At 38.2% G+C, this 57,671-nt stretch carries 44 protein-coding genes and 1 pseudogene (2 of these 45 running past the window's edge); 14 read left to right on the top strand and 31 right to left on the bottom strand.

The features are described 5' to 3' along the window. The 3 genes in view from ACOOWA_RS12915 to ACOOWA_RS12925 are tightly spaced (at most 4 nt apart) and all read right to left on the bottom strand, a layout consistent with a single transcriptional unit that may run on beyond the window. A protein-coding gene (locus tag ACOOWA_RS12915) for an alpha/beta hydrolase family protein (protein WP_421375756.1) crosses the window boundary here: on the bottom strand, positions 1 to 1,082 show its 5' portion. The gene continues 1,387 nt to the left of window position 1, outside the view; 1,082 of the gene's 2,469 nt are visible here — the first part of the coding sequence; the start codon lies at positions 1,080 to 1,082; the stop codon falls past the left edge of the window. Beyond that, entirely contained in the window at positions 1,072 to 2,451 is a 1,380-nt protein-coding gene (locus ACOOWA_RS12920) for a RagB/SusD family nutrient uptake outer membrane protein (RefSeq protein WP_421375758.1), read from the bottom strand. The genes ACOOWA_RS12915 and ACOOWA_RS12920 overlap by 11 nt, the downstream gene beginning before the upstream one ends. A 4-nt stretch (positions 2,452 to 2,455) precedes the next feature. Beyond that, positions 2,456 to 5,461 (bottom strand): SusC/RagA family TonB-linked outer membrane protein, encoded by a 3,006-nt coding sequence (locus ACOOWA_RS12925; RefSeq protein ID WP_421375760.1) that lies wholly within the window; start codon positions 5,459 to 5,461, stop codon positions 2,456 to 2,458. A 644-nt stretch (positions 5,462 to 6,105) separates the two neighbouring features. Between ACOOWA_RS12925 and ACOOWA_RS12930 the strand changes: the two genes are divergently transcribed. Beyond that, entirely contained in the window at positions 6,106 to 6,534 is a 429-nt protein-coding gene (locus ACOOWA_RS12930; protein ID WP_421375762.1) for a transcriptional regulator, read from the top strand. A gap of 19 nt (positions 6,535 to 6,553) precedes the next feature. Here the strand turns inward: ACOOWA_RS12930 and ACOOWA_RS12935 are convergent, their stop codons facing one another. Continuing rightward, positions 6,554 to 6,703 carry a hypothetical protein gene (locus ACOOWA_RS12935; RefSeq protein WP_421375764.1) on the bottom strand — a complete coding sequence of 50 codons (150 nt, stop codon included), beginning with the start codon at positions 6,701 to 6,703 and terminating at the stop codon, positions 6,554 to 6,556. A 119-nt stretch (positions 6,704 to 6,822) separates the two neighbouring features. Here ACOOWA_RS12935 and ACOOWA_RS12940 point away from each other — a divergent pair, with 119 nt between their 5' ends. Beyond that, positions 6,823 to 8,667 (top strand): hypothetical protein, encoded by a 1,845-nt coding sequence (locus ACOOWA_RS12940; RefSeq protein ID WP_421375766.1) that lies wholly within the window; start codon positions 6,823 to 6,825, stop codon positions 8,665 to 8,667. A 15-nt stretch (positions 8,668 to 8,682) separates the two neighbouring features. Here the strand turns inward: ACOOWA_RS12940 and ACOOWA_RS12945 are convergent. Both ACOOWA_RS12945 and ACOOWA_RS12950 read right to left on the bottom strand, forming a co-directional pair. Continuing rightward, a pseudogene (locus tag ACOOWA_RS12945) lies at positions 8,683 to 9,299 on the bottom strand (alpha-ketoglutarate-dependent dioxygenase AlkB family protein). A 138-nt stretch (positions 9,300 to 9,437) separates the two neighbouring features. Beyond that, positions 9,438 to 10,214 carry an XRE family transcriptional regulator gene (locus ACOOWA_RS12950; RefSeq protein WP_421375767.1) on the bottom strand — a complete coding sequence of 259 codons (777 nt, stop codon included), beginning with the start codon at positions 10,212 to 10,214 and terminating at the stop codon, positions 9,438 to 9,440. Between the two features lie 61 nt (positions 10,215 to 10,275). Here ACOOWA_RS12950 and dinB point away from each other — a divergent pair, with 61 nt between their 5' ends. Together dinB and ACOOWA_RS12960 are read left to right on the top strand one after the other, a co-directional pair. Continuing rightward, positions 10,276 to 11,421, top strand: a complete 1,146-nt coding sequence (dinB, locus tag ACOOWA_RS12955) for a DNA polymerase IV (protein ID WP_421375768.1) — start codon at positions 10,276 to 10,278, stop codon at positions 11,419 to 11,421. A 12-nt stretch (positions 11,422 to 11,433) separates the two neighbouring features. Next, positions 11,434 to 14,508: a DNA polymerase III subunit alpha gene (locus ACOOWA_RS12960; RefSeq protein ID WP_421375770.1), complete on the top strand. Its 3,075-nt coding sequence runs from the start codon at positions 11,434 to 11,436 to the stop codon at positions 14,506 to 14,508. Positions 14,509 to 14,944: 436 nt separating this feature from the next. Here ACOOWA_RS12960 and ACOOWA_RS12965 read toward each other — a convergent pair whose 3' ends face one another. Beyond that, on the bottom strand, positions 14,945 to 15,970 hold the full coding sequence (locus ACOOWA_RS12965) for a hypothetical protein (RefSeq protein ID WP_047439893.1): 1,026 nt from the start codon (positions 15,968 to 15,970) through the stop codon (positions 14,945 to 14,947). A 5-nt stretch (positions 15,971 to 15,975) separates the two neighbouring features. Further along, positions 15,976 to 16,521 carry a hypothetical protein gene (locus ACOOWA_RS12970; protein WP_052194244.1) on the bottom strand — a complete coding sequence of 182 codons (546 nt, stop codon included), beginning with the start codon at positions 16,519 to 16,521 and terminating at the stop codon, positions 15,976 to 15,978. A 98-nt stretch (positions 16,522 to 16,619) separates the two neighbouring features. On the opposite strand from ACOOWA_RS12970, the gene ACOOWA_RS12975 reads away from it, so the two are divergent. Both ACOOWA_RS12975 and ACOOWA_RS12980 read left to right on the top strand, forming a co-directional pair. Next, positions 16,620 to 17,699 carry a sensor histidine kinase gene (locus tag ACOOWA_RS12975; RefSeq protein WP_421375772.1) on the top strand — a complete coding sequence of 360 codons (1,080 nt, stop codon included), beginning with the start codon at positions 16,620 to 16,622 and terminating at the stop codon, positions 17,697 to 17,699. Next, entirely contained in the window at positions 17,696 to 18,418 is a 723-nt protein-coding gene (locus ACOOWA_RS12980) for a LytR/AlgR family response regulator transcription factor (protein ID WP_421375774.1), read from the top strand. The genes ACOOWA_RS12975 and ACOOWA_RS12980 overlap by 4 nt, the downstream gene beginning before the upstream one ends. 448 nt (positions 18,419 to 18,866) lie before the next feature. Here ACOOWA_RS12980 and ACOOWA_RS12985 read toward each other — a convergent pair whose 3' ends face one another. The 7 genes from ACOOWA_RS12985 to ACOOWA_RS13015 form a co-directional block, all read right to left on the bottom strand. After that, entirely contained in the window at positions 18,867 to 21,974 is a 3,108-nt protein-coding gene (locus ACOOWA_RS12985) for an efflux RND transporter permease subunit (RefSeq protein WP_421375776.1), read from the bottom strand. A gap of 11 nt (positions 21,975 to 21,985) precedes the next feature. Then, positions 21,986 to 23,044 carry an efflux RND transporter periplasmic adaptor subunit gene (locus ACOOWA_RS12990; protein WP_421375778.1) on the bottom strand — a complete coding sequence of 353 codons (1,059 nt, stop codon included), beginning with the start codon at positions 23,042 to 23,044 and terminating at the stop codon, positions 21,986 to 21,988. Between the two features lie 6 nt (positions 23,045 to 23,050). Next, positions 23,051 to 24,379, bottom strand: coding sequence for a TolC family protein (locus tag ACOOWA_RS12995; protein ID WP_421375779.1), 1,329 nt, complete (start codon positions 24,377 to 24,379; stop codon positions 23,051 to 23,053). Positions 24,380 to 24,769: 390 nt separating this feature from the next. Further along, positions 24,770 to 26,818, bottom strand: coding sequence for a heavy metal translocating P-type ATPase (locus ACOOWA_RS13000; protein ID WP_421375781.1), 2,049 nt, complete (start codon positions 26,816 to 26,818; stop codon positions 24,770 to 24,772). Between the two features lie 16 nt (positions 26,819 to 26,834). Continuing rightward, positions 26,835 to 28,082: an efflux RND transporter periplasmic adaptor subunit gene (locus ACOOWA_RS13005; protein WP_421375783.1), complete on the bottom strand. Its 1,248-nt coding sequence runs from the start codon at positions 28,080 to 28,082 to the stop codon at positions 26,835 to 26,837. Position 28,083: 1 nt separating this feature from the next. After that, a complete protein-coding gene (locus ACOOWA_RS13010; protein WP_421375785.1) occupies positions 28,084 to 32,448 on the bottom strand; it encodes a CusA/CzcA family heavy metal efflux RND transporter in 4,365 nt (1,454 codons plus the stop codon). Positions 32,449 to 32,586: 138 nt separating this feature from the next. After that, positions 32,587 to 32,949, bottom strand: coding sequence for a DUF6660 family protein (locus tag ACOOWA_RS13015; RefSeq protein WP_421375787.1), 363 nt, complete (start codon positions 32,947 to 32,949; stop codon positions 32,587 to 32,589). A gap of 328 nt (positions 32,950 to 33,277) precedes the next feature. Between ACOOWA_RS13015 and ACOOWA_RS13020 the strand changes: the two genes are divergently transcribed. The 3 genes from ACOOWA_RS13020 to ACOOWA_RS13030 all read left to right on the top strand — a co-directional run bounded on the left by ACOOWA_RS13020 (position 33,278) and on the right by ACOOWA_RS13030 (position 37,992). After that, positions 33,278 to 35,743 (top strand): glycosyl hydrolase family 95 catalytic domain-containing protein, encoded by a 2,466-nt coding sequence (locus ACOOWA_RS13020; RefSeq protein ID WP_421375789.1) that lies wholly within the window; start codon positions 33,278 to 33,280, stop codon positions 35,741 to 35,743. A 301-nt stretch (positions 35,744 to 36,044) separates the two neighbouring features. After that, the gene (locus ACOOWA_RS13025; RefSeq protein WP_421375791.1) at positions 36,045 to 37,079 is read left to right on the top strand and encodes an SDR family NAD(P)-dependent oxidoreductase; all 1,035 of its coding nucleotides are present in this window, start codon (positions 36,045 to 36,047) and stop codon (positions 37,077 to 37,079) included. A 97-nt stretch (positions 37,080 to 37,176) separates the two neighbouring features. Then, positions 37,177 to 37,992: a helix-turn-helix domain-containing protein gene (locus ACOOWA_RS13030; RefSeq protein ID WP_421375792.1), complete on the top strand. Its 816-nt coding sequence runs from the start codon at positions 37,177 to 37,179 to the stop codon at positions 37,990 to 37,992. A gap of 24 nt (positions 37,993 to 38,016) precedes the next feature. Here ACOOWA_RS13030 and ACOOWA_RS13035 read toward each other — a convergent pair whose 3' ends face one another. Beyond that, entirely contained in the window at positions 38,017 to 38,805 is a 789-nt protein-coding gene (locus tag ACOOWA_RS13035) for an SDR family oxidoreductase (protein WP_421375794.1), read from the bottom strand. Positions 38,806 to 38,955: 150 nt separating this feature from the next. On the opposite strand from ACOOWA_RS13035, the gene ACOOWA_RS13040 reads away from it, so the two are divergent. The 4 genes from ACOOWA_RS13040 (at position 38,956) to ACOOWA_RS13055 (ending at position 42,084) form a co-directional block, all read left to right on the top strand. Beyond that, positions 38,956 to 39,786 carry an AraC family transcriptional regulator gene (locus tag ACOOWA_RS13040; RefSeq protein ID WP_421375795.1) on the top strand — a complete coding sequence of 277 codons (831 nt, stop codon included), beginning with the start codon at positions 38,956 to 38,958 and terminating at the stop codon, positions 39,784 to 39,786. An 85-nt stretch (positions 39,787 to 39,871) separates the two neighbouring features. Continuing rightward, positions 39,872 to 40,438 carry an ester cyclase gene (locus ACOOWA_RS13045; RefSeq protein WP_421375797.1) on the top strand — a complete coding sequence of 189 codons (567 nt, stop codon included), beginning with the start codon at positions 39,872 to 39,874 and terminating at the stop codon, positions 40,436 to 40,438. A 21-nt stretch (positions 40,439 to 40,459) separates the two neighbouring features. Further along, positions 40,460 to 41,350 carry a 4,5-DOPA dioxygenase extradiol gene (ygiD, locus tag ACOOWA_RS13050; protein ID WP_421375799.1) on the top strand — a complete coding sequence of 297 codons (891 nt, stop codon included), beginning with the start codon at positions 40,460 to 40,462 and terminating at the stop codon, positions 41,348 to 41,350. 20 nt (positions 41,351 to 41,370) lie between these two features. Then, positions 41,371 to 42,084: an alpha/beta hydrolase gene (locus ACOOWA_RS13055; RefSeq protein WP_421375801.1), complete on the top strand. Its 714-nt coding sequence runs from the start codon at positions 41,371 to 41,373 to the stop codon at positions 42,082 to 42,084. A 74-nt stretch (positions 42,085 to 42,158) separates the two neighbouring features. Here ACOOWA_RS13055 and ACOOWA_RS13060 read toward each other — a convergent pair whose 3' ends face one another. The 11 genes from ACOOWA_RS13060 to ACOOWA_RS13110 form a co-directional block, all read right to left on the bottom strand. Continuing rightward, positions 42,159 to 42,782 (bottom strand): hypothetical protein, encoded by a 624-nt coding sequence (locus tag ACOOWA_RS13060; RefSeq protein WP_421375803.1) that lies wholly within the window; start codon positions 42,780 to 42,782, stop codon positions 42,159 to 42,161. Positions 42,783 to 42,916: 134 nt separating this feature from the next. Beyond that, positions 42,917 to 43,405, bottom strand: a complete 489-nt coding sequence (locus ACOOWA_RS13065) for a nuclear transport factor 2 family protein (RefSeq protein WP_052194246.1) — start codon at positions 43,403 to 43,405, stop codon at positions 42,917 to 42,919. Positions 43,406 to 43,526: 121 nt separating this feature from the next. Next, complete coding sequence (locus ACOOWA_RS13070; protein WP_421375805.1) at positions 43,527 to 44,702, bottom strand: iron-containing alcohol dehydrogenase; 1,176 nt, start codon at positions 44,700 to 44,702, stop codon at positions 43,527 to 43,529. A gap of 75 nt (positions 44,703 to 44,777) precedes the next feature. Beyond that, positions 44,778 to 45,650 (bottom strand): AraC family transcriptional regulator, encoded by an 873-nt coding sequence (locus tag ACOOWA_RS13075; RefSeq protein ID WP_421375807.1) that lies wholly within the window; start codon positions 45,648 to 45,650, stop codon positions 44,778 to 44,780. Between the two features lie 33 nt (positions 45,651 to 45,683). Then, positions 45,684 to 46,292, bottom strand: coding sequence for a Crp/Fnr family transcriptional regulator (locus ACOOWA_RS13080; protein ID WP_421375809.1), 609 nt, complete (start codon positions 46,290 to 46,292; stop codon positions 45,684 to 45,686). A 120-nt stretch (positions 46,293 to 46,412) separates the two neighbouring features. After that, positions 46,413 to 47,207, bottom strand: a complete 795-nt coding sequence (locus ACOOWA_RS13085; RefSeq protein ID WP_421375811.1) for an SDR family NAD(P)-dependent oxidoreductase — start codon at positions 47,205 to 47,207, stop codon at positions 46,413 to 46,415. A 129-nt stretch (positions 47,208 to 47,336) separates the two neighbouring features. Continuing rightward, complete coding sequence (locus ACOOWA_RS13090) at positions 47,337 to 48,005, bottom strand: YceI family protein (RefSeq protein WP_421375813.1); 669 nt, start codon at positions 48,003 to 48,005, stop codon at positions 47,337 to 47,339. A 109-nt stretch (positions 48,006 to 48,114) separates the two neighbouring features. Next, positions 48,115 to 48,960, bottom strand: coding sequence for a 3-methyl-2-oxobutanoate hydroxymethyltransferase (gene panB / locus ACOOWA_RS13095; RefSeq protein WP_421375815.1), 846 nt, complete (start codon positions 48,958 to 48,960; stop codon positions 48,115 to 48,117). 8 nt (positions 48,961 to 48,968) lie between these two features. Then, positions 48,969 to 50,264: a hypothetical protein gene (locus ACOOWA_RS13100; RefSeq protein ID WP_421375817.1), complete on the bottom strand. Its 1,296-nt coding sequence runs from the start codon at positions 50,262 to 50,264 to the stop codon at positions 48,969 to 48,971. A 365-nt stretch (positions 50,265 to 50,629) separates the two neighbouring features. Continuing rightward, positions 50,630 to 51,703, bottom strand: a complete 1,074-nt coding sequence (locus tag ACOOWA_RS13105; RefSeq protein WP_421375819.1) for an HlyD family secretion protein — start codon at positions 51,701 to 51,703, stop codon at positions 50,630 to 50,632. A gap of 2 nt (positions 51,704 to 51,705) precedes the next feature. Beyond that, on the bottom strand, positions 51,706 to 53,028 hold the full coding sequence (locus ACOOWA_RS13110) for a TolC family protein (protein WP_421375821.1): 1,323 nt from the start codon (positions 53,026 to 53,028) through the stop codon (positions 51,706 to 51,708). 138 nt (positions 53,029 to 53,166) lie between these two features. On the opposite strand from ACOOWA_RS13110, the gene ACOOWA_RS13115 reads away from it, so the two are divergent. Then, a complete protein-coding gene (locus ACOOWA_RS13115) occupies positions 53,167 to 54,081 on the top strand; it encodes a helix-turn-helix domain-containing protein (RefSeq protein WP_421375822.1) in 915 nt (304 codons plus the stop codon). Positions 54,082 to 54,242: 161 nt separating this feature from the next. Here the strand turns inward: ACOOWA_RS13115 and ACOOWA_RS13120 are convergent, their stop codons facing one another. From ACOOWA_RS13120 to ACOOWA_RS13135, 4 genes are all read right to left on the bottom strand, one after another. After that, positions 54,243 to 55,283 carry an aldo/keto reductase gene (locus ACOOWA_RS13120; RefSeq protein ID WP_421375824.1) on the bottom strand — a complete coding sequence of 347 codons (1,041 nt, stop codon included), beginning with the start codon at positions 55,281 to 55,283 and terminating at the stop codon, positions 54,243 to 54,245. A gap of 25 nt (positions 55,284 to 55,308) precedes the next feature. After that, entirely contained in the window at positions 55,309 to 56,175 is an 867-nt protein-coding gene (locus ACOOWA_RS13125) for an alpha/beta hydrolase (RefSeq protein WP_421375826.1), read from the bottom strand. Positions 56,176 to 56,254: 79 nt separating this feature from the next. Then, positions 56,255 to 57,367 carry an NAD(P)-dependent alcohol dehydrogenase gene (locus tag ACOOWA_RS13130; RefSeq protein WP_421375828.1) on the bottom strand — a complete coding sequence of 371 codons (1,113 nt, stop codon included), beginning with the start codon at positions 57,365 to 57,367 and terminating at the stop codon, positions 56,255 to 56,257. Between the two features lie 28 nt (positions 57,368 to 57,395). Beyond that, positions 57,396 to 57,671 carry the 3' portion of a PPC domain-containing DNA-binding protein gene (locus ACOOWA_RS13135; protein WP_421375830.1) on the bottom strand. 219 nt of this gene lie beyond the right edge of the window, so 276 of the gene's 495 nt are visible here — the last part of the coding sequence; its start codon lies beyond the right edge, outside the window; it ends in the stop codon at positions 57,396 to 57,398.

The raw sequence follows: 57,671 nt of genomic DNA on the forward strand, positions 1-57,671 counted from the left end.
ATTTCTCCTATATTAGTATATGTTCCTTTTCCTAAAGCGTATTTAAAAACCGGATAAGTCTTCTCGCGTCCTGTAAAGTCTTCATTAACAAATTCATCAAAACAGATTATATGGCTACTGTTATTTCTCAGATTGAGATAGCTTGTACATTTCTCATTGCGAAGTTCATTAACAGAATTAGCAGAAAGATCCCAAACAATATCCATCTTCTTCTTGTCATAAAATTTAGTTCTCAGGTCATTAGCATTACCATACCATATATCTACAAGTTGTTTTGAACTGTCTTTTTCAACCCACGCATTTATTACAATACGATTTGACTCGTCGATAGATAGCGCCTTGGCTTCACTAATTTTTTCAGACCAATAATCCGACAGCCTCTTAACTTGTTTGTTTTCCAAGTCGTAATAACAAATTAACACTTGTTTTGATCCTGAAGATTCTTCTGTAAACAGAATACCTTTTTCAGAAATAGTTAAAATTCCAGTAATTTTTTTATCGTGATTGAACAATAACTTTTTCCCCAAATTTCCATAATACAATACGAAAAACTCTTTATTGTTGTTAGATACAATTACAGCGGACTGATCAACAATATTGAGTAGTGTTACATTTCGAAATCTTTCCTCTTCAATACCATTCTCGTCAAGAACCAATACATCGTTTTGTTGAGACAATTTCTGAAACAAAATAAATTTTTTCTGATTCTCTAGGAAAGACCATTGCTTTATTTCTTTGTAATTTTTTTCTTTCTTAGCTCCAATATCATACCTGACAACATCATTATTTTTTTGATATAAAATCGAACTATTTGAGGCGAAGTAAAACTTCCCGACTCCCCATTGCTCGAACAACACTTTATTACGCTTTTTCGCATCAACCACAACCAATGTGTCGTTACTATGCTCATACATTTTCTTGAAAGCTGCCCAATGGCCGTTATTAGCAATTTGTTGAGAAGTAATCTGGTAAAGTTTATTCTGAAAATCGGGAGGAATTTTCGATACCTGATGCTGTGAATATAACAAAGCACTACACACTACAAAGAAGCATAAGTATCCGGTTCCACTTCTAATAGCCATCGTTTTGTGGATTTAGGTTCGGATTTAGAATCAGTTCATTTTGAGGAATAGGCCATACTTTAAAATATTGTTGCCAATTAGGTTTTACTGTAGAAAGAGACTGTAATTGATTATTACGTTTCAAATCAAAGAAACGAAGCCCCTGTTCAGCAAAAAATTCTCGTCTTTTTTCTTTCAACAATTCTTCCAAAAAAGCTTCTTTCGTTAAAGTTCCTGCGATGCCGGATACGTCCGACCTATTTCTAATTGCATTGACAAAGGGCGCTGCTTCTAACATTCTATTTTGTTTCGCTAATGCTTCCGACAGAACAAAATACACTTCTTCAACCCTGATAATTACAGAATATTCATCGGGATTGGTCAAATTATTCTTGTATTTGCTATTTCTAAAAAAAGTATTTCCTGAACCATGAATTGCTGTTATCCAATTTGCTTTTCTTTTATCAGTATTTTCAAACGAACTGACCAGATTTTGACTCAAGGCATACGCCGGCGGGGGCGCTGCAGAGAAATAAAAGATTCCCGTTTCCAACACAGACTGATTAGCGTTCAATGGCTTGAGCTGCCAAAGGATATTTGAACTACTTTTTTTAAATACTTTTGAAACGTCCTGTTGGATTGCGTAAAGCGGGTTTGAAATAATTTCTTTGCATACCAGCTCTGCATCCCCCCACTTTTCAGCTTCCAAAAAGATATTGGCCTGAACAAGCTGTGCCGCTTTTTTATTGAAATATATACGCTCAGAATTTCGATAAGCATCTTCCAAAAGCCCAACAGCTAAAGCAATATCTGACTGAAGTTTTATAAGTAATTCCGACGAAGGCACCTTTGGTAACTTCCTGTTAATTTCATAATCCGTAGTAGTTGTGTACGGAACCGAGCCATAAATTCTTTGCAGCTGAAAATAAACTATAGTTCTAATTGCCAGCGCTTCTCCTTTTATTCTTCTCCTATCCTTTTCGGTGATGTTATCGGATGCATCAAGACCTTCTATGATAGCATTAGCAGTATAGATTTCCTTATAGGCGTTGTTCCATACAGATAATATTACAGAATTGGATGCAACTACCTGATTGAAGTATATATTTAAGTTATCGATGGACGAAGGCTGAAAATATGCATCTAGGTCATCTGCATAGGTTCCCAGTAAGGCACCTAATCCTTTGTTTCCGCCTGAAAGCATAGAATTCGCTTGCATTTCCATATAGAGATTATCCAACGCAGCATTCGCGGTATTGACATCAGCAAAAACCTGTTCTTTTGTAATCTGATTGATAGGCTCATCCACTTCAATCATTTTTTCACATGCTATCAGTAAAAAAATACAGATGGATAACAAATACATATAAGTTAATTTATAATTTTTCATGGATTTAAAATTTTAATTGAACACCAAAAGAATAAGTTTTTAGTGGCGGAAGATAGCCTGCAAGCACAAACTCTGGATCAAGTCCGAAATATTTGGTGAGCGTCCACAGATTCTGCCCCTGCACATAAAATATAGCTTCTTTGACAACATTGCTCTTTAAAGGAATTGCATAATTAACCTGTACATTCTTCAACCTGATAAATGAGGCGTCACTTACAGTAGCAGTACTATTTCTCAGATTATTAGTCAGTGTGTTGTTTAATGCAGTTGTTCCAGGATCATACGGCATAATTACGCCCTCTAAATTATCAGGTGACCATACATTGATAAACTCGACAGGCATATTAATCAACGTTCCCGGATTCGCCATATTTCTATAATAGTTCCAATTGTTTTGTTTTACAAACTGAAACAGAAATGAAAAGCTTATATTTTTAAACTTCACATCATTCTGCCATCCTCCAAAATATTTCGTTCCCAGTTCCCTGATTGCTTGTGCGTCATCCGGACTTGTGATCTTGCCATCTCTATTGTAATCTGTGAAGACATATTGCCCCGTCTGCGGATTAATACCTTCGTAATTATATAGCTTAACAATATTAGTTGGCATTCCCACCACATAACTATTGGCATAGGTGGAACCTTCCAAATCTGGAAAAGACATTAGCTTTGTATCAGGGATGCTAATATTAAATGACGTCTGCCATTTCCAATCAGAAGATTTTATCGGAGATGCATTTAATTGAAATTCCCACCCGGTATTCTGTACAGTTGCGTCCAGATTTGCCTGTATCGAAGTGAAACCTGTCGTGCCCGGCAGAGGGACGCCTACAAGCTGGTTAGTTGATCTATTACGATAGTAAGCTGTTGTTAAACTTATTCGATCTTTCAAGAATCCAAGTTCAAGGCCTGCTTCAAATTTGGTTGTTTTCTCCCAACTGAAATTAGGATTGTATAAGCGTGAAGGGTAGAGTCCAATATTACCATTATACGGACTTCCACTGACAGTGTACGAATCAAGATATTGATAATCTCCTATAAAGTCGCTTCCTGTTGTTCCGATGCTTGCTCTCAATTTTCCAAAACTCAGCCATTTATTTTCTTTAAGAAAAGATTCCCTGCTAAAAAGCCACGCTGCACCTACAGCTCCAAAGTTGGCAAAGCGGTTATTCTCTCCGAACCTGCTCGATCCATCACGGCGTGCAGTCAGGTTAAGAATATACCTATTCTTATATTGATAATTGACCCTTCCGAACAAAGATGCATACCGATATTCATTTCTGCTATCCTGCGGAAAAGTTTTAATTGTAGCAGCCGAAAGATTCTGCATTAGAGCATTACTGGCAAAACCTACTCCGACCATGGATGTACTTTTATTGACAGTCTGCTGAAATGAAGACCCGATTAAAACATTCAACTCATGCTGCCCCCAAGATTTCAAATAATTAGCCTGAGGCTCGACGATGTACGTGAAAATATCATTCTTACTTCTCGATGTTGATGAATCATTTGACGTTCTACCAAATGATGGATTTGACATCGTGTGAGGCTTAAGAAGATATTCTTCGAGAGTTTGATAATTTATTCCTGCATTTAGTTTCAAAGAAAGCCCTTCAATAAACTCATATCCTAAATTTAGATTTTGATTAAACTGATAGGTTTTATTCTTATAACTTCCGTATAGGCTCGCCAAAGGATTTGTAAAAGTATTGTCTTCCCAGTTTAAATTTCCAAATGCATCGTATAAGGCAGGCGCGACCGGACTTAAATTTAGAGACTGATTGGTTAAATCGGACTGTACGACATTATTAGATAATGCAGCAAATGAGTTAGAGCTAGTCAAATTAAATTTTCTGTCCTCAGACTGATACATAAAGTTAGAGTTCAATAAATTAGTTTTGTAACCAAAATCAGCAGGAAAGACGGTGGTCTGTTCACTGTTTTGTGCACTTATCAAAAAGCTGCTTCTTTCCCCACCTCCACTTACACTAATTTGAACCGTTCGCAAATCTGCCCAATTTCCAATCAGCTCTTTTTGCCAATCCGTATACCTATTTTGATTCCACTTTCCATTGACATCATAAGCTGTAACAGGATATGTCGTCACTCCTGCATTATTATAAGCCTGCCTCCTCATAGTGAGGTATTGTTCCGTGTCCATCATTTCCATTTGGCTGGCAACTCTGCTAATGCCGTAATTAGCATTTAATAATACCGATAAACTTCCCTTCCTTCCCTTTTTTGTTGTCACCAAAATAACGCCGTTCGCTCCCCTGGAGCCATAGATGGCGGTTGCATCAGCGTCTTTCAGCACTTCAATACTCTCGATATCATTGGGATTGATATTATTTAGTGGATTAATACTTTTAAAGGGAATAACGGTTGCTGAATAATTAGAAGTTATTGCGCTACCAATAGGAACTCCGTCAATAACATATAATGGTTGATTACCATCTGTTCCGCTATTCTGTAGTGTCCTTAAACTGTTGCGTCCCCTTATCTGAATGTCATACCCCCCTCCAGCAGTACCTGAATTCTGAGTAATGGAAACCCCCGGCATTCTTCCCTGCACTGCCGATAAAACATTTCCTACCGGTTGATTTTCTATATCTTTTGCTGACACTTTGGCAATACTGCCGGTGCTTTCTCTGTCTTTAACCTTGTAGTAGCCGGCGTTGAGAATAACTTCTTCGATTCCCTTTACTTTTTGTTCTAAACTGATATTAACGACGCTCTGATTAGTGATGGTAAATCTTTCTTCTGCATAATCAGGGTGTCTGAATAATAGGATGGGATTTTCAGCTGAAACCTTTATCGTGTAGGTTCCGTTATTAGCGGTCATCGTGACCTGATCACTCCCCTCTTGGGAGATAATAACTCCCGACAATGGTTTATTAGATGAGGTGACGGTACCGGAAATGCTGCGTGTTTGGGCTTTTGAATTGATGCTGACAGTGGTTAGCATAAGGCCGAAGAAAATGCCTCCTATATGATAATAGGAATTTTTCATAGATTTGTAAAAGTTTTTAATCGTTAAATTAATTACTAATCTGCTCTTTCCCTATGTCGTCAAACTTTATGGGAAGGGGCTTTTTTGTTTTTTTATTTTGTAATTAATGTGATAGATTCATCGATGGATAAAACTTTCCTGATGCCCTTTGGTATGAAAAAGGACTGGTGAGGCTCTGCAAGCAGTGACCGCAAGGCACCGGAAAGAATTTAATATGAATGAAATCTGTGTCCCAAGTGAGCTTTTTAAAGCCTCAATAGGTTGTACCCTCCTATTGTATCGTATAATCTGATACTATTTAGTAAGCGGGCTTAGATTGTTATAATGTAGAGATAAAGCGAACAGCATTGAAAAAAGACGGCGTGGGTACTCTACATTATCCGAACTAGGGGTACTGGTATACCTTACACACAGATAAGAGAGCCCACGCCTAGGTCGTGAGCTTAATACTTATCATCTTGTGTGTTTAAAAATTACCAGTTTTCTAGTACAAGATTCTAAGCAATAGCTTCTATTATTCTTTGAAGTATCGCAAAATTACATTTAAAATGTAATTATAGCAAATATATACAAATTATTCAACACTTCCAAATATGGATGTGTGCAAGATTCAATTTTTTAAGTAATTGCTTAAAAAATCTAAAATGAAGGATGGGAAAATTGTCGAGATTATAATTTCTGAAATTGATTTATATGTAATAGATAAAGTTCGGGAGTATAGAGGCAAGAATATTCCCTATATTTCTCAAGTTGAGTTATCACAAAGAATGGGTTATGCAGATGGATATGTAGGTAAAGTAGAGAATTACAGTTCTAATACACGCTATAACATCAGAAAACTAAATTTGTTAGCAAAAGCTTTAGGCTTAAATTCGTCTCGCGAAATATTACCTAACAATATTTTGCAGAATGATCTTCTTTTTTTAAAATTAAAAGTAAATACTCGCAAAAATGATACAGTAGAATTCGATTCTATGGGCAATGTTATAAAAAATTATGAGATTATTGAGCAAAAAATTCTTAATGAAGAAGAATTAAAGCAGTTTAATAATAGAAGAGCAAAAAAATCCTAACATTTAGTTAGGATTTTTTTTATTTATTAATTTCTTGATAGTACCTATCAGAACATTGATCAAGAACTTCTTCCGTTTCTTTTAATTCTTTTTTAGTTGAATAAACCCAGACTGAAAGTCCTAAAATAACTAATGTTGCTACGATGCTGTAGATTTTTAATGTTTTCATATTTATGTTTTTTGTAAAGATATAAAATGTAGTGTTTCGGAGGTTATATTATGAATAAAACAGAGAAAATAATTTCTTATTTATTTTTTATATATCTTTTAACTTTATATTTAAAAACTATGGCTCCTGATCTTGATTACAAGTTTTGTTGTATTATTAATGATGATGCTTTCTTATTAGGAGCATTAGTTTCCAGTTATATCTTTTCTGGAAAATATATTCCATCCTTTCAATTTTTAAAAGTTTCTACTGAAGATGACGATATTGATTCAAATGTAATTGATGAAAATCAAATAAGCAGGTCAAGGTCACGAATTTTTAATATTAGAGTTAATAATTGTATTAGCAAAATGAAACACTGTGAAACAATTATATTAATTGGTTTAACTGATGATCAGAAATCTTACCTCCATTTTCCTGAAAACTTTGATATCATTGAAATAGAAGACGAAAAGGATGTTGAAAATTATCTCTTAGGTATTGCGTCAGAAAAAGAAGTGCTAAAGTGCACAACAGAAAATATTCTCACAAATCTTCATTACGCGCATAAAAATAACATGAGGTTAGAAATTGATAACTATGCTATCTCTTCTGAAAACATTAGTACAGAAGAGAACGAATATGGTCTTATAGTTGTTGAGAATCATTTTGATGTATCAGGAATTCTAGCTGTAAATTATGCAAGTTCTATAGGAGCAAATGTGAAAATTATCGATGCACCAAAAATAGAACAAAATGAAGTAAATCAATACATTGAGAAATGGAAATTGGAAAATAATCAAAACTCTATTGAAGATTTAAAAAAAATAATCATATCTGGTATATCTGACATAAATTTAGATTATCCATTTATCACATTTTTTACCGTAGGAATACCTTATTCTCTTATTTTCGACAATATCGTTCCAATATCGCACGTCCATCTATATCTTGATCCGGATTTTTTTATATTTAATAATATTTATTTTGAGGAAAATGAAAAACTATATTCTTCATTAGTATTTTCACCAAAATTATTTTCAAATGAAGAAACACAATATGTCATTCAAAATTTTGAAAAAGCCAATTATTTAGTTTTTGACTTGTTGGACGAAGAAGCAACCTCTGCAAATATAGATTATGCTGTGCAAACTCTACCTTTTTCAGTACTTCACTTTTGTAGTCATGGAGGACCAGTTAAAGGTGCTAGACTTAAAAAGTATTTTACAGACCGTGACGGCAACAAACACATTGTAGAATATGACGAAGTTTTAAGTGTAATGCCCGAAAAAGGTAAAGAACTCATTAAAGTTATGCTTAAATATCTTCCACGTAAATTTAATAATCGTATTTGGAGATCTAAAGAGTTGAAAGATCTTAACTATCCGCATTACGTTTTTTCCGATATGCTTGAAGCAATATCTAACTCGGAGGACCGAAAATTTATTTCCAAAACTATTATTAAGAATATACCTAATTCGTGTGCAATAATCTGTAAAAACTTTCACTATCAAGCAATGTTTAGCACATTTTGTGATAATCATTCGCCTCTAATTTACAACAATACGTGCTGGTCAAACTCAGACATAAAAACAAATTTTATCGCTAATGGTGCAAGAGCTTACATAGGTACTTTATGGAACATCAGTAATTATTCTGCAAGAGAATCTGCTAAAATATTCTATAGTAACCTTTTCAAAAAAACATTTTTGGAAAACCATTATTTTATACAGAACTCTATTACCGAATATTTCGATAAAAACGTTTATATATTGTGGGGATTGCATTTCTCTACATTGTCAGAAGGAATAAATCAGCAAGATTCAAAAATAGAGATTTTAATAAGATTGAGAAATGCTGTATCTAATTGGAATAAAAACTATTTAGCGACATCAAATCAAGATACAAAAAATACCATCAACGATTTTATCAAATTTTTGAGCAGGAATATTATAAGAATTGTTATGAAAGGAAAAAATTATTAGATTATTAAAGTCAGGTTATACATTTTTATCATATATAAGTCTAAATGTCAAATTTATCCTTTCTTTCATTGGGATATTGGATTTAGCAATACGATGTTCCCAGTTTTCCTGCAAATCACCTTTCATGATAAGCAATGAACCATGAGGGAGTGCAAGGCTATATTTGCTTTGATGATGGTCTTTTTCCTAAAATCAAAGTTTCTGATTTGACCAAGGCTGATAGATGCTATTACAGGTCGCTTACCATATCGGCTTTCTTTGTCTCTGTGCCATGCTACGGAATCATTATTATTACGGTAAAGATTAAGGAGTACTCCATTGAACTTGTATCCGAATTCTTTTTCAATTCTTTCTTTTAAAGCGTAAAGTTCTGGAGTCCATGGATTAGTACCAGAAACATTTCCATCTAAATCGTAAGAGCTATCGTTCCCTCCATACCAAGCAGTAAGCCGAGGCGTGACAACGGTTTTGTCATACATTTTCTGAGTCCGCTGTTCCCAAGGTGTAGCTTTCAGAAGAATATCTTTAAGTTCATCAGCTTCTTCTCTATTTATAAAGTTCTCTTTATATTCCAGAAGGTCTTTTGGAAACTCATAAAATTCTTCTGTATCAAATAAACTCAATTGACTCATTGTAGATTTCTGTTAAATATTTATATTTGATTTATACCGTTTACATCCCGTTTTTTCATTGTGTTTTTGCTTCCCTTCGGGGAAGTTTTTTTATGAAGTAATTTTAAGAAACTTATTTTTAAGTTTCATTCAAATGAATCAATTCTTATCTCCCATTTTTTCTTTGATATGTTTGATATCAGTCTTGATCTCTGAAATGAAATTTTGAATATTGCGTTCTGCAAATTCATCAGCTCCATATTCGATGGTATTTATACCGCAGGCAAATTCCCAAATCTCCTTAATTTCAGGTAATGGAATTTTATAGGGCTCATAAAATTGATTATCCGACTTAACCCATATACTGTCTGCTTCATGAAACTGAAATCTTTTGTAACTGATTCCATCATTGGTGGTAATGAAAATATAAGTCCTGTCCGTTTTCAGATCAGAAAGATTCTCAACGTATTTACCAACGATGTATGTTCCGTTTTTATAGGGTGGCATGGAATCTCCATCTGCAGGAAAAGCCCTAAACTTTCCTCCTTTTAAGAAAGGTAACGATATCGTCTCGAGTCCTTCGATATATTCTGGATCACCGTAACCGTTCAGGTAGCCCATCGAAGCCTTTTGAGGGATAATTTCAATCTGATCATTGCCGTCCTGATCAACCCTAATAGGCAGAACAATCCTGTTATCCGGAAGTTCCATTATCTCGTCAATCGAATATCTGCTGACGTTGATGGTCAGAAGTAAATCGATACTGACATTATAATATTTTGAGATTTTAACCAGGAGATCAAGGGGCGGTGCTGCGGCATCATCTTCATATTTACCGTATCTGCCTCTGGTAATTAAGAGATCATCAGCAACCTTCTGTTGTGACAGATTGAGCTTACCTCTTAAATACCGCATGTTTTCTGATAAAATTGACATTGCTATAAATTATAGCAACAAATATACAATTTTTTGCTACAAATCGTAATAATTTTGTCAAATGGAACGAGCAATTGCACATATGGACCTGGATACTTTCTTTGTCTCCTGTGAACGGCTGAGAGACTCTGTACTGGAGAATCAGCCTGTCATCATAGGCGGCGGGGATCGTGGCGTGGTGGCATCCTGTTCCTATGAGGCCAGGAAATTTGGGGTTCGTTCTGCAATGCCTCTGAGAATGGCTTTGCGTTTATGCCCTGAAGCCAAGGTTATCAAGGGGGATATGGAATATTATTCCAAAATGTCCCACCAGGTGACCGAAGTTATCCAGGAAAAAGTTCCGGTGATGGAAAAAGCCAGCGTCGATGAATTTTACCTGGATCTATCAGGAATGGACCAATTTTTCGGATGCTATCAGTGGACAACAGAAATTGCGAAAGCTGTGATAAAAAATACAGGCCTTCCCATCAGTTTTGCATTGTCAACCAATAAAACCGTTTCAAAGATCGGAACCGGGGAAGCCAAGCCTAGCGGAAAATTAGAATTGAAACCTATAGCAATCCAGCCTTTTTTAAATCCGTTATCCGTCCGAAAGATTCCGATGGTGGGCGATGTGACTTTTGAACTGCTCTCAAGGTTGGGCGTAAGGAAAATTGAGACTTTATCCAAGATGCCTATTGATGTCCTTCAGGAATTAATTGGCAAGAATGGAACTGAACTTTGGAAGAAAGCCAATGGTATCGATTTAAATCCTGTGATTCAATATTCTGAACGAAAGTCTATATCTACTGAAACTACTTTTGCTGAAGATACCATCGATGTTCAAAATATCAGAAGCATTCTTTCCGGAATGGTGGAACAGCTTTGTTACCAGCTGAGACACGAGAAATGGCTTACCTCAACGGTTTCTGTCCGGATACGCTACGCCAACTTTGATACGGAAACCAAGCAATGCAAAGTTCCGTATACCTCAGCAGACCATACCTTGCTAAAATATGTCCTTGAGCTTTTTAAGAAAATATATACGAGAAGGATGAGGATTCGTCTTGTCGGAGTCAGGTTTACAGGGCTGGTACACGGAAGCCATCAGATGGATCTTTTTGAAGACACCGAAGAGCTTATCTCATTATATCAGGCAATGGACAAAATGAAAGACCGTTTTGGTGCTAAAAGCCTAGGAAGGGCTTCGGGCTTTTTAACTCAATAGAATAGATAAATTATGTTTCTGAATTGTCATACCTATCATAGCCTTCGTTATGGGACTATTTCTGTTGAAGATCTGGTCGAAATGGCTTTGGAATATAAGCTGAAAGTTTTGGCATTAACGGATATCAATACGGTAACCGGAATTTACCAGTTTTATAAACTGTGTCAGGATAAAGGTATTAAGCCGATTGTCGGTGTTGATGTCAGAGTTGAAAATGAGCAGTATTATATATGCTTAGCTAAAAACCCGAAAGGGATTGGCGAGGTCAACAGACTTTTGACTAATTATAATTGTGATGATATTTCAATTCCAAAGACAAATCCTAGCTTGGAAAATTGTTTCGTCATCTATTCTTTGCAGAATATTCCTGAAAAATTATTGGAACACGAATTTATAGGCATCAGGCAGGATGAATTAAACCTCTTAATCAAGCCTGAGCTGAAAGCTTTAATTCATAAAATGGTTATTCTGCATCCGGTAACCTATAAAACTGATGAACATGATGAGCAGTATAAACTTCATAAGGTATTACGGGCAATTGATGCTAATACTCTATTGACAAAATTAAAGGAGAATGATTATTGTAAGAGCGATGAAACGTTCATCAACAAAAAACTTTTGTTGAATAAATACAATCATTTTCCTGAAATTATTGAGAATACTAAGTTCATGGTGGATGAATGCAGCTTTGATTTCGATTTTAAAACCCCGAAGAATAAAAAATTCTATACCGATAGTAAAGAGAGTGATTTTAAATTATTATCAAAACTAGCTTATGAAGGCTTAGCTAGAAGATATTCGGATGAGAACAAACAGGCAGTTGAAAGGGTTGAAAAAGAATTGGCTGTTATTGATCAATTGAATTTCTGTGGCTATTTTTTAATTACCTGGGATATTATTCAATATAGCAATCGTATGGGATTTATGCACGTTGGAAGAGGAAGCGGGGCTAACAGTATTATTGCCTATTGTTTAGGTATTTCTCACATCTGCCCTTTGGAACTGAATCTGTACTTTGAGCGCTTTTTGAACCTCAACAGGAAAACACCTCCTGACTTTGATATCGACTGGAGTTGGAAGAACCGCGATGCTATTTTGGAATACATTTTTGATAAATACGGCAAAGATCACGTCGCATTTTGCGGAACCAATGTTGAATTTAAAAGAAAATCAAGGTTCAGGGAGCTGGGAAAAGTATTCGGGCTGCCTAAAGATGAACTGGATCAACTCTCTAAAATGCCTAAAGAATTACATGATCAGAATGCTGTTGTTCAGGAGATTTATAAATATGAACAGATGATGATCGGTTTTCCTAATCAAAGGAGCATGCATTCCTGTGGGATTTTGATCTCTGAGGAACCGATTACCAATTACTCTGCTTTGGAATTTCCGCCAAAGGAATTTCCTATTGTTCAGTTCGACATGCATACCGCTGAAGAAATAGGTCTGGAAAAATTTGACATTTTATCCCAAAGAGGTTTAGGAACCATTAAAGATGCTGTTAACCTGATTGAAGAAAAAAGAGGGATTACGGTCGATATTGAAGATACAACTATTTCAAAGAATGAAGCAAAATGTAATGAGCTTTTGAGTATTGGAAAAACAATCGGCTGCTTTTATATCGAATCACCTGCTATGCGCGGATTATTGCGACGGCTTAAATGCGACAATTACAAAGTATTGGTTGCTGCCTCCTCCATCATTCGTCCTGGTGTAGCACAAAGCGGTATGATGCGTGAGTATATTTTTCGCCATAATCATCCCGGTCAATTTGAATATTTTCATGAAGTGTTTGAAAAGGAACTGGGCGAGACTTATGGCATTATGGTCTACCAAGAAGATGTGATCAAAATTGCCCTTCATTACGGTGGAGTATCTGCCGAAAATGGTGATGTCCTGCGAAGGGCGATGAGTGGGAAAGGACGATCGCTTTCTGCCTTACAAAAATTAAGAGATGATTTTTTTGAATCCTGCAAGAGAAAAGGACATCCTGAACAATTATCTCAAGAGGTGTACCGGCAAATCGAATCCTTTGCCGGCTATTCTTTTTGTAAAGCCCATTCAGCTTCCTATGCGGTTGAAAGCTATCAGAGTCTTTATCTGAAAGCCTACTACCCTATTGAATTTATGGTTTCCTCCATTAATAACGGCGGCGGGTTTTATCGTACCGAGGTGTATGTTCATGAAGCAAAGATGTCAGGAGCTGTAATTCATAATCCCTGTGTAAATCTAAGCGAATTCCATACAACAGTATATGGAACGGATGTCTATTTGGGTTTGATGCATATTGAAAGGCTGGAAGCATCTGTTAAAATGTCTATTCCTGAAGAAAGAAAAGAGCATGGTGATTATAAAACATTGGAGGATTTTGTGAAAAGAGTCAACATCGGTATTGAGACATTACAAATATTGATCTTTGTCGGGGCTTTCAGGTTTACGGGCAAACAGAAACACGAATTATTGATCGAAGCGAGATTCCTGTTGTCAAATCAACATAAAACTAAGATGATTTCTTTATTTGAAGAACCTCAAAAAGATTATCAGTTACCCGTTATAGAAAGAAATCCTTTTGAAGATGCTTTTGACGAATTGGAGATATTAGGCTTTCCAGTCTCTTATTCCATTTTTGATTTACTGAAGATCAAATACAGAGGCGATGTAATGGTTAAAGATCTTTTGAAATACCATAAGAAGCAGGTGAGAATGTTAGCTTATCTGATTTCTCGAAAACACGTCCCTATTAAAAATAAATATGGTAATCGGGATGATATGTATTTCGGAACCTGGATTGATGTTAAAGGCGACTATTTTGATACGGCTCACTTTCCGGATAGTCTTTCAAAGTTCCCTTTTAAGGAAGGCGGAATTTATCTTTTATTAGGAACTGTTGAAGTAGATTACCACTTTCCTACTGTTACTATTACTAAAATGGAAAAGATGCCGCTTATTGCCGACCCTCGTTATTCGATGGATGAGGAAAAGTCTAAGAAAATAGAGAGAAATCTTCGGGAAGATGTAAGTTTAACCTTCAGAGAGCCTTATCCTCAGCAACATGAGATTGGATTGCCGAGATTAAAAATCAAATAAAAAAATATTTCGTAGCTTTTAACATCCTGTGACATCTTATATACTATTTGAGGATGTAAAATATGGCTTGTGCCATAATAAATTAAGATTTTACATACATCAATTTGTCTCAGCAATTCAAAGTTTTAAAATTGATATTTACCGGAAACCAAGAAATATATGCAAGCTAAATGTCGATATGATGAAAGTTAATTTGTATAGCAAATTAACTTTCATTAATCTCTTTTTAGGTTCTTTATTATTAATAAATAGCCATTGTTATTATAAAACTTAAACTCGATTATATGTAGAGACTGAAATAGATACCGATTGTGAACGAGAGACGTTATTCTGAAACTTATGTTCCGCAAGTCAATAATCTCAGAATAACTCTTTGATAAAATCTTTAAGAACCCAATTGTTATAATCTGTGCTCAATAATGGCACCATAATCTTGCTATTTATTTTTTTTAAGAAACGTAAACGGATTGAATGAAACACCGATATTAAAATAGAACACTGGATCGGGTTTTATTTCAAAGACAGCGTCGTCAAAATTATCCTCTTTTCTGAACAATCTTCCCGATGGTGTCAACTTTACACCCGTTTTTCCCGTTATAATAAAGTCACCGATCGCATGTTCGTAAATAATACCAGAATTGATATCAAGTTGTCTATACTGGAATCGTTGGTCCGGATTACTGCTATCAATTTTATAGACATAAAATGTGGTCTGGTCCATCTCGGCTCCCAATGAAAGCCTGCCTGTGTTCTTAAACAGATATTTACGCAAATATACACTCTTAGGAAGCGTTACATCTGCTATAAGGCCATTATCAAATCGGTGTTCATAAGTAAAGATCGGAATGACCGGTAGCTGTGCGGTCGGATCTATATTGACCGCCAGACCTACGCTCATCTTGGTCTTTGCCGTGCCTTTCAATACCATGACCCCGGATAGAAAACCTTTGACACGTTCAAAATGCTGGTCGCTGCCCTCTACGATGACACTGGAACTGTAAATGGTCCGTTTGTTAAAAAGCGTGGAAAAATAGGAAAAGTTCAAGGATGAAAACAGATAGTGAAACTCTTCTTTAATTACGGTGGGGTTATTAGTAAGAGGTTCAAACATATTTGATTCTGCACTGATAAATCGATATCCCGCCGTTGCTCCTAACATCCAAGTCTTCCTTTTAAGAAAATTAACATTGGCACTGACCTTCAGCTGGGTAAAGTCATTCACTTTTCCATCCCGTAATGGAGTGTCTCCCTGTTTTGCCGTGAAATTGTAAGGTGCCGGGAGAGAAAATTCTATATTGAGAGGACGGGCAATCGCAATCTTATCAGCTGCGTACGCCACCGTACGTCTGGGAACATTCGTGGTATCTTTCTTTAATTTTAGGGTGTCCAGTTGCTGAGCAAAAACCTCAACAGAGAAAAACAATGGTACTAGGATCCAAATTCCTTTTTTAATGATTTCCATATAATTTAATTTATTTTTTTTATTATTGATCGTGAATAATTAAAATAAAAGATCCTGTCATATAGGTCTTCCACCTTATTTTTTTTAATAAATGCTTTACTGTCGTTCATATTCTCCGAAATAAAATTTTCTTCAACAACAACAAACCATAATTCGCTTAAATCGGACTGTCTCTTCAAACTTTGTAAAAATGATTGGCTGTAGAGAGAACCCTCAAAATGATGGGTAGTGGTATAAAGGAGATCGCAGAAATAGATCCCTTTGCGGCCTCCATCATCTTCGATGATATTGACCTTATCATCAAAATCAATGATCCTTAGTGACCGCTTGTAAATTTCAACAAAATGGCACAGGTCAAAAATCTGAATGATCTTTTCCTCCTGTTGTTTTCCTGTTAAGCAGGGATCATCCATTATCTGTGTTGTATATTCTTGCAGCATATCCAATAAATTCATAGCCTTCTCTATTACGAACAGAACAAAGGAAATAATAATAATGAGCTCATTTTTCTTTTTTATACCAACTGACCTATATTTTATACTAAATACCATATATAAACTGTTTAGTATAAAAGAACTTATGGTTTGTATAATTTCTAGTTTTTGAGTCCATGTATATTTTATCTTTGCTGAAGAAATCGATCAGGGATATGAGTTACAAGACATTAGAGGTACAGAACACCAAAGCTATACGGTTTATAACAGAGGATAAATTCAGATTACTGCGCCATGCAGTTCTGTTATTGGGTATTCTTGCCATATTGTCCTACTCTAAGGATGTAACGGAGTATCGCGGTTCCTTCCGGTTCCTTAAGGTATTGCTCATCTATATTCCCTTGGTGCTGATGTGTTACATCAATATCAATTTCCTGGTTCCTATATTTTTCTTTAAGGGGCGTTATGTGATCTATTTTGCTCTACTGATCTTATTGGTCATACTTTCATTAAATGCCATTTCAACTGTCCTGGATGTATTTTTCCCCAACCAAGGTACTTTTGATCCACATCGGGATAGTGCAGGCCGAGGATTTTATGAATCGATCGTGATCCTGATCCCTATAATCCTTGTCACGACCATGATCAAGTTATTTCAACGTTGGATGAAGGATAATCAGCGAATCAATGAGCTGAACAGGATCAATTTCAAGATGGAATTAAATGAACTCAGGAACCAGATGAACCCACACTTTTTATTTAATACACTTAACGGCATTAAATCTCTTATAAGGACTGATCCTGATAAAGCAGGAATGGTGATCCTGAAACTTTCGGAATTTCTTAGGTATCAACTTTACGAAAATAATGATGAACGTACCCTTTTAAAGTCCGAAATTAATTTTCTATCTAATTTCCTGGACCTTGAGACCATTAGGAGAGATAATCTGTCGGTAAAAATCAGCAGTGATACGGATTGCAGTATAATTAAAAGTATATTTCTTCCACCTAATCTTTTTACCACTTTTGTTGAAAATGCCGTTAAGCACAGTGTGAATATAAATGATGAGGAATCCTTTGTGCATATAAAAATAGATGTGAAAGACAATTTCCTGCACTTCTGCTGTATCAATTCAAAAGATTCAAATTATATACCCTCCGCCAGTGAGAAAAGTAGCGGATTGGGCCTGGGAAATATAAAAAGACGTCTTGAACTTTTGTATGGTCATAACCATACACTTGATATATATTCTTCAGAAAGTCGATATGAAATCAAATTAATTATTCCATTATGAAATGTATTATAGTAGATGACGAACCTTTGGCAAGACAGGAAATGCAGGCATTGATCAATGACGTTTCCGATCTTGAAATAATCGGTTCATTTTCTAATGCTCCGGCAGCACTAAAGTTTTTAAAGATCAATAGTGTCGATCTTATCTTTCTGGATATCGAGATGCCGATGGTAACAGGATTGGAATTTGCAGCCCAGCTACCCGAAGATACACTCGTTATCTTTACTACAGCCTATCCTAAGTATGCTTTGGAAAGCTATGAGCTTGACGCTATTGACTATCTTTTGAAACCAATTGACAAATCCCGGGTTCAAAAAGCCATCAACAAAGCTTTAACTTACAAAAAATTGCTTTCCGCTGAAACTGAAAAGAATACGATAGAGTCAAATACCGGAGATTTTATGATCATAAAATCTGAACGGAAGTTTTTCAAGATCAATTTTGCTGACATCAAATTTATCGAGGGCTTAAAGGACTATGTGGTGATCTATACCGGTAACCAGAAACTGATCACAGCCATGAACCTCAAGACCATTCATCAGAAAATCCCGAATAGTACTTTTTTAAGGGTCAGCAAGTCGTATGTTATCAATCTCAATTTCATTGATTCCTTTGATCATCACAATGTCTACCTCGGCGAAAATGAAGTGCCGTTGGGTGAAGTGTATAAAAAGGATTTTTTCAAGATCTATTCGGGAGGTTCACTCAATCTTGAGTGATCAGACAATAAGCAGTGTTTCTGCTGATATTTAATTGAAAAAAAATAGTTGATTTTAAATTTTACTTTGTTCCAAAATTTCACAGATATATGCCCAACTGTTAGCATTTTAAATTCGATTCGCTTGTCAATGTCTGTACCTTAATGAGTATTAAGATGATAATTAACAATTAAATTTCTATCAAAAGAAACTTGCACCTTTCTTCTATTGATATGGACAATCAGTTTAAATCCTTACCGTGTTGAATCCTTCTCAACTTAGCAGTCTGTTAGCTTTTGCCTGTGCTATTTTGAAACTCATGATCTTTATAATTGTTGTCCTTTCTTTTTCAATATTATCCTGATCATTGAAGTATCCGACAATCAATAGTTTTATTGAGATTGCCGGATATAAGGACAAAAATTGGTTGCCGACTTAGGTATTGTAATATTGAGATTTTTCACACCATCTATTCAGGGATCTTATCATTTTTCTTTAACAGTCTCTGCAGTAGATTATCAATAATTAGATACATGCTGGGCACGACAAACAAAGTCAAGATCATAGAACTCGTTAAGCCACCGATGATCACCCATGCCATACCGTTTTTGATCTCTGAAGCAGCCCCACTTGCAATGGCTATAGGAAGCATCCCAAAGATCATCGCCAATGTGGTCATTAAGATAGGTCGGAGCCTTTCTTTACCGGCTTCGATCAAAGCTGCTTTGACAGGGTATCCTTCCATTTTCAGATTATTGGTGAAGTCTACGATAAGAATAGCATTTTTTGAAACCAGACCCAGAAGCATGATCATCCCGATAATGGTAAAGATGTTAAGGGTTTCCATTGTCAGTGCCAGGATCAGGAATGCCCCGATCAGTGCCACCGGTATGGAGAACAATACGACAAACGGATATACTGCATTTTCATACAGTGCTACCATGATCAAATAAACCAAAACAATGGCTGTGAGCAACGCCAATCCCAAACTTCCAAAAGCATCTCCCTGATTTTTGGAATCGCCGAGATACTCTACACTGATACCATTGGGAAGCTTAACTGATGCCGCTTTTTCCTTGATCTCATCGCTTACAGTACCGGTAGGACGTCCAGTCACATTCGCCTGTACGGTGATGGAACCCAGACGGTCAATTCGCTGTAAGGTAGTTTCCCCAAGGGCCTCGCTTACGTCTGCAAACTGGCTTAATAGTATACTATGTCCTTCTGAATTTACAAAAGGTAGATTTCTTACATTCCTGATGTCAGAACGGTTAAATTTATTTAGGCTCACCCTGATATCATATTCATTACCATCTTGTTTGAACTGGCTTTGATCACTTCCGCTAAATGAGTTTTGCAGTGTAGCCCCCACCATACTGGCATTCAATCCTAATAGGCTCATCTTTTCTCTATTCAGTTTGATGTCCACCTCTGGCTTCCTGTCTTTCACAGAAAGTTTGACAAACTGTGTTCCGGGTACTGCTGCCACGATTTTCTGGTAAGCTTCCGCAACCTGACGGACATCTTTCAGGTCAACGCCTTTAATAGCGATCTGTATGGGTGCACTACTTACATTTCCCGTAATGGATGTTGAGGAAGCTGTAAACTTGGCTCCGGTTATCGCTCCGCTAAGTTTATTCTGGATATAAGTTCCAAATTCTTCGGCAGACATGCTTCGTTTTTTCTTGTCCGCCAATGTCAGGGTAAGTTCTGCTAAATTGGCGTTACTGCTGGTTCCAGATACACTTCCGCTTACAAAACCGATACTGGAAAATACTTTTTCTACTTCAGGCTGTTCCATGAGTATTTTTTCCGCCTGCTGTACGAGCATATTGGTTTTGTAAATGGTTGCTGTAGGCTCCAGTTCCATATTGAGTATAAGGTCGCTCTGATCCGTTTTCGGGATAAATGCCGCCCCGATAAATCCCGTTGGAACCAAAGTAATAGAGCCTATGATCAACAATATAGTGCCGGACAAAAGCCATCTTTTCTTGCGGAGCACCATTTCCAAGAGTCTTCCGTAGCCTTTTTTGATGGCGTCGATGAAATTTTCAAAACCAAGATTGATCCTTCCCCATAAGGTATTTTCGCTCAGATGCTCCAGTTTGCCAAAACGGCTTGCCAGTAAAGGAGTAACAGTAAAGGAAACAAAAAGGCTCATCAGGGTCGAGATCACGACCACGAGTGAGAACTCACGAAGGATGGAACCTATCATGCCTCCTGCCAATGCCAATGGTAGGAATACCACAACATCCACCAGTGTAATGGAAAGGGCGGTAAAGCCAATCTCGTTACGCCCCTCAAGAGCTGCCTTCCGTTTGTCAGATCCCATTTCCATATGCCTATAAATATTTTCCAGTACCACGATGGAATCGTCCACCAATATGCCGACTACAAGCGACAGTGCCATCAGTGTCATCAGGTTAAGCGAAAATCCAAGACCGTACATGGCGATAAATGTTGGTATAATGGATGCGGGCAAGGCTACCAGTACGAACATGGAACTTCTGAAGCTGTGCAGAAAGGCCAGCATCACGATTCCAACGATGATAACAGCCAGCATCAGATCGAACATTACCGCATCAGCAGAATTGAGCGTATAGACACTCTGGTCGGAGGAAATATTGAATTTAAGGTTCTGCTCTTTGTATTGGGTTTCAATATTTGAAAATACTTTTTTTATCTGTTCGCTGACATCGACCGCGTTGGCATCACTTTGTTTGATGATCTGCACACCGATAGACGGAATACCGTTGATGTGGTTGATCGCTGTTGTTTTTGCCGTGGCATCGACTACCTCTGCAATATCTTTCAAATAGATTACCCCCTGTTTCGGATGTTGGAATACAGTAAGGTCACGCAACTGGTCCAATGATTTTACATTGGCATCATATCGGATAGAAAGCTGCTGGTTCTGGGTTTCTATACTACCGGCAGGAAAAGAAAGATTGGCATTGTTAACTGCCTGTGTGATCTGTGCTATGGAAAGACCGTATAATAATAATTTATCCTGATTGATGTTGATCTGTATCTCACGCTCATCTCCACCGATAATGTTTACCTGACCTACACCCGCGACATTCTGTAATATCGGTCTTAGCTGATTATCCATGAGGTCGTACAGGTTTCGGGGAGCCATGTTTGCCGTAATACCGGCTTTGATCACTGGAGTTTCTTCAAGGTTTACCTTGTTGACCTGTGGTCGTTCTGCATCGTCCGGCAGGTCGTTCAATGCCTGATCAGCTTTACGTTGAACATCACGTTCTGCCTTATCAATATCCGTTCCGCTCTTGAATGATATAGTAATAATGGAAACGCTTTCCTGAGAAGTGGAATTGATCTGGTCGAGCCCTTCCACAGAGGAAAAAGCATCTTCGAGTTTCTTGGTCACAGTCGTCTGTACTTCCGCTGCCGATGCACCTGGGTAAAGCGTACTTACTGAAACCGTTGGCACTTCGATTTTTGGAAGCAGGTTATAATTAAGGCTTAGGTAAGATTGTATCCCGAACATGACTAGTACCGTAAAGATTACGATAAGCAATAAGGGTCTTTTTATGGCTATTCCGGTTATTGACATGATACTGCTTTTTATTTTGAAATGTTAATTAATGTACCGTCCTTTAAGTTGATCTGTCCGGACGTGATAACCTTTTCACCTGCCTGCAGGCCTTCCGTAACCTGTATCTTACTTCCGAATTCAGCTCCGGCCTTAATGGAGCGAAGTACCGCTTTTCCATCTTTTGCAACATATACCGAGGCATCCTGTGTACTTGAATTTAATGCTTCACGGGGGATCAACAATATCTTTTGCCGTGTCGTCCTTGAAAAATCGGCATAAACAAAGGTCCCCGAACGTAAAGGGTTGTTCTTATCGTTGTTTGCGGTTATTTCTACCTGATAATTGTAAGCCTGATTCGCCTGTGGGCTGATAAAGTTAATCGTGCCATAGAAAGGCTTATCGGGATAGATATCTGTGGTAAGCTTGATTTTCTGACCTACTTTTATCTGGTACACTTCTGCCTCCGTAAAATATACTTCTACCTTTAATTGGGAAAGATTGACAATAGATCCTAATTCTCCTCCGGCGGTAATATACATGCCTTCTTCGACCGCTTTATTGCCTATGATCCCACTGATCGGCGATTTGATCGTAGCATCTGCGATCTGTCTGCGCAGTTGCTGAGAAAGGCTCTGGGCATCGCTATAACTGTGACGTATATCATTCACTTTTTCCTGTGTGGCAGCACTGCCTTCAAGCAATTCGGTATAGGTTTGAAGGTCACGCTTTAGCTTGGAAACGTTGGATTCCGCTTTCTGAAGGTCGATTTCCAGCAAACGGGTGTCAATGACAGCAACTGTCTGTCCCTGTTGCACCTGGTCTCCGAGTTTGAACAGCAACCGCTGAATATTTCCGCTTGTTACCGATAAAACTTTTGCCTCCTTGAAAGGAGCCAACATACCGGTCTTGACCAGTTCGATGTCCTGTATCTCTTCTGATACCTGTGTAGCCGTTACTGGAATACGCACATCTGCCACTTGTGCAGGCTGGTTCTTTTCGTTGATCTTTTTCTTATTGGTGGCCAGCTTAAAAACAATAAAAGCAATAATACCGACACAAACCAGCGTGACTATAATTTTTTTCTTCATAATGGTCTAAAGTGAATTATAAAAAGTTTTTAATGTTCCCGATGCTTTTTCAAGATCAATTCGGGCTTGGTAGTAACTGTATAAGGAGTTGAGGTAACTGTTCTGGGCTTCTTTCAGGGAATTCTGCGTATTCAGCCAATCTATAAGATTGGTGGTTCCCTTCTGGAATTGCAGATCGGTAACTTTGAGTACGGATTCCGCAAGCGTTACATTCCTCTTGTCGTTATCAACGTTGGTCTGGGCTTGTGTAAGCTTGGTATAGGCATTTTCGTAATCTACCCTATATTTGCCTTCTGCCAGTTTGAGGTTCTCTTCTGCATTGATACGGTTGATCTTTGCCTGTTTGTACTGTGCATTCCGTTTATAAAAGTCAAGAATAGGGATGCTTAACTTTAAACCCACTGCTGAGTAAGGGAGTAACTGGTCATAGGCACCATTGAGATTGTCTCCAAATCCGACGGCACCATAACGGAAATATCCTGAAAGTTTTGGAAGTCCTTCTGCCTTGATACGGGACTGTTCTATCTCCAGTGTCTTGATATTGAGTTCGGATAATTTATAGTCAATCCTCGATGAAGGAGAAAAATTGCTGGTGTTTTCTTCAAGAGATAATGGCATTTCTAATTCTGTTACAAGATTGACCATGAGAAGATCATTGATCGGATAGCCCATTTCGTATTTGAGTTCGTTTTCGGCAAGCTTCAGGTTACTCTGCGCAACCCGTATCTGGGAAATGGTATTGTTATAGTCCACGTTTACCTTGTCCAGATCTTTTTGAAGGGTAACTCCTTTGCTTACCTGCAAGCGGTATATTTCGATCTGCTTTTCATAAGTCTCTTTGTTGTATTCCAGTAGTTCCAGTTGCTGGTTGTATACGAAAATCTGGAAATAGGCGATGCTTATATTGTAAATGATCGCCTCATTGCTCTGTTCAACATTAAGATCAGCCCGTTGTTTATTATACTTATTGGCTTTTAGTCCTGTTAGAAGTGACTTATCATAGATCACCTGGTCCACTTGTCCTACGAAATTGGAGTTATACTTTTGGGTGAGTGATACCTTGATCTCATCGGGACCAAAAATTCCGGCGGGGATGACACTTTGTTGTAGTTTAAGGTTGTTATCCAATGTTGAGGTCAGGCTAACTTTGGGCAGGTAATCTGCGAGCACTTCTTTTGCTTTGGCATCGGCAGCCAGTTTTTCATTGGCATAGATCGTCTTGTTACGGTTATTTTTTAGCCCGTACTCGATACATTGTTTCAATGTCCAATTCTCTTGGGCATATATATTTATGCAAAAGCTGAATAGAAACAGTATAATAATTTTTTTACTCATATAATTTTAAATTATTATCTTCCATAAAAAGAAAGAAATGTATTATATGAGGCTAAAATAAAGTAATGGACTACTGTTATTTTAGTTATTATACGAACCCCGCTGCTTTTTATACAAACCAGTCTATAGTGGCTCCAGATTTAGGAAAGCTTATCAGTTAACCATGCGAGTGAACCAATCGAAAGATGAAATAATAGAATGATATTTGTTGCTTGAAGGAAAAAAGAAATTTCAAACTTAGAAGTTTGCTAATCAATACTTGATATTGTATTTATACTATCACTGGCAGCAATTTTAGGCATTAGATAAATATATTAAGTATTAACACACAAATAAGATGAACAAACAATGTTCAGAAATTATTTGCTCAGGATACCTAAAGAACTATCTTTAGAATTTCATTTTCTGAATTCTCACAGCATTCAAAATTGCCAGCAAAGCAACTCCCACATCCGCAAAAACAGCTTCCCACATTGTTGCTAATCCTCCAGCTCCGAGAACGAGAACAACGCCCTTTACGGCAAAAGCAAGAATGATATTCTGCCAGACAATTTTTCTGGTTTGTTTTCCGATATTGATTGCCATCGGTATTTTGGAAGGTCTGTCATCCTGAATCACCACATCAGCGGTCTCAATGGTTGCGTCGCTTCCAAGTCCACCCATTGCAATTCCGACATCACTTAAAGCAACAACCGGCGCATCGTTCACACCATCGCCCACAAATGCAACGGTTTCGTTTCGGGATTTGATCTCTTTTACCTTATTGACCTTATCTTCCGGAAGTAAGTCGCCAAAAGCATTATCGATTCCTAACTGTTGGGCTACAAATTTTACCACTGTACTTTTATCGCCACTCAGCATTGTCACTTTTACATTCAAACTGTGTAATTTTTCCACAGTCTGTTTTGCATCATCCTTTATACTGTCTGCAATAGTAATATGACCCGCAAATTTTCCATTATATGCAATTGCAATTACAGTATATATAATTTCTGATGGATTCACATCATATTTTATATTGAACTTATCCATCAATTTAAAATTCCCTACAAGCAGTTCTTTTCCTTTAACAATTGCCTTCAGTCCGTGTCCTGCAATTTCTTCCGTATTCTGAAGATCTAAGGACTGGTCTATTTCTCCTACATAGTCGTGAATTGCCGTGGCGATTGGGTGTGTACTTTTGCTTTCCAAAGCATTTACCATTTTCAACAGTTCATTCTTATCATATTCGGGTTTGATGTTGATTTCCTGAACCTTAAAGACGCCCTCAGTCATCGTTCCTGTTTTATCCATCACAACATTCTGAATATTGGAAATAATGTCTAAAAAGTTACTCCCTTTAAACAAAACACCATTTTTGGAAGCTGCGCCGATTCCTCCGAAATAACCCAAAGGAATACTTATGACCAAAGCACACGGACAAGAAATTACCAGAAAAATCAATGCTCTGTAAAGCCAGTCTCTGAAAGTGTAATCATCTGCGAAAAAGTACGGCAGAAAACATATCAGTACCGCTAACGCTACAACGATCGGCGTGTAAATTCTTGCAAATTTTCTAATAAAAAGCTCTGTCGGTGCTTTCTGAGCTGTTGCGTTCTGCACCAATTCCAGAATTTTACTGAGTTTGCTGTCTTCATAAGCTGTTGTTACTTTGACCTGAGCAATAGTCTGAAGATTGATCATTCCAGCTAATACAGATTCTCCTTTGCTTTTTGTGTCAGGTTTGCTTTCGCCAGTCAAAGCAGCAGTATTAAATGATGCTGATTCACTGATTAATTCCCCATCCAAAGCTAATTTTTCTCCAGATTTCAATTGGATGATATCACCAATTTTTGCCTGATCTGCAGGGATGATTTTAGGCTGATCGTTTTCAAAGATGGTAACTTCGTCAGGACGCTGATCCAACAGAGCCTTGATATTACTTTTTGCTCTTGAAACTGCAAGCGTCTGGAAAACTTCTCCAACGCTGTAAAACAACATTACGGCAACACCTTCCGGATATTCGCCAATTGCAAAGGCACCAACTGTTGCAATGCTCATCAGAAAAAACTCAGAGAAAATATCGCCTTTTGCAATGCTTTCAAAAGCTTCCTTCAAAACCGGCAGACCTACGGGAACATAAGCAACCCCATACCAGACAATTCTGACCCAGTCTTTGAACCATTCCTGCGGGATGAAATTATCCATTGTAATTCCTGATAAAAGTACCACAAAAGAAACAATAGCCGGCAAAAACATCTGGAATGTTGTTTTATCAGAATCATCATTGTTGTGATCGTGACCATCGTCGTCGTTATGTTTTTCAGGTTTGCCTTTCTTGGGAGAACAGCATCCGTCATCCTCGATTATTTTTTTGACACCTGCATCTTCGTAAATTTTATCTTCCTGTGGAGTTGTTTTTTTCTCAGGATGATTTTCGTGATTTATGTTATTTGACATTGTAATTTTTTTTTGATTAATGTTCGTGCTCTCCGGAATTACTCAGTTTCGCATTCACGAAAAAGGCCCCCTTCACCACCACTTCAGCATCTCTTGAAATTTCATTAACGGTCGTAATGGCCGTATAGCCCATATCCGAAGAACCTTTTACCACTTCTATCTTTTCAAAATTAATGGTTTTTGAGCCTTTTTCGGGCGCTTTCTTTTCTTCTTGATGTTTGCCCTCTTCTTCGTGATGCCCTTCAGGCTTTTTGTTTGTTTTAATGAAAATATAATATTTGCTGTCGGCTTCTACAATCGCTTCATTAGGAACTGCCGGCGTAGTGCTTTTATCAAGGCTTACGATTCCGGTAATGTTCATTCCATCGATCAATCCAGATTTGTTTCCTGTGACTGAACAGTGAACTGAGATAGTTTTGCTGTCATTTTCGAAGGATGAACCGATACTGTAAATTTTTGCATCGTATTCAGTTTCCGGATTATTGGTCAGTTTAAAATGAACAATTTGTCCGACTTTCATTTTAGGCAGATCATTTTCAAAAACCTGTAGGTCTAAATGTAAAGAACCATTGTCAATCACTTCTGCAACAGGCGATGAAATATCAACATAACTCCCTATCTGCGAAGAAATATTACTCACCGTTCCGCTGATTGGCGATGTGATAACCAAGCCTGATTTCAAATTTCCATTGCTAATATTTGCAGGATCAATTCCCATGATCTGAAGCTGTCTTTGTAACGATGAACGTTGTGTTCGCAGGGTTTTCAGTTCAGCATCTGAACTTTGAAGATTTTTCTTGGCTCCGGCGTCATTATCAAACAATTCTTTCTGTCTTCTGTATTCCTGCTCGGCAAATGCAATTCTGCTTTTTACAGTCAGATATTGCTCCTGCAACTGGATGTACTCCGGGTTTGAAATTGAGGCAATCACCTGCCCTTTTCTTACAAAATCCCCGATCTGAACATTCAGTGTTTTAATAATTCCGCCGTACATAGACGTGATGGTTGCTTTGTTATTATTGGGAACCCGTAATGCACCATTTGCTTTGATTGTCGAGGTAAGTTCTTTCATTTCGATTTTCCCCAAAGTAATTCCGACCGCTTTCATCTGTTCTTCCGTTAGGCTTGCAATGGTTTGTGGAGCTTCCTCGCCGTGTTCTTCGGTTTGATCGGTTTTAATTTCTGATTCAATATTTGAATCTTTCTTTCCGCAGCTTATGAGAAAGACAAAGGCAAAAGCAGTGTAGACGATATAATGTTTCATTTTATTGATTGATTAAAGAATTAATGGTGATGACAGATTGATTTACCTGTTGAATGGATTCCAGATATTTTAGCTGAATGTTGGTGGCTGTCTGTAAGGCAAAAAGATATTCGACGTAAGAAATTTCTCCGGTTTTGTATCCGAGTTGTCCTGCTTTCACGATTTTATTTGCATTTGGCAAAGCCTGATCGACGTAATATTCATATTGTAGAACATCCTGCTGGTATTGGCTTAATGCATTTTCCAACTGAGCGGTCAATTGTTTCTGCTGCAATTTCGCATTGGATTCTGCCATTTGCTTCTGATAATCCAAAGACTGAATTCTCGCTTTTGTTGCTCCAAAAGTCAAAGGAATTGAAATACCGATGTTGGCCACATTAAAACGGTTTCCAGCATTATAATATTTTTCCTGACCATTCACGGTATGAAAACCAATAATCGACTGGTTTGTGTAACCCAAACTGAATTCCGGTAAGCCTTGTGACTTCTCCACATTCTTATTTTTCTCGGCAATTTCCATTTCCTGATAGAAAGCTTTAACCGTTGGATGATTGGCAATGGCGGAACTGTCAAGAACATATTCCGCTTTCAGTGGCTGATAATTTTTATTGAGTGGAATCTCGATTTCATCATCTGTATTGAGCAGAGTTTTCAGATTTTTGTAGGCATTTTTCAGATAAATTTTATTTTGATTCAATAAAAGATTGATTTCTCCTTTCTGAGTTTCCGCCATACTGATCTCAATTTTCTTGATGTCCCCTGCATTGAATCTTACCGTTGCAATCCTGATAAAATCCTGATACAAACTATCGAGTTTCAGCAGTTTTGTCTGATTGTAATGCAGATATTCAATCTGATAAAAGTATGTTCTAACCTGTTTTGCGAGTTCGTTTGCCGTAATTTCTCTGCTGATCTGTTTTCCCTTAATTTCTTCAATAATCAAATCCTTTCTTGCTTTAAACAAAGTCGGAAAAGGAATACTCTGAGAAATCGAAAACGACTGGTCAAATTTTGGACTGTTATATTGTCCCAACTGCGCATTGAAATTCATTTTCGGAAGTTCATTGGCCGTTGGTTTTAAAGCTTCTGAAACTTTAATATCCAAATCTTTGGACTGGATTGAATAATTATTGCTCAACGCCATTTCTGTTGCCTGTTCTACCGTAAGCGTTTTCGTGGTTTGAGCGGTATATGTATTTCCAAAAAATAAAAATCCTAAAACGACAACCGTTGTCAAAGGTTTCATTTTAAAATGATTCTTTCTGAATTTAGTATTAAAAATAATATATAACATTGGTAAAACGAATAATGTGAGGAACGTTGCTGTGATTAAACCGCCAATCACGACGGTTGCCAAGGGTTTCTGCACTTCTGCTCCGGCTCCGGTTGAAATGGCCATCGGAAGAAATCCTAATGAAGCCACGGCTGCGGTCATTAAGACAGGTCGAAGTCTTGTTTTGGTTCCTTCAAAAACACGTTTCAGAATATCGGTTTCGCCGTCTTTTTCCAGTTGGTTGAAAGTTCCGATGAGAACGATTCCGTTTAAAACTGCAACGCCGAACAAAGCGATAAAACCAATTCCGGCACTGATGCTGAATGGCATATCTCTTATTAACAATGCGAATATTCCACCAATGGCACTCATCGGAATGGCGGTAAAAATCAATCCAGCCTGTTTGAATGATTTAAATGTAAAATAAAGCAGCAGAAAAATGAGAATCAACGAAACCGGAACAGCAACCATCAACCTTTTGCTCGCAGCCTGAAGATTTTCAAATTGTCCGCCATAGGTGAAGTAATATCCCGAAGGCAACTTGATTTGCTTATCCAATTTTGCCTGAATATCATTAACCACACTTTCCACATCGCGGTCTTTGACATTAAAACCGATGACAATCCTGCGTTTCCCTTCTTCACGACTGATTTGTGACGGGCCAAGTTTATAGCTGATATTTGCCACCTGAGAAAGCGGAATCTGATTTCCTGGGCTTGTCGAAATCATCAGATTATTGACGTCATCAATATTGGTTCTGTGAAGGCTGTCTAAGCGTACAACCAAATCAAAACGTCTTTCATTTTCAAAAACCTGACCTGCAGATTTTCCGGCGAATGCGGTGCTTAATGTATTATTAACGTCTTCGATATTCAGTCCGTAATTTGCCATTCTTGTCCGGTCATATTCCACATTAATTTGAGGAAGTCCGCTGATACGTTCAATTTGCGGCGCTGTTGTACCGTCAACAGTCTGAATAACTTTATTTACTTTTTCAGCATAAATGGCAAGAGAATCCACATTCTCACCAAAAATCTTTACGGCCACATCCTGCCTGATTCCTGTCATCAGTTCATTAAACCGCATTTGTATTGGCTGGTTTTTCTCAAAGAAAACGCCGGGAATCAGTTCCAGTTTTTCTGAAATCTCATCTGCCAGTTCATCATAAGATTTTTTATTTTTCCAATCACTTTGTGGTTTAAGAACAATAATTAAATCAGTAGCTTCCGGCGGCATCGGGTCGGTAGGAACTTCGGCTGAACCTGTTTTGCCGACGACCATTTTCACTTCATCAAATTGTTTGATAATTCTTGAAGCCTGCATTGATGTTTCCACACTTTGAGAAAGCGAACTTCCCTGTGGTAAAATACAATGGAAAGCAAAATCGCCTTCCTGCAATTGCGGGATAAACTCGCCACCCATTCTCGAAAAGATAACAATACAAATCGCAAATAAAATAACTGTGGCAGAGACGATGATGTATTTTAACTTTAAAGCTTTTCTTAATAACGGCTGATAAAAACTTTGCAGCTTATTCATCATTTTATCAGAGAAAGTTTCTTTCGTCGAAACCGTTTTAGATAAAAATAAGGCACTCATCATTGGAATGTAGGTTAATGATAATATCAACGCTCCTAAAATGGCGAAGCCAACCGTTTTTGCCATTGGCGTGAACATTTTTCCTTCGACACCGACTAATGTTAAGATTGGAATGTAAACGATTAAGATAATAATTTCGCCAAACGCTGCGCTGTTCCTGATTTTCGAAGCAGAAAGGAAAACTTCTTCATCCATCTCCAACTGCGTTAGTTTCTGAGTAGATTTTCTTAATCCTAAATGATGAAGTGTGGCTTCTACAATGATTACCGCGCCATCGACAATTAATCCGAAATCTATTGCTCCGAGACTCATTAAGTTAGCACTTACGCCAAAAACATTCATCATTCCCAAAGCAAAAAGCAATGCCAAAGGAATCGCAGAAGCAACAATCAATCCTGCTCTAAAATTACCTAAGAATATGACCAGAACAAAAATCACAATCAAAGCACCTTCAATAAGATTTTTCTCAACTGTGTTGATGGCTCTTCCAACCAAATCGGTTCGGTCAAGAAACGGTTCGATCACCACATCACTAGGCAAAGATTTTTGAATAGTCGGGATTTTATCTTTAATTAAATTTACCACTTCATTACTGTTGGCACCTTTCAACATCATCACAATGCCACCAACAGCATCAACCTGACCATTATAAGTCATTGCACCGTAACGGAGCGCACTTCCCAATCTAACATCAGCAACATCTTTTATAAAAATCGGAACACTTCCTGTTTTATTAACGATAGCAATATTTTTAACATCCTCCAAAGAAGTCACAACGCCGATTCCACGGATGAAATAAGCATTTGGTTTTTTATCTATGTAAGCACCTCCAGTATTCTGATTGTTTTTTTCCAAAGCCGTGAAAAGATCCGTGATGCTGACTCCCATTGCTCTCAAGCGATTGGGGTCAACAGCCACTTCATACTGTTTCAGTTCACCTCCGAAACTGTTGACTTCCGCAACGCCGGGCGTTCCGTTCAGCTGTCTTCTGACGATCCAGTCCTGCATTGTGCGCAGTTCTTTGGATGAATATTTCTTTTCGCTTCCTTTTTTCGGATGGAGAATATATTGGTACACTTCGCCCAAACCTGTACTTACAGGCGAAAGTTCTGGTGTTCCAACGCCATTCGGAATCTCCTCAGCGGCTTCTTTTAAATTTTCACTGATGAGCTGACGGGCAAAATAGACATCAACATTTTCTTTAAAAACAACCGTAATCACAGACAATCCGAATCTTGAGATACTTCGTGTTTCCTCAATATCAGGAATATTGGCAATGCTCTGTTCAATCGGAAAAGTGACCAACTGCTCCACTTCCTGTCCGGCCAATGTTGGACAAACGGTAATAATCTGTACCTGATTATTCGTAATATCAGGAACAGCATCTATTGGTAATTTGGTGGCGCTCCAAACGCCCCAAATAATCAACAACAAGGTCATTATGCCAATGACGATCTTGTTCTTGATGCTAAATTTTATGATTTTATCTAACACAGAATTTGATTTAATTTTTTATTGAAATTGCTGTCGAATAATGAGCAGAACCAGTCCAGATCATCATTCAGAATACAGCAAACGTAATGTTTGAGACAATGCATCAACTGTAAAGTCTTTCAAAAAATCGATAAAAAATTAAATTTTGGGAGGCTGCCAGATGTGGTCATAAACCAGATAGGCAATATTATCCTTATGAAAAAGAATTTTATTTGAATAATAGAATTGAACGTGAGAAGGAATCTCTAATAAAGGTTCAATCTTGAATGCAGTAACTGTAATTTGACAGCAACTGCAAAAACAAAATGGAGAACAGACGTCATCTTTCTTATCCGAATGAGGATGCTGCTCAGTCATTGAAACTTGAGAATATGCGCGTTGTGAAGAAGACTGCGCATCAACATCACTGCACGGCATTACGAGCAATGAGATGAAGTAGATTGTCAATATGAGCCTGAGAACTTTCACTTGACAAAAGTATAAAAAATAGTTTGCATACATTCAATATCCCCTTCAAATCAAATAACTTAATGTTGAATTCAATTTAAATAAATGTAAAAATTCTGCGTAATCGATTACTTTTTAATGTAATCCTTGCGGTTTTTGGTCAATTAAATGAACTTAGAGAAACGTCAAATCATTAAAAATAATCAATATTAAAATCAAATAAAATAAGACAACTACCTGAAAATCAAAATAAAAATTAACAAAAAATATATACTTATCATATAATTAAAGATATGAGCTGATATCATCTAAAATCATTAGTTTTAAAACCATATCCTGTCATTTCAAACTAGCAACAGACTGAAACTTTAATTCATAAAAAATGATCAGAAGTAAAATAGCATATTTTATCGTCGGAACAGTGCTGACAATCTCCGTTCAAGCACAGCAGAATTTAAAATTAACTTATAACAAAGCTGCAGAAAACTGGAACGAGGCGTTACCCATCGGAAACGGAAGATTGGGTGCAATGATTTTCGGTGGTGCCATCCAAGAACATCTTCAGTTGAATGAAGAAACCATCTGGGCTGGTGAACCTGGAAATAATGTTCCCAAAAATACTTTTGACAGCATTCAGAAAGTAAGAAGACTGATCAACGAAGGGCAGTTTGAAAAAGCGCAGAACCTTACCAACAACACGTACCCAAGAAACGCTGCGAAAGATTTGAATTACGGGATGCCTTATCAGACAATGGGAGATCTGTTTTTGGATTTTAAAGGACACGAAAATTTTAAAAATTACAATCGGACCTTAGATATTGAAAAAGCCATCAGTACGGTTTCCTACGACGTCAATGGAGTGACCTTTAAACGTGAAATTTTTTCTTCATTTGCAGATAATGTGATCTTGATCAGATTAACTTCCAGCAAAAAAGGAAGTCTGAATTTCAATATCAATGCGTCTACTCCACATCTTAAAAAATCGATTTTTACAGACAAAAACCAATTGGTCACCAACGGAACCAGTGGCTCGGTGGATAACAAAACAGGAAAAGTTAATTTTAAAACGGTAGCCCTTCCAGTTTTAAAAGGTGGAAAATTAACATCTACAAATGACCAACTCACTATTTCTGGTGCGGATGAAGTGGTAATTTATGTTTCCATTGCTACTAATTTTAAAAGGTATAATGACCTAAGTGGAAATCCTGACGCCAGAGTTTCAGAATATTTAAATAAAGCTTTAAATAAAAAATATGATGATGAACTTAAGGCTCATATCGATCACTATCAGAAATATTTCAAACGTGTAAGTCTTGATCTGGGAACAAATGAACAGGCTAAAAAAACAACCGACATCAGAATCAAAGAGTTTGGAAATTCCAGCGACCCGGATCTGGTGGCCTTGTACTTTCAGTTTGGACGATATCTCCTCATTTCTTCTTCACAGCAGGGAACGCAACCCGCAAACCTGCAGGGAATCTGGAATTATCAGCTGAATCCGGCCTGGGACAGCAAATATACCGTGAACATCAATACGGAAATGAATTACTGGCCTGCAGAAAATACTAACCTTTCCGAAATGCACGAGCCTTTATTTGATATGATTCAGGATTTGTCGGTTACCGGACAGGAATCTGCCAGGGAAATGTACCACGCAAGAGGCTGGAATATGCACCACAACACAGACCTTTGGAGAATCACGGGAGTTGTGGACGGCGGTTTCTACGGAATGTGGCCAATGGGCGGCGCGTGGCTGACCCAACACGTCTTGAATCATTATCTCTATACCGGTGACAAAGAATTTCTGAAGAAAAACTACGAAGCTTTGAAAGGCTGTGCGCTGTTTTATCTGGATGTTCTACAGCAAGACCCGTCGAAAAAATACCTCGTGGTGTCGCCGTCAATGTCCCCCGAAAACAAATACTTTAAAAATGTAAGTATTACCGCTGGAACTACGATGGATAATCAGTTGGTGTTTGATGTGTTTAATAATTTCATCAATGCTTCTAAAGCCTTAAATCAGGACAAAGGTCTTTCGGATCAGGTAAAATCGGCGTTAAACAAACTTCCTCCAATGCAGATCGGAAAGCACGCCCAGTTGCAGGAATGGCTCACCGATATGGACAGAACCGATGATAAACACAGACATATTTCTCATCTCTACGGATTGTTTCCGTCAGGACAGATCTCACCTTTCAGAAATGCGGAGCTGGCTGAAGCAGCAAAGAACTCTATGATTTACCGAGGTGATAAATCCACCGGTTGGTCGATGGGCTGGAAAGTCAATTGGTGGGCAAGATTACTAGATGGAAACCGCGCTTTCAAACTGATTTCAGACCAGTTGACGCCTGCGCCGATGGAAACCAAAGGTCAATCGGGAGGAACTTATCCAAATTTATTGGATGCACATCCACCGTTTCAAATCGATGGAAATTTTGGCTGTACTTCCGGAATTGCCGAGATGTTATTACAAAGTTATGACGGCTATCTTTATCTTTTGCCTGCACTTCCCGATGCATTGCCAAATGGCTCTGTAAAAGGATTAAAAGCAAGAGGTGGTTTTGAGATTGATATGGACTGGAAAAATTCGAAGATGACAAAAGTAACTATCAAATCTACATTGGGTGGGAATGCAAGAATCAGACTCGCAAAGGATATAAATTTAAAATCAAAAACGGATTTCAGTCCTGCAAAAGGTGAAAACCAAAACGAGTACTACCAAATCAATTCGATCAAAACACCTTTAAAATCAGATAAAGCTACAATGAAGGGATTCGCAGTTAAAGAAACTCAACTTTTTGACTTTGCTACAGAGAAAGGAAAAACGTATGTTTTTGAGGTGAGATAATCTAATCTTAAACCTGAACTAAAACTTCTGATCAATATTTTTATCAGAAGTTTTTTTGATTAAAAAAATACTTTTTATAATTTTAAATAAATAATTGCAATCCATTCTCTTTTCAAATGACTTAATGACAGTTTATCGCATTGGATATTATATTTCATTAAGTCATTAAGATTCTTAAATACCATAGCACCAGCCTAAAATAAATAATTACTACGACCTATAAACAAAGTAAAACACGACTTCTAAACAAAGTTAATCTTTACATATGACTCTAAATTTGTCCTAACAAAAAAAGATTTATATGTCAAACAACAATTATCAAGGTGCATTACAGCAACCGATCAACTCAGGATTTGATGGTTCTTCAACTTCAACAGAAGTGATCAAAGGAATCGATCTTGCAGGAAAAACAGCTATCGTCACTGGTGGTTATGCGGGGATAGGACTAGAAACCGTCAAAGCATTGGTATCAGTAGGAGCAACAGTGATCGTCCCGGCAAGAGATATAGAAAAAGCCAAGAATAATCTGGCAGGGATCGCTAAAGTGGAGTTGGAAACAATGGATTTGATGGATCCCGCTTCCATAGATTCATTCGCAGAAAAATTTATCGCATCCGGAAGACCATTGCATCTTCTGATCAACAATGCCGGAATTATGTGGGTACCGCTGCAAAGGGACGGTCGTGGTTATGAATCCCAATTATCGACCAATCATCTCGGTCACTTCCAATTGACTTCCAGACTATGGAAGGCCTTGGTCAAAGCCGATGGCGCAAGAGTGATCAATGTTTCTTCCTGGGGACACCATTATTCAAAGTTCAATTTTGAAGATCCAAACTTTGAAAACCGTGACTACGAAAGCTTGATGGGCTATGGTCAGTCCAAGACCGCCAATATCCTGTTCTCGGTAGAGCTGGATAACAGAGGTAAGAATTTCGGTGTAAGAGCTTGTTCATTACATCCCGGAGCCATTGTAGAAACAGATCTGAAAAGACATCTTACAGATGAACAACTTTCCGCATTAGGGGTTTATGATGAGAATGGTAACGTCGTGAGAGATGCATTGAAAGGATTAAAAACAATTGCTCAAGGTGCTTCTACAACCGTTTGGGCAGCCACCAGCCCCGATTTAAATAAAATAGGCGGTGTGTACTGCGAAAATAACAATATCGCTGATGTTGACCACACTATAGATGAGAGCCCAGAAAATTTTGCAGATAGAATGACGGATATCAAAAAATTATCAGGTGTTTTAGATTATGCCCTGGATGAAGCATCGGCAAAGAAGCTGTGGATACTGAGCGAGAATTTAACCGGCGTCAGATTCACAATTTAGCAGATTCTAGAAACGTACAACAAAAGTTAAAATAAAATCATATCAGGGCAGAAAATGCTCTGATATGTTTTTTGTAAATTTGATAGATTTAAGTTTTATGTCAGAGAAAAAACAAAACAACTATGCTGAGATCGTTCTTGCCTGCATAGAGGAAAAATATTTCAAGGATGAAATTGTTCTGGAGCACCACTCTTTTGTAAAGATCATCTCAGGTGAGATGAAGATCATTCTTGCAGACCAAACACACACTTTTGGAGCCGGAGATATGCTGCTGTTTCCGAGAAACCAATTATGTACGCTGATCAAATATCCAAAGGACGGCAGAAACTACAAATCTGTGGTGATGACTCTGACCACCGAGAGGCTGAAGACTTTTTTTACTAAAAATCCCATCAGATCATCAGAGCAGCATCAGCAGAAGATCCTCACGTTTCAAAAAAACCCTTTGCTGGACAGTTTCTTTTCCTCAATAATACCCTATTTTGAATTGGAAAGTGAACTCCCGGAAAAAATCACGGCCTTAAAAATAGAAGAAATACTGACCATTCTTAGGAGCATTGATCAAAATATAGACGGTATTCTGTCGGATTTCTCAGAACCCGGGAAAATTAGTATTGCAGATTTTATGGAAAAGAATTTTATGTTCAATATGGCGATTGAAAAATTTGCGTACCTCACTGGCAGAAGTCTGACGACCTTTAAAAAGGATTTTAAGATCGCTTTTAAAACCACGCCACAAAAATGGCTTACACAGAAACGTTTGGAACTGGCATATTACGAGTTGAGCGAGAAAAAAAGAAAGCCTGTAGATGTGTACTATGAAACAGGATTCGAAAACCTGTCGCATTTTTCTTACGCTTTTAAAAAGCATTTTGGTTACGCACCTACGAAGCTTTCAGAGCAAATGCTCTAAACCTTAGATGAGCTATCCATTAATTTAATAAGTGTTAGCCAAACCACCATCCAAAGGAATACTTATTCCTGTTATATAAGCTGCATAATCTGATGCTAAAAATGAAACCAGATGGCCATATTCTTCAGGCTTGCCCAAACGTTTCATCGGGATTTTGTTTTCTCTGGCTTTTCTGATTTCTTCAATGGACCGATTGCTGTTTTGTGACTCCGCTTTAATGAGTTTCTGAATTCTTTCCGTGTCAAAATATCCGGTAAGAATATTATTAATTGTTATATTGTACTGTGCTACTTCATTAGACAAAGATTTTGACCAAGCTGCAACCGCAGAACGGATAGAATTTGAAAGTACCAAATTGTTGATAGGTTCTTTAACGGATAATGAGGAAACGTTGATGATACGTCCATTTTCCTGTTTTATCATATGCGGTAACGCCAAAGAGGTCGTCTCACATACGGTCTTAAACAGCAGATCAAAAGCTTTCTGAAAATCATCCACGCCTTTATCGATAGCCATTCCCGGATCTGGTCCATTGGTATTGTTGACCAAAATATCGATTTTGTTTTCTTTAAAATAATCTGATATGATAATTTTAAAACCATCAAAATCAGAAAAATCAGTAACCAGATAGCGGTGTTTTTGAGGTTCATTGATTAAAGGAAGTTGAGCAAGACAATTCTTGAGCTTCTCTTCGTTTCGAGCCATTAAAGTGACGTTGGCTCCACATTTTGCCAATTCTGTTGCGATGCCCAAACCTATTCCTTGGGTTGCTGCACCAACAAGAGCATTTTTATTTTTGAGTTCAATATTCATATGGATTAATTCTAAAATTTTATAGACATAAATTTATCAAGAGATAATTTAAAAATACCGGTTTGGCTAAATCATTTATCTAAAGCTTCAGTACAAAATAATGATTGTTTTACCACAAATTTCATTAAATTTATTGTTTAAATTGGTAAGATGAATGACATTTTTAAAATGTTCAAAATTGATGTAGCTGAATCCCAAAGAATCAGCCAGTTGGACAACGAACCCCACAACCACGACTTTGAAGAACTGCTCATTGGAAAATCCGGTCAGCTGGAACATTTTATCGATTTTAAATCTCAGGTAATGGAAGCACCATTTGTCAGCTTCATAGCGCAGGGCAAAGTTCATAGGGTAAGACCGTTGGCAAAAGACGGAAAATGTGATATATGGGCTATTCGCTTTAAAAGCGAATTCATTGCAGATACTGTTTTTCAGCTCTACTCCACCTATCACGACAAAGCCAACATCTGTCTGAGAACGTATGAATGTTTTGACCGCCTGAACACCATCTGTGAAATTATTTTTCAGGAATACAATCAGCAAAATCCCGATTTGTCTGTCATCAGACAATTGCTTAGCAGTCTGTTTGCGATAATAGAATCAGAACGGAAAAAACTTAACCTTAATAATGATGAATCCAAAAAAATTCAGAGCAATACGTTCAAGAATTTTTTAAAGCTTCTGGATGAGCATTTTATGGAAGCCAAAGATGTCAATTTCTACGCAGAAAAACTTTTTATGAGCACCAGAAATTTGAATCTTATCTGCCAGGATATTCTGCATCAGAGTGTTTCTGAAATCATTGAAACCAGAAAACTGACCGAAGCAAAAAACTTGTTAATTACCACAGACAAAACGATTGCAGAGATTGGTTACGAACTTGGTTTTAATGAAAAAACCTATTTTACGCACGCTTTCAAAAAAAAATCGGGCTTCACACCTTCGGAGTACCGGAAGGAAATGGCGAAGATCATTTCCTAAAATCACAACTATTCTGCCGATTTGTGTTATCTCTTCATTCTGTTTGTTTCGGAAATTTGTACCATAATTTTTAAACAAACAAAAAATGAAAACATCATTCTTAACAAAAGGGTTAATCGCTGCAGCATTCATAACAATGTTCTCAGCCAACGCACAAACTAAAAGATCTGCTGAATCTGATAAAGCTTTAAAACAAATTAAGGAATTAGCTGCTTCCAACGAAATTATTGCAAAAAACCTTGCAACTTTCGACACTTTGGATTACACCGTATTCAGCAACAGAGACTGGACAAGACTTCACGAAAGCCACGCAAAGGATATCTTGGTACATTTCCCGGACGGGCACACTGAAAAAGGAATCGAGCAACACATCAAAACGCTGGATGCAATGTTCGTGTATGCGCCAGACACAAGAATCAAAGAGCACCCGTTGAAATTAGGAAGCGGAAATATGACTGCCGTGATGGGATATATGGAGGGAACATTCACAAAACCAATGCCTCTCGGGGACGGAACATTCATCCAGCCAACCGGCAAAAAATTCAAACTTCCAATGGCAACTATCGGAATATGGAATACAGACGGAACAATGAGTGAAGAATACTTATTCTGGGACAACAAGTCTTATATGGATCAAATTATGAACAAATAACAAATCTGGTTACAGGTTTTTATGAATAGAAAAGATTTTTTAAAAGCTATGGCACTTTTACCACTCGGAGCCGCTGCGATGAAACTCAATACATTGCACGGTCTAACTGACCACATGGCTCCCACCGAACGAATGCCGGTACTGTTTCTGGGACACGGAAACCCAATGAATGCTCTTGATGACAATGTCTTTACACAGGGATTTCAGACCGTTGCAAAAACACTACCGAAACCACGGGCAATCCTTTGCATCTCTGCACACTGGGAAACAAGAGGCACTTTTGTGACTGCAATGCAGCAGCCTCAAACGATTCACGACTTTGGAGGGTTTCCTCAGGCATTGTTCGATGTTCAATATCCAGCACCTGGAAGTCCGGATTTGGCTTTGGAAACACAGAAGCTTATCACTTCCACAGAAGTTGGACTGAATGAAGACTGGGGACTCGATCACGGATGTTGGACGGTTGTAAAATTTCTTTATCCCAACGCCGATATTCCTGTCATCGAAATGAGTATGGACTATACCAAAGGACCTGAATATCATTATGCTTTAGGGAAAGAGCTTTCTGCACTGAGAAGAAAAGGCGTTTTAATTATCGGAAGTGGAAATACCGTTCACAATCTACGAATGGCTGCTTGGGACAAAATGATGGTTCCAGGATATGCTTTTGACTGGGCAAAAACAGCGAATGAAAAACTGAAAAACCTCATCACAGACGGCGACCACAAATCATTGATAAGATATGACCAGTTGGGAAAAGAAATTCAAATGTCGATTCCTACGCCGGAACATTATCTACCACTACTCTACACGCTTGGATTGCAGGAAAAAGATGAAAAAGCAACCATCTTCAATGACGGTCTGGTTGCAGGCTCTCTGAATATGATGTCCGTAAAAATTGATAAAGCGTGATAAAAACTAAATATGTTTGGATGTCATTATTATTGACGTCCGTGACTTTAATGATTTTAAGTTTTAAAATGATAACAACAGAAAACAAACCGAGCTTACATTACTTGGTAAAACAGCCCAAAATAAAAACAGCAAGAACCCCATTGGTCATACTGATGCACGGTGTTGGAAGCAATGAACAGAATATGTTTTCTTTTGCAGATGCTTTACCAGACAATTTTTTGGTGGTTTCAGCAAGAGGACCTTTGACTTTGAGACCGAACAGCTATGCCTGGTTTCAGGCGCAGATTATGCCGGATCGTTCAATCATCAATGAAGAGCAGGCGGAAAATTCAAGAAAGGAAATTATACAGTTCATAGAGGATTTGAAAAATGTGGAGGACTTTGATGAAGAGCAGGTTTATCTGATGGGTTTCAGTCAGGGCGGAATTATGAGTTACAGTGTGGCTTTGACAGAACCTGAAAAAATAAAGGGAATCGCCGTGATGAGCGGAAGATTGCTTTCGGAAGTAAAACCATTGATTGTATCAGATGAGCGATTGAAAAAGCTGAACATCTTTATTTCCCACGGAACACACGATTCTGTTTTGAAGTTCGGATATGCGACAGACGCTGTTGACTATCTTCACAGTAAAGGTTTACAACCGGAGTTTCATCAATATCCGGAAGACCATACCATCAATCAGCAAATGTTGGGCGATGTGGTAAAATGGCTTTACTCTCAGTCTAAATAATCTCAATTATAATTAAAAAACAGGAGCAATTTAAATATTGCTCCTGTTTTTTTTTCAAAATGGCGGTACACATTTTATTGAGCAGGATAAATTTTTAAATTTCTAAAAAATCCTTCTGTTCCTATATCTACAAAAAGCCCTACAAAACCAGATGCGTCCGCACCCATTTTAAGGTCATTAACAATAAGATTCGGTTGTTTTGCATTGTCTATAAATAATTTCGCTTTAGCCCCTTTTACCTCAATTTTAAGTTTTATCCACCGGTTCAAAGCCATATCTGCGTAGGTTTCATACACACCAGGCGATGATTTTCTCGAATCCGTAAATTTAAAATCGGGATATGAAAAATACTGGATGCTTCGGTTTCTTCTCAGTTGGTCATCTGCCATTCCATTGGTCGGCCGGATGTAGATGCTCTCAAATCTGGAATTATCATCATTGATTCTAAATGCCAAACCGATAAATCCCCTGGCGTGCTCCGGCGCATCGGGAAGCAATCGGGAAAGAACTTCTACTTCTATGATTCCATCTTTGAATTTCACATCATTGATTTTTGCATAGGTTGCTTCATCATCTTTCACGACTGATTTTGACTTGATAACCTTCACCGCTTTCCTCCCATCAATTTTTTCTATTGAAACTGATGTCTGAACAGCTTTCAGATGGTTTGCTTCAAGACTTATGTTTTGTGCGGACATATTTGAACTGAGAATTAAGGTTAGCAAAAGAGATAAAAACACCCATAGATCATTCCGCTGATGATTTCCAAAAATAATTTTAGTCATAACTTATAGTTTAAAAAAAAGCCGGAAAAAATTTCCAGCTTGTTCATTTATTTTGATTTGTTGTACATATATCTTGCAATCTTCCATTGCCCGTTTACTTTTTTCAAAACAAAAGTTTCTCTGAAATCATCCTCTACCGTTTGGTTACTGGATTTAATAACAAAAGAACCTTTAGAAGTAGAAGCTACAAATGCATAATCTTTATCAACAACAACCTCGCCAATAGTAACATTCAGATTGTATGTGAAATTATCGAAAACATACTGGAACGTTCCTTTCACCTGTTCAGAACCTGTTGCGGTAGGAGCGCCCGGAGCCAGGAGGACACCTTCCGGTGTAAATAACGACACCACTTTTGAAGCGTCTGAACTGTTTAAGGCTGCAAAGTAATCTTTTACCAATTTTTCAACTTCTGCTTTTTCTGAATTTGATTTTGCAGAAACTGCTTTTGTACTTTGTTTTTGTGCAGTCATTGTGGAAGAGAATCCCATTGAAAGTGCGAACACTGCAAGTGCTGTAATTGCTGTTTTTTTCATAATTTTTATCATTAAATAATGAAACAAAACTATCGCTAATTTCTTGCAGAACTCTATAAACAAACTTAAGAAAAACCCTTAAACTAGTTTAAGGGTTTGCATTTTTTCTGGCCTTCAATAATTACAAAGCTGTATCTAAAAATTTTTCTTCGGAATAAACCAGACCTTCATAACAAGCATTGTAAATATCCTTCAACTCCTCAACCGTTGGTTTTCTTGGGTTGAAACCTGTACAAGGGTCCAGGAATGCATTGTTTGCCATAAAGTCGAGATTTTTGTCCCAGTCTTCACGAGAGATACCGAATTCTTTTATAGAAGCCTGATTATTGACCTCCGATCTTAACGTTTCGATAGCCTGAGCCAATTCTTCCGTAGTTTCTTTACCAATTACCTTTGCCAACTCTGGAAAACGGCTGCTTTCTTTTGCATTGAAACGGATGACATTCGGTAAGAAAATGGCGTTACAAGCTCCGTGTGGAAGACCAAACAAAGCTCCAACCTGATGAGATAGAGAGTGTACAATTCCCAACCACGCATTATTGAAGGCCAATCCTCCCATAAAGGAAGCATCGTGCATATTCTGACGTGCGATAATATTGTTCGGATTTTCTACAGCTTCTTTTAAATTGTCGAAGACGATCTTCAGACCACCTTTGGAAAGTGCATCGGCAAAATTATTGTCGATATTTGAAACATAAGCTTCCACGCAGTGCGTTAAAGCGTCTAATCCTGTATTGGAAGTTACGTGAGCCGGCATCGATGCGCAGATCTCGCCGTCGATAATTGCAACATCAGGTGTCAATTCGTAAGAAACAACTGGATATTTAACGCCTTTTTCACGGTCTGTGATCACGGCAAGTCCAGTAGTTTCAGTTCCGGTTCCGCTGGTTGAAGGGATCGCAATGAATTTTGCTTTCTGTCTTAAAGTTGGAACGCTGAAAGGTTTAATCATCGCCTCGAAATCAGCATCCGGATATTCGTAGAAAACCCACATCATTTTTGCCGCATCGATTGCTGAACAGCCACCGATCCCCACGATCCAGTCCGGCTGAAATTCTCTCATCATCTCTGCTCCTTTGAAACAGGTTTCTGATGAAGGATCTTCTTCTACGCCTTCGTAAATTTTGGTTTCTATTCCAGCTTCGTTCAGGTAAGCTACTGCTTTATCCAGAGTTCCGCTTTTTTTCATCGAGCTTCCTCCGGTCACTAAAACGGCTTTCTTACCCTTGATGTTTTGTAATTCTTCGAGACTTCCCGCTCCGTGAAATACCTCTCCTGCTATAAATAACTTACTCATTTCGTATTATATTTTATGTTAAAATTATAATACAAAGGTAGGTCAGCCAGAAAGCAAGGTGTTATATAATTGGGTCTATCTGTTATAAATTTGAGCCAGTTCTTCCTGAAGTTCGGTCGGTGTTTCTTTTAACTTGGTCTTTACAAATTTATTCAGTGCCGAAGGTGAACTGAAGCCTAGTTCTAATGAGATTTGCTTATGGGAAAGGTCAGAAAACAATAATAGTCTTTTGATTTCCTGCAGAATACGGTTGTGAATAGCATTAATAGTTGTTTCATCGCAGTGCTTCTTGGTAATATTGTTTAGCTTTTTTGTCGTGATGGCTAATTTTGATGCGTAGTACTGTACATTACGCTGATTTTTATAGTTCTCATTCAGCATTTTTTTGAAACGAATATATAAAGTTTTATCACTTTCGTGCTGTAGAACAGGATGCTGACCGTGAACCAACTCGATCAATCCGAGAAGGAAGATTTTGATATAAAAACGCGCCTGTTCTTTTCTTACCAAGCTTGGATTAAGGTATACATTTTCAATATCTATGACCAGTTTCTTTGACTGTTCAAATTCTGACGGTGATAAGAAGACACAATTGAGGTGAGTCGCCAAATCAACATTATAGGAAAGCAATTCATTTTTAAGAATATCAGAACAAAAAAGAATTTCCTCAAATAAAATAATTCTACCAGAAATATCTGAAGAAATTTGATGAATGAATGAAATCTGTTCAGGAAAAATAATTGAGATTTTACCCGAATTAAGCTTAAAATTCTGGTCTTCGATCTGTAATCCTATCTCACCAGACTCTACCAAGAAAATACAAAAATGATCTTTCTTGTGAGGTTCAAAATAATTTTCAAGATTTGATTGTGTAAGATCAAATGTTCTGAAAGACAGATTCTGATCTTCCGGTTTTTGTATATTTTTTTTTATTTCTAAACGTTCCAAATTCTAAATTTTAAGTATAAATCGGTATCAAGATTACTTTTTCTTAACAATATTTTTTCTCACTTTACTTAGAAATTCAGATGTGATCCCTAAATACGAAGCGATCTGCGTGTTGGGCAATCTTTTGATCAATTCAGGGAAATCCCGTTGAAAATTGAGATACCTTTCCTCCGCAGTATAACTGATACTCTGTAATATCCTGTCCTGAAAATTGATAAATTTCCTTTCATTGATGATCCTGAAGTTCCGGTCGAACTTATGATAATTGATATATAAATAAAGTAGGTCTTCGTGAGTAATCTGGAGAACCACTGACGGTTCTAAGGCCTCAATGTTCAGTCTGCTGGGTTTTTCATCATAAAAACTTTGAATATCTGCAATCCATTCTTTTTCAATCGCAAATTGTAAGTTGTGTTCTTTGAAGTTGGTATCAACCGCATACATTTTAAAACAACCGGTCACTACGAAAGTTATATGTTTACAAACCTCATCTTGCTGAAGCAGAAAACCTCTTTTTTTGATCGCTCTTTTCTTGAAAAGCTGTCTAACTTCTTCCTCTTCTTTCTTACTTAAAGGAAAAGAATTATTGAAACTCGCTACCAATATATCTAAAGGATCTGCTGTGTTTTGATCTTTATCCAAGGTATTATTTTTTATGATAAATATAAAAATATTATTTCAGGATGGAATGATAAAATGAAAGACATCTGATATCAGATGCCTTTCAAAGGTGTAAATATTAATCACTAAAATGATCCAATGTTAAAACGCACTGTCTACAACGCCACCATCCACGCGCAAAGCAGCACCAGAAGTGGCAGAAGATAGTGGACTTGCCACATAGACGACAAGGTTCGCAACTTCTTCAGTTGTTGCCCAACGCTTTATAATTGACGAAGGTCTTTTTTCCTTGATGAATTCTATTTGAGCCTCTTCAGCAGAAATTTCTTTTTCCTTCGCAATCTTATCAAACATTTTTTCTGTTCCTTCGGCTAATGTAGGACCAGGAAGTACAGCATTCACTGTGACGTTGGTACCCTTCATATGTTTTGCCAATCCTCTGCTCAGAGCCAGATATGCTGTCTTTGTCACGCCGTAAAGAATCATATCCTCCGGAATATTAATGGCTGACTCACTAGAAATAAAAATGATTCTTCCCCAGTTTTTGCTTTTCATTACAGGAGCGTAATGACGTGACAATCGTACGCCGCTTAGCACGTTAACCTCAAAATCATTAAACCATTCTGCATCATCTGTTGTTTCAAAAGGCTGATCACCATACACGCCTACATTGTTGACCAATATATCAATATCAGGCAGCGCACTGATCAGATCGTTAACTTCGGAAACTTTTGAAAAATCTGCCGCAATTCCTTCCACAACGCCATCTGGAATTTCAATCTTCAGTTTTTTTATGGCTTCATTGATCTTATCGTCTGTTCTTCCATTAATGTAAACGACTGCGCCTTCACGAAGCAGACCTAGTGCTATTGCGAAACCTATGCCACCGGTAGAACCCGTAACTAAAGCTTTCTTTCCTTTTAACTGTAAATCCATTTTTATTTTTAAAAATTAATGAGTATATCTTCCGCTTGAATTACGATTTGCAAAGTTCCGCTAAAAACGGAAGATATCCCTATAATATAGTTTAAGAAAAATTCTTCAACTAGTGTAAGATTAGAATCCTTATGGTTTTGTTGCCTTTACATCCACAACGATCTCAATATCTTTACTGATCATCCATTCTGCAGGATCTGCTTCAGTTGTTCCGAATTTGATTCCCCAATCTGTACGGTTCACTGTGAAGTTGGCTTTAACGGAAACAGACTTGTCTACGACCTGAACATTCGCAGGAAACGTAACGTTTAATGTTTTTCCCTGTAGAGTCAGATTTCCACTGATGGTTTTGTTGGCACCCTGTACAGCATCGGTAGCAGCAGCAAGATCAGCAACTTTTGTTATTTTAAAATCTGCTGTCGGATTTTTTTCTACATCAAAGAAGTCTGCACTCTTCAAGTGACCTTCCAATTCAGCGTAGTTTTTATCCTTTTCCGTTACAGATGCGGGGTCAACCTTCAGAGATTTCATATCGATCACAAATTCTCCGGCATTAAGTTGCCCTTCAGCCAAAGATAATTCACCTGAGGATACGGAAAGAGTTCCCCATCTCGGAGCGAAACCACCTTTGTGAAATGCTTTCCAGTTTACAACTGATGCGGTAGTATCTACAGCAAAAACTTCCCCCTGCTTTTCTGCAACCTCTTGTTCCTGAGCGGGTGACTGAGTCGAATTTTTGTTACAAGAAGCAAGAAGCAATCCTATTCCTGCCAAAGCGATGATGCTTAATTTTTTCATTTTGAAATTATTTAAATTAATTATGATGCAAATTTCCTAAAAAAGTACAGCTGAAAAATTACACTTATCGGAAGAATCGTTGTGATATTGGGAAACTATTCTTGTATAACTATATAATTTCTTTGATTTGATTTTCATAGGATTCACCTGCAGAAGGAAAGTCGCTGTTTTTAACATCAAGGATATATTCTGAAACGGCATCGGTAACGGCTGTTCCAAGATCTGCATATTTACGGACAAATTTGGGCAAGAATTCCTGATTCAACCCCAACATATCGTGCACTACCAAAACCTGACCATCCACATTGGCACCAGCACCAATACCAATCACAGGAATTTTCAAAGACAATGCGATTTCTTCTGCGAGCGATGCAGGAACTTTTTCCAATGTGATGGCAAAGCAACCAGCCTCTTCCAGCAATGCTGCATCACGGATAAGCTTCTGGGCTTCAGCTTCAGATTTCGCACGCAAACCAAATCCTCCGTATTGATGTACGGACTGTGGCATAAGACCCAGATGTCCCATTACAGGAATTCCGGCTGCTATGATCTTCCTGATGTCAGGTAGTAATTCTTCCCCGCCTTCTATTTTGAGTGCTTCGGCACCGGTCTCCCTCATAATTCTAATGGCATTATGAAGAGAGCTGATGGAATCGCCTGAACAGGTCCCAAAAGGCATATCTACAACAAGAAGGGCATTTTGAATGGCTCTTTTAACACATTTTGCGTGATAAATAATTTCGTTTATAGTAACGCTCAAGGTAGTTTCGTATCCTGCCATCACATTACCTGCAGAATCACCGACCAAAATGGCATCAATTCCTGCTTGATCTACCAGCTTTGCCATTGTATAATCATACGCCGTCAACATACTAATCTTCTGCCCTTTTTCCTTCATTTTTCTAAAGATCTCCACCGTGATCTTAGTATTTGATTTCTTTTTGTTTACTGACATTATTATATTTATTTTTCTATATCATTGAATGATCTCTGTTTAATATTATTCAGAGATAATACCGAGCGTAATTTGTACCATGATGGTATTTTACTGATAAATGGTCTTCCAAAGTGGACCGTCAGTAAAATGGCGATGACAAAAATGCCCAATATCGTCATTAGCCCGAAAATTTCTCTTCCGGCAAGTAAGACCGATTGCTGATTGACTTTTAAGAATATCTGTTTTCCGGCCTGAATGGCTGCATCGTTTGTATCGTTTCCGGTTGTTATCGCTTGTTTATAGGCAGATTGATAAAACATCGATGCAGAAACATTAAGAGTATCTATTTTCGAACTTAATTTGTTATTGAAATCCGATGTTCGCCAATATTCTGCATAGCCAATGAGTGAAGTCGGAATAAGACTTCCCAAAGAGTTTCTCGCCATCGCCAAATAACAAAGCACCTGTGTGAAGATGTCAAGGCCTACATTTCTCGTAATATACTTACCTACACCAACAAAGAGCAAGATATTGGCAAAACCGCGAAGAAAATAAGGAAAATTGATCACATCTGAATCCGCATATGTACTCAGATCAAAATATAGAAGACCATAGTACAAGGTAATTGAAGCAAAGGAGATGACAAAGAACAATTTAAACGAACCCTCTATCTTTAAAAACCAATAATAGCAAAATAGCGACCCTGTAGCAATTCCTAACGCAATCCACCAGTTCAGAGTACTATTATGCAGATCGTCGAGACGCAGAACACCTGCTGTAAAGGGTCCCATAACACTTCCGCTTGCGCTGAGGAATGGCTGCATCAAAAGCATTATCACAATAGAGATATTGACGGTATCTATGGTAAATATCCGTGGCTTAAGATAGGGTCTTTTAACACTGAACATTCTCCAAAACGTAAGGATTCCAAAAAATACAGAAAGTACGACTGACAGTTGTATCATCTCTGAGTGAAACCAGTCCAATACCTGTCCGTAACAGAAAAAATAAGTTAAGGAGGTGAAGAAACAACTCCATAAGATGTAGCCCATCCAGTCGATGCCATAAAAAGGCAGTTTTTTTGCGACCCTGATAGGCTGTAAGAGAAGCTGGGCGAGCAAGATCATCAATGCATTTGCAGCAAGCATTATCTTATAAATGACCCTCCAATCGAAATCGTAATTGAGAAAAGTGGCCCAGATTCCAGAAACCTGTCCGCTTAGCAGCACAATGCCCAATGCAACGCTGAAGAAGACCCCATAATCTTTATTGGGAGTGATGATCAACTGTATTGAAACCAAGGCCTCAAAAGTACCCAACATTTTGGCACTACCCAATAAAAAGGAGGCCACCGCCAACAGAGGGATCCAGTCTGTCAGTAAGGTAAGTCCCATCATTGCTATAATTGTCAGGGAACTTCCTATGATTATCTGTCGGGAGGTAAATCTCAGTTTGAATCGAAATAGTAAAGGATAAATGAAGCAGATCCCTACCGCCGTCATTTGAAATAAAAAGTTAAGGTCTTCTTTCAGTATCTGATCTGCACCGGTGATCGTACCGGTCAAAGAAAGATATGCTGTATTTGAAAATTGAAATATAAAGGCGAAAGTGGTAAATATTGTGATCCTAAGCCATCTCGGAATAAAATCCTTGAAAGCCGCTATCGTGTGTTTATGTGCCGTTTTGCTCATCTGCTTTCAGGCTTTTTTATATTGACAACGACATTCATCCCTGCTTTTAATTTTGAACGCAAGGAAGCTTCTATATTTTTGTCAAATTCTATCCTTACAGGAATTCGCTGTTGGATCTTGACGAAGTTACCTGTCGCATTATCAACGGGAACCATCGAATATACCGAGCCGGTGGCAGATGCAAAGGCCTGCACCGTACCACCGAATATCTTATTGGGAATTCCGTCCACCTGGATATCGACCTTATCACCCACTTTAACGTAAGCGATCTGTTTTTCCTTAAAATTGGCAGTGATCCACTTGTTATCATTGTCTATTATATTGACAACCTGCTGTCCGGTCTGAACCAGCTGACCTGCCGTGATCGTCTTGCGTCCTACATATCCGTTTGTAGGAGCAGTAATGACAGTATATTTCAAATTCAATTCCGCTTGTTTTAATTGTGCTTCGGCTCTTTTGATGGCTGCCATATTCACTTCTATCTTACTGCTTGCTTCCTGTACGACCAAATTGCTTCCCGTTCTGCTTCTTTCTAAAGTTTCAACTTGTGCCTTTAAAGCGTCATAATCACTTTTTACCTGATCGAACTGCTGTTGCGTTACCGATTCTTTCTGTAGTAAGGTCACATATCTGTTGTAGTTTTTCTCAGCATTCCAAAGTCTGGTCTTCACTTCTGCGATTCGGGCGTCGGAAACTGTGACATTGTTCTCCACACTGTTTATATTGGAACTGGTGACCTTCTTTCCGGCTTTAGCATCCAAAACTGCTGCTTCTGCGAGATCTTTCTGTATCAAATAATCACTGTTGTCTATGATCATCAATGTATCTCCTTTCTTTACCCATTGGAAATCCTTAAACCTGACCTCATCAATATATCCACTTACCCTCGCATTGACAGGAGTAAGGAGTTGCTGTACCTGAGCATCATCCGTATACAGATTTTTATTAAAATTGAAAAAATAGTTTGCCACATAGCCAAGAATCGATATTGCAACCACTGTAATGAGCAAATTGATGAAAATCTTAGACTTATTTTTTTTATGCTGGTTTGTTTGATGTGTGTGGTTCATAATTATAGTTCACCTAAGGTTTTTAAGAGTTGATAATACGAGTACAGGATCTGTACTTTGGCCTGAGACATTCTCAGATCAGCTTCAAGTTTCTGGTTTGTGGCATCCATTACCTCGGTATTGAGCGCAAGTTGCTCCACATAATTATCGGAGATCCTTCTGTAATTTTCATCCGCCAGTTCCTGTTGTTTATATAATGTCTGCATCTGGTCAAAGGCCTGCCTGCATCTTATGAAATTATTTTTGACGTCCCGGGAAAGATTCCGTTCAACGATCTCCTGCGACTGCTTTGCTATATCAATATCTTTTGCCGCCATCTCTATTTTCTTCTTTGTCAGATAGAAGTTGCCAATGGGAATATTTACCCTTACCCCCAATGTATTGTTATTGGCATAGATATCCTTGGCAGGAATATCAAACGTGTAAGGGCGATTCATCGTTCCGGAAAAAAACACGGAGAGTTCCGGGTAATTCAGTGAGCGTACCATTTTCAATTTTTTAGCCGCTATGTCAACTTTTGTTTCGGACTCTCTGCTGTCCGGATTTGCTTTTAAAGCTTCTGCTTTCAGCTCTTCTATCTTCTGATCCATCAGAAGATCCTGCAGTTCCAATGGAATCTCAACCACTCGATCCGGAACGATGATGGTATTTTCCGTCAGGTCCAGAGTTGTTATAAGATTGTTATTCGTGATACGGATCTGATCCAGCAGCTTGGTAAGTGACAATTCAAATGTAGAAAGCAAAAGTTCGTTTCTGATCTTATCACTTTTCAGTGCAATGCCTTCTGTATATCTGTCATTGATCTTTTTCAGAAGTTCCTTGCTCAGGACAATATTCTTTTCGAAAACTGTCTTCTGCTGATAGAGCTGGTAAAGGTCAAGGTAATAGCCTGCCAGTATAAGTTTTATGTTTTGTTCGTTTCTCTGTACACTCAGCGCAGCAAGGTCACGTTCCAATTTTGAGAGGTTGATATCTGTGTTGATACGGTCTCCTGCATATATCAAAAGGCTGGCCTGCAATGCATAGGAATTGGCAAAGTGCGGCATATCATAAAAATCATCCGCCATATTTCCCAGACCCAATACACCTACGTTGGTAAGGTAGCCCGCTGATGCAGAAAAACCTACATTTGGCAGTTTGCTGTTCGTTTTATCCGAAACATTCAGATCAGCTTTTAAAAGTTGTTCTGTACTCAATTTGATATCACGGTTCTTTTCTAATGCAATATCAAACACCTTTTTTAATGATAACTGTAAAGAATCTGATTGTGCGTGAGCTGGTAATATCACGCATATCAATATGATTACAAAAAGTATCTTTTTCACTATGGAATTTTTAAACATTGTTGTTTTATGATCAATAAGCAAAGGTCGCCTTCACAATCAATTAAATCCATAGACGAAAGAGTACAAGATATGTCTAAAAGTAAGATAAAGATTTTTATATTTGTTAAAAACTAAGTATTGACATCCAACCAATCAAAACAGGATCCGGAAATTCAAGATCTTGAAATTTCAGAGATAAGCAGGAATATTGGAGCACAAGCAACGTCCTCCGACCTAATTATTTATGAATCCTGCAAGTACGATTCCGAAGCGTTTAGGGACAAACCTTTCCGTTCCGAACATTTCTCGATGATTTTTGTTTTGAAAGGCGAGTTGCATCTGAAGGTCAATCTTCTAGGGTTCGATTTAAAAAAAAATGGTATCATCATCGTACCTCCGTCGGCCATCCGTCAATTCAGCTGGGAAAACGAGACCACCCAATTTGTATCCCTGCTTTTCACCTCACAGTTTTTGAAAGCCTCCGGAATACTGGGCAAATATTTCAATGTTGCCAATTTCCTGAGGGAAGGTCTGGCATCTTATCGCAATATGGAAGAGAATGACCAGTCCCTTGTCATCAAGATGATCCAGCTCATCTCCGAGCTGCACCATCGCAAAGACGATCCCGAAACTCATTCTGAAATGATCAAAAATATTTTCAAATCGATTTTGTTGATGGTAAAACCTTATTATGAGGAAATGAAGACCGACCAGGAATACTCAAACACCATCATTTACCGATTTATCAATTTGCTGTCTGAATTCTACCGCACAAACCGCGAAGTTACATTCTATTCAGAAAAGCTTGCCATCAATGAAAAATATCTTTCACAGCTTCTGAAAAGGAAGACAGGTAAAACGGCACGCCAGTTTATCACAGAAATGGTAGTTTTGGAAGCCAAGGTCCTTTTAGATAACAAAGCCTTGCCTGTAAAACAAATATCTGTCCATCTCAATTTTGAAAATCAATTTCACTTTAGCAGATTCTTCAAACAGTATTCCGGTATTTCTCCAAACAATTATCGCAAGCAATTGTTTGAAAAGATGCCGTAAAATACCTATTAAGTCGATGTGAAGGCATTCTCTGATTTTCCGAAAATTTAAAATCTTTTTTTATCGGATATTGTTGAATAAAAAAATCAATTGCCTATTCAGCATCAAAAGGCTGAATAGGCAATTGATTTTGAAGCCTATTAATTATTTGTTGTTTGAGACTAATAAAACTTCGGTGTCGGATTCAATCCTTTGTCTTGCCACTGATGCCAGTACGGATAGGTAGGAGCAGCATTACTTGCATCATCCAGCTTTTTGATTTGTTCTACTGTCAGATTCCAACCGACTGCACCAAGGTTCTGCTTTAGCTGATCTTCGTTTCTCGCTCCGATAATAATGCTGGACACTGTTGGTCTTTGAAGCAGCCAATTCAGGGCAACCTGAGCTACAGATTTTCCGGTTTCCTCTGCGATCTCGTCCAACGCATCGATGATGTTATACAAACGTTCCTCGTTCACCGCCATATCGGGTACAGGGCTACCGCCTTGGGCGACACGGCTGTCCTGAGGAATCGGCTTGTTTCTACCGTATTTTCCTCCCAATCTTCCTGCTGCCAATGGAGACCAGATGATAGCACCGACCTTCTGATCGAGTGCCAAAGGCATCAGTTCCCACTCATACTCCCTATTGTTGAGCGAGTAATAAACCTGATGACCGACATATTTGTTCCATCCGTATTTTTCTGAAACAGCCAAAGATTTCATAAGATGCCACCCAGAAAAATTGGATGCAGCAATATATCTTATCTTACCACTCTGAACAAGGTCATCCAAAGTACGCAATGTCTCTTCTACAGGAGTATTTCCGTCGAAACCGTGCATATGGAAAATATCAATGTAATCTGTGCCCAATCTTTTAAGGCTGCCCTCTACCTGCTTCAAAAGATGACCTCTGGACGAACCTTGGTTGTTAGGACCCTCACCAAAAGTAAACGTGGCCTTCGTTGAGAGGATCAGCCCATCTCTTGATTTTCCTGCAATGGCTTTTCCCAAGACTTCTTCTGCAACACCATCAGAATAAACATCTGCTGTATCAAACATATTGACTCCCGCATCCAGACAGATGTCTATCAGTCTTTTTGCTTCATCGACCTGAGTGTTTCCCCAGGCTTTAAAAAAATCGTTTTTACCGCCAAACGTCGCCGTTCCGAAACTAAGCACAGGAACTTTAATTCCTGATGCTCCTAAAAATCTATACTCCATAATTTCATTTATTATGCTTACAATACTATTTTATATTTTGCGATGATAGCCATTCCATCAATCGCTCTTCCCAATGGTCTACAGGAAGTCCTTGTGTTTTGCTGGCGAAACCGTGTCGCCCTTTGGTGTAGATGTGTAGTTCTGCAAGGCCGTTTCCAGCTTTCCAGTTCTGATAAAATTTAGCAGAATTGACATCAAAACCGAAATCATCATCTTCCGCAACCGCTGTAAAAACAGGCGGCGGGTCGGATGGAACAGGCGTTTTCATCACCGGTCCCAAATAAGGATAGATCGGCGCACTGAACAATGGGCGGACCTCTTTATCCAAAGCGATTGCAGCAGCAATCGTCCCACCTGCGGAAAAACCGATCACTCCTATTTTTTCTTTGTCAAAGCCTAAGGTTGCGGCATTCTTTTTCAGATATTTCATCGCCTCTTTACCGTCTGCAATTGCCAATGGAACAACAGGAGCCATTATGGATTCCAGAACATCAAAGTTCTTAGCATTCTGCATCAATTTTCCGAAAGGGTCTTTGTTATCTAGCTTCACCAGCCTATATTTCAAAACGGCTGCCGTATAACCTTTTGCAGTGAGCGACCTTGCAATTTTAACACCTTCATCGTCATAAGCCAGAATATGGAATGCACCGCCAGGAACTACCAAAACTGCGGTACCATTGGATGCAACACCTTCCGGTTTGTAGATCGCCAGACTTGGTACAGTAACGTTATAGACCGTACGGCTGTCGGATTTGGGATCCATCGTCAAAGTTCTCTCTTCAGTTCCGGTGTCTTTATTTACTTTTCCATTGACGGGTAAGATCACATTTTGCTGAGCCGACAGCCCGGAGTAGATCATTGCCAGCATCGCAAGATATTTTATTTTTTTCATAGTGATTTGATTTAAAACAGAAAAGCTTTACACAAGCATAAAATGATACAAGTGTAAAGCATTACTTATATTTTAAAGATTACTTGTTGTATTCTCCGATCTTCAAAACAGCTTTGATCGTTCTTCCTTTTTCAGAATCTTCCACAGCCTGGTTGATATCTTCAAAAGCATAGGTTTTGATCAATTTATCAAACGGAAACTGGCCGTGTAGGTACATTTTTATCAATTTCGGAATAAATTCTTCAGACACACTGTCTCCCTGATTAACAAATTTGATCTTGTAACCTTTCGTTAGGAAAATGTTGGTTTCCAGTTCCAATGGTTTTGTTGCTACACCGATGATCGCCATTTCTCCAACAGGAGCCAGACTGTTCAATGAATTATTAATCACCTCACTTCTTCCTGTGGTATCTACAGCGAACTGAACACCGTTTGGAAGGATCTCACGGATCTTTTCTCTCACATTTTCGTTCAGAGAGTTGATCGTGTGTGTTGCACCTAATTCTTTGGCAAAAGCTAATCTGTCGTCGTTGATATCCACTGCGATGATCACCGTTGCAGAAGATGCTTTTGCAGCCATCACTGCAGAAAGACCCACTGCACCTGTGCCAGAGATCACAATAGAACTTCCTACTTTGATCTTCAGCGTATTGATCACAGCACCAGCACCCGTTTGGATTCCACAGCCTAGTGGTCCTAACAACTCCAAAGGTGCATCTTTAGGAACAGGGATCACATTATTTTTGTGTGCGATGGAATAAGTTGCGAATGATGATTGTGAAAAGAAATTATCATTGATGTCTTTTCCTTCGTGATCGTGATGGTGGTGATGCCCTTCGATATCAGCGCCTGAGAAGTTACGGTCGAAGAACTCATAGCAGTATGCAGGATTTCCAGTTCTGCAGATCTCACATTCTCCACAGAAACCGTAGGTCAAAACCACGTGGTCACCAACTTTCAGGTGATGAACATCACTCCCCACTTTTTCAATGACACCTGCTCCTTCGTGACCTAAGATCACAGGAAAGTTAGGTGAGCCCATAATAAAGTCGCGGGCCACCATATCGGTATGACAGATTCCAGTGGCAACGATTTTTACAAGCACTTCCTCAGCACCCGGTTCGTCCAATGTTACTTTTTCTAATTCGAATTCGCTACCTTTTGATTTTACAATAGCTGCTGTAATTTCCATAATGTTATTTTTTATTGGTTATATTTTATCATAATTCCAGATCGATGGCTGCTGCATTGAATTCCGGGTTTAATTTTTTGTAAAGTGCGGTTGGCTCGGCAGTCAAAACAATTTCGATGGTCGGTCCAACAATCATCTTTAACAGATGTCCACCTTTCACACTTCCATCTTTAAGAGAAACCGTTGTATGCGTGTGCGCCACACGATTGCCCTCATACCAGGTGATATTACCGATGATCGAGGTCACTTCTGCAATATCTACAGTATTTACCAGATATTGCTGACGGTCAAAATCAAACCAACC

Origin of the sequence: Chryseobacterium sp. GP-SGM7 (genome assembly GCF_049166575.1) — a bacterium.
Lineage (GTDB): Bacteria > Bacteroidota > Bacteroidia > Flavobacteriales > Weeksellaceae > Chryseobacterium.

Coding starts and splice junctions, on each gene's coding strand:
- ACOOWA_RS13105 (WP_421375819.1), bottom strand. CDS start 51,703: ATGAACCACACACATCAAACAAACCAGCATAAAAAAAATAAGTCTAAG.
- ACOOWA_RS12940 (WP_421375766.1), top strand. CDS start 6,823: ATGGCTCCTGATCTTGATTACAAGTTTTGTTGTATTATTAATGATGAT.
- ACOOWA_RS13020 (WP_421375789.1), top strand. CDS start 33,278: ATGATCAGAAGTAAAATAGCATATTTTATCGTCGGAACAGTGCTGACA.
- ACOOWA_RS12965 (WP_047439893.1), bottom strand. CDS start 15,970: ATGGAAATCATTAAAAAAGGAATTTGGATCCTAGTACCATTGTTTTTC.
- ACOOWA_RS13015 (WP_421375787.1), bottom strand. CDS start 32,949: ATGTATGCAAACTATTTTTTATACTTTTGTCAAGTGAAAGTTCTCAGG.
- ygiD (WP_421375799.1), top strand. CDS start 40,460: ATGAATAGAAAAGATTTTTTAAAAGCTATGGCACTTTTACCACTCGGA.
- dinB (WP_421375768.1), top strand. CDS start 10,276: ATGGAACGAGCAATTGCACATATGGACCTGGATACTTTCTTTGTCTCC.
- ACOOWA_RS13035 (WP_421375794.1), bottom strand. CDS start 38,805: ATGAATATTGAACTCAAAAATAAAAATGCTCTTGTTGGTGCAGCAACC.
- ACOOWA_RS12970 (WP_052194244.1), bottom strand. CDS start 16,521: ATGGTATTTAGTATAAAATATAGGTCAGTTGGTATAAAAAAGAAAAAT.
- ACOOWA_RS12995 (WP_421375779.1), bottom strand. CDS start 24,379: ATGAGTAAAAAAATTATTATACTGTTTCTATTCAGCTTTTGCATAAAT.
- ACOOWA_RS12985 (WP_421375776.1), bottom strand. CDS start 21,974: ATGTCAATAACCGGAATAGCCATAAAAAGACCCTTATTGCTTATCGTA.
- ACOOWA_RS12935 (WP_421375764.1), bottom strand. CDS start 6,703: ATGAAAACATTAAAAATCTACAGCATCGTAGCAACATTAGTTATTTTA.
- ACOOWA_RS12975 (WP_421375772.1), top strand. CDS start 16,620: ATGAGTTACAAGACATTAGAGGTACAGAACACCAAAGCTATACGGTTT.
- ACOOWA_RS13000 (WP_421375781.1), bottom strand. CDS start 26,818: ATGTCAAATAACATAAATCACGAAAATCATCCTGAGAAAAAAACAACT.
- ACOOWA_RS13100 (WP_421375817.1), bottom strand. CDS start 50,264: ATGTTGGGTACTTTTGAGGCCTTGGTTTCAATACAGTTGATCATCACT.
- ACOOWA_RS13030 (WP_421375792.1), top strand. CDS start 37,177: ATGTCAGAGAAAAAACAAAACAACTATGCTGAGATCGTTCTTGCCTGC.
- ACOOWA_RS12960 (WP_421375770.1), top strand. CDS start 11,434: ATGTTTCTGAATTGTCATACCTATCATAGCCTTCGTTATGGGACTATT.
- ACOOWA_RS13040 (WP_421375795.1), top strand. CDS start 38,956: ATGAATGACATTTTTAAAATGTTCAAAATTGATGTAGCTGAATCCCAA.
- ACOOWA_RS13060 (WP_421375803.1), bottom strand. CDS start 42,782: ATGTCCGCACAAAACATAAGTCTTGAAGCAAACCATCTGAAAGCTGTT.
- ACOOWA_RS12980 (WP_421375774.1), top strand. CDS start 17,696: ATGAAATGTATTATAGTAGATGACGAACCTTTGGCAAGACAGGAAATG.
- panB (WP_421375815.1), bottom strand. CDS start 48,960: ATGTCAGTAAACAAAAAGAAATCAAATACTAAGATCACGGTGGAGATC.
- ACOOWA_RS12990 (WP_421375778.1), bottom strand. CDS start 23,044: ATGAAGAAAAAAATTATAGTCACGCTGGTTTGTGTCGGTATTATTGCT.
- ACOOWA_RS13120 (WP_421375824.1), bottom strand. CDS start 55,283: ATGGAGTATAGATTTTTAGGAGCATCAGGAATTAAAGTTCCTGTGCTT.
- ACOOWA_RS12950 (WP_421375767.1), bottom strand. CDS start 10,214: ATGTCAATTTTATCAGAAAACATGCGGTATTTAAGAGGTAAGCTCAAT.
- ACOOWA_RS13005 (WP_421375783.1), bottom strand. CDS start 28,082: ATGAAACATTATATCGTCTACACTGCTTTTGCCTTTGTCTTTCTCATA.
- ACOOWA_RS12925 (WP_421375760.1), bottom strand. CDS start 5,461: ATGAAAAATTCCTATTATCATATAGGAGGCATTTTCTTCGGCCTTATG.
- ACOOWA_RS13070 (WP_421375805.1), bottom strand. CDS start 44,702: ATGAGTAAGTTATTTATAGCAGGAGAGGTATTTCACGGAGCGGGAAGT.
- ACOOWA_RS13025 (WP_421375791.1), top strand. CDS start 36,045: ATGTCAAACAACAATTATCAAGGTGCATTACAGCAACCGATCAACTCA.
- ACOOWA_RS13055 (WP_421375801.1), top strand. CDS start 41,371: ATGTCATTATTATTGACGTCCGTGACTTTAATGATTTTAAGTTTTAAA.
- ACOOWA_RS12930 (WP_421375762.1), top strand. CDS start 6,106: ATGAAGGATGGGAAAATTGTCGAGATTATAATTTCTGAAATTGATTTA.
- ACOOWA_RS13125 (WP_421375826.1), bottom strand. CDS start 56,175: ATGAAAAAAATAAAATATCTTGCGATGCTGGCAATGATCTACTCCGGG.
- ACOOWA_RS13085 (WP_421375811.1), bottom strand. CDS start 47,207: ATGGATTTACAGTTAAAAGGAAAGAAAGCTTTAGTTACGGGTTCTACC.
- ACOOWA_RS13090 (WP_421375813.1), bottom strand. CDS start 48,005: ATGAAAAAATTAAGCATCATCGCTTTGGCAGGAATAGGATTGCTTCTT.
- ACOOWA_RS13065 (WP_052194246.1), bottom strand. CDS start 43,405: ATGAAAAAAACAGCAATTACAGCACTTGCAGTGTTCGCACTTTCAATG.
- ACOOWA_RS13130 (WP_421375828.1), bottom strand. CDS start 57,367: ATGGAAATTACAGCAGCTATTGTAAAATCAAAAGGTAGCGAATTCGAA.
- ACOOWA_RS13045 (WP_421375797.1), top strand. CDS start 39,872: ATGAAAACATCATTCTTAACAAAAGGGTTAATCGCTGCAGCATTCATA.
- ACOOWA_RS12920 (WP_421375758.1), bottom strand. CDS start 2,451: ATGAAAAATTATAAATTAACTTATATGTATTTGTTATCCATCTGTATT.